Below are 57671 nucleotides of genomic sequence, written 5' to 3'. Positions count from 1 at the left end.
CTAAAGGTCGCAGCAATCAAGCGAAGCGTAAAAAGCCAGCAACACGTGGAACGACTACGCCAGACTCTGCAGGTGCACCAAATAAAGGTCGCTCTCAAGGAAACAAAGCCAAGCCGAATGCGAAAAACGGCAACGCACGTCCTAATAAGCCGAGTAAGCCAAGAACACGTAAGTAAAAAGCTTAATCTAGAAAGCCAGCGTAATCGCTGGCTTTTTTGTATCTGAGTGTTCGATATGGGTCCAACTCATCACGGCACGATCACATGGGTTGCTTATAATAATTGCTAATGAATGATTTGAAAATTGATTGTTCTTCAGACAATTGAACATTGTTGTAGTACAACATGTTGATATCGATGTCGCGATAATCGAATTGAAAGGGGGCTGGTACTTTTGAAAGTACGCCATCTTTTAGTTCTTGTTCGACAAAAAAATCTAAAAATATGCCATACCCCATTCCTGATAGAACTGCATTTTTGTAGCTAAATGCATCATCAAAAGCGCAGAAGTGATCGATGGGCTTTGTGATGTTAATACTTTTCAGATAACTCCTTAACGTAGATAAGTTTACGTAGGAAGGTATCAATAAATGTTCAGAAATCGCATCGCGTAGTTGTTCTTGATTAAGTTGGTTTCTTTGGGCAGTACACAACAATGTCTTTGACTTAAACAATTGGATGGCATGCATTTGAGAATCGGCAAGTGGTCCCCCGCGAAATGCAAAATCAATGTCGCCTTTTGTTAAGTCGAGATTTGAATTCGATACAATGACATCGAGTTTGATATGTGGGTGGGCTGTAGAAAACGCGCTTAATCCGCTGAGAAAGTACCCTTGGCTCAACACCTGAGATATGGTGATTCTAATCGTTCGCGTACCGGTTGAAGGCGTTTGAAATTGGCGCTCTGCGTTCACAAAAAAATTCATGACTGCTTTACTGTTTTCGTAAAACAGCTTCCCTTCAGGCGTGATCCTGATGTGGTGAGGGCTTCTAATCACCAAGTTGACGTTGTAATACTGCTCTAGTGCAGTCAAATGTTTACTTACGGTAGATGCACTCAAATTTAGGTGGTCGGCCGTTTTCTTTAAGCTTCCTTTTTCAACAATGGCTGTATAGCTCTTGTAGTGAGTAAGTTTATCCATGGACTTGTTAATCCTTAACGACCTTATAACTATTTGTTTATCACATGTTGAGCCATCAAGCATTTTCTGATGTTAGCTTTTCGACTTGCAATAGGTATGAGCACCATACTCCGAAGAAAGGGGTAGGGTGCTCGCTATGAAACACCAGAGAATAGCTCCAACTAGCGTTGTTGAGACACAACGGTGTTCAGAATATCACTTAGTCCTTCACTGTCCGTTAGCATTGGCAAATGCCCGGTATTCAGTGCATAAACACTATCTATCCCCGCGTTCTTGGCTATTTTGAGTTGTGAAGCCAATGAAATGATCGCATCTTGGTTAGCAAACACATAGTGCTTCTCAATCTTATCCATATCGCTTTGTTTGAAACTGATGTTGTCTTCCGCGATATGAGCGGGTTCGGACTTTGATAAAGTGGCTAACAACGCGCTTTGTTGATAGGTAGCATCTTGTGCGAATGTCTTTGCAAAGTTAGCGTTGTCGCTAATGACCATTCGATGGGTTGCTTCATTGTAGCTCACGCCTTTGAAATAGTTTTCTTCGTCATTTTTATTGAGCGAGCTGAATGCACTCTCACCAATTTGAGGTGCGACGGCAGTGATATAGGTAATCGACTTAATGTCTGTTGAAGGACATAACCCTACAGCTTGGTTGATTACCGCGCCTCCTTGGCTATGCCCAGCTAGGTGAATGTTGCCACGAAGATTTTGTAGCTCAAAACAAAGCGCCTCGGCTGAGCTTGTTAGCGTGATGTGTTCAGCGTTTTCAGATTCACTTCTACCTGGCAGGTCTACGGCTAGAGTTTGAATGTTCTTTGGAAGTGACGCCGTTACTGTTTCCCATGAACCAGCCCCGAAATGTGCTCCATGGACTAACACTAAGTTATCTTGAGCATTAGCCATGTTCGCTAAAGAAAAGCTGCTAGCAAGTGCGCAGGTGCAGAGCATTGTTTGTTTAATCATCATTCATTCCTTTTTGATTGGGTGAAATCAAAATGAAGTGTAATTGCGCTATGAGCAAACCAAATGACTGAAAATAAGTTAAAATTCAAATCAAGAAACTACAAATAAAGTCAAATTTGGTTATTTTATCCGTATGGATTAAAGCGAAGTCTTAACCACATTTATTGTCCAGGAAGAGGGAAGTTGTACCGAACCCACATTGTATTTGTATTTTATAAAAGATAACCTTCATGACATTCTATTTAAGTGTTTGATTGTTTGGTTCTTATGTACTGTTTTAATGAATATACCTTGGATACCGAAAAAGAAGTGCTTTCTGCCAATGGTTCTATTGTTCCAGTGCGTAATAAAGTTCTGCAGTTGCTTTGCTATTTTGTTGAAAACCCAGAAAGGGTTGTTTCGAAAGAAGAGTTATTGGATGCGCTTTGGTCTAATGGAGAATACCGAGAGCGGTCTCTTTCACAGAGCATTCTTGAACTGCGAAAAATCTTAGGCGATTCCGCCTCTAATCCTACCTACATTCGGACCGTACCGAATCAAGGCTATAAATGGCTTGTTCCAATCAAATCCTTTGAGCCAACTAAGTCTTTACCTCGCGGTCGTCTGATGGCTATTGTGGCTTTTGTTTGCGTAGTTGTCGTCGGCTGTCTTACTTTGATGCGTACAGGTATCGATTATTCTGACCGTAACGTCAAGGTTATGGTCTTGCCATTCCAAAACCATACACGCTTGTCTTCTTACCAATGGGTCGAGTATGGGTTAAGTGACATGTTGGCGACAGACTTAATGCTGTCTTCAAGTATCCAAGTTTATCCGCCTAGCAGTGTTACGCCTTTCAATAACGATATAGATAAGTGGACACAAAAAACGTTCCAAGATTCAGCTGTCGATGTCGTGATACAAGCGTCAGTGTATTTAGGCAATGGTAAACAACGCTTGATGTATAAGGTTTTAGACTCTGATCTTCATGAAGTGAAAGGCGAGGTTGAGAAAGAAGATCTGGCGCTTTCAATGCCAAGTATTGCCTCGATGATAGTGAGAACATTGCGCCCAAAAGAGATCGTTGAAGATCTCCCTAAGTACACATTCAAAGTTGATGCAATGCACGAATATGCAAAGGGGCAGCACGCACTAAATCAACAAGGGTGCGAGTTAGCACAACATTACTTCGCTGCTTCATACACGATAGAGCCTTCACATGAATGGAGCGTTCTACAATATGCCATTTGCCAAGCAGAGTTGGGGGAAGGGGATGTTGCGAAAGGAAAATTGCTAAACCTTCTCACGAGTTCTAAAGACGCGATTGTTCAAGCACTCTCCAATGTATGGCTTGCTAACTTGTATATGACAGAAGGTGAACTCGCTCTCGCCAACCAGCATCTGAAGAATAGCAGCTATTCCAAGGTTATTGATTCTAACTACTCTTGGTTCGAGTTTGCGAAAGAAACGGCTTACTACCTAGAGTATCTTAACTATCGGTTAGGTTACCAAGAGCTTATGAATGAAGTCGTCGTTCCAGAATCAGGGGTTCCGCCGTGGCATTCAAAATCACAAAACATGAACATTGAATGGGGTGGTGCTTTAAGTTATGACCAACAAAGCATCGGGTCTCTTATAACGCTCAGCCGAAGTGTTGGGGTAGAACCCCATGTGAGGCTTAAAGCGCTTGAGGAGGCGATTGAAATCAACAAAGTGAAAGGCTCTATTCGTATCGATCAGATGTTATCACTGGAAAGTATTTACTGGTTAATCAAGACTGGCGACCTTTTAGAAGCCCAAGCAATGATACAGAGAGTGACCTCCACTTATCCTAATAAGGTCGTTCAAGTGGAACTGGATATATTAAGTCGAATGTTAGAACAAGTTCGCTAACATGTTGAATATTAAAATAATGAAAGGTTGAACGAGTTTCTAGTTCGTAATCTTTATAGTGATAATACATCACTTTTATTTGCTTTCGGTTATGCATACGATCCCTTAGTTAAGAAGGAGAAAGTAATGCAAAATCATAACCTTATAACAACACTTTGGAAGAAACGTAGTATCGCAACAGCTATGGCAAGTTTGGCTCTGAGTTTGCCGGCGATAGCGGGAAGTACCTATTCCATAGAAAGACTCAATATTGAAAGTGATGCTGATTTAAAGCTCTATGTGATTGACTGCGGAACGATTCAAGCGCGAAACCTGAAGTTGTTCAATCCACTAGAAGAGAAAGAGCGCACGATGGATCTGGCGGTACCGTGTTATTTAATTAAGCATCCGAGCAAAGGTACTTTAGTTTGGGATGCTGGTTTGGAAGACGGTATTTCAAAAGATCCAGAAGGGCAGCTGGCAGGTAATGGCGCCTTTCACTTAAAGGTTGATAAAACGATGCTGTCTCAGCTCCAAGAGTTGGGGATTGAACCAGAAGATGTGACTTATTTTGCTCCTTCACATTTGCACATGGACCATAGTGGTAACGCGAATTACTTTGAAAAGAGTACGCTTTTGATGCAAAAAGTTGAATACGACGTCGCGTTTTCTGAACAAGCGGCCAACTATGGTTTTAACCCGACTTATTATTCTAAATTGGAAAAAGAATCGTATCTTGGATTGAATGGTGACCACGACGTATTTGGCGATGATTCTGTAATTATTTTGAGTACTCCAGGTCATACTCCTGGGCATCAATCATTGTTAGTGAAGCTGAAAAATACAGGTACTATTTTACTGAGCGGGGATCTGTATCATTACCAAGGTAATCGGGATACATACGGGATTCCAGTTTGGAACGAAAAGAAAGCAACCATCAGTTCATTTGCTCGCGTTGATAATATTTTAGACAATACACCAACGAAACTGTGGATCCAGCATGACCCAGCTCATGCTAAAGGAATGCGTATGTCTCCAAACTATTATGATTAAGCTTTGATGTATTGGCGTTGATAAAAGAGCTAAACTGGTAAAAATAAAAAACCTGCTTAAATGCAGGTTTTTTGATTCCAACTAAAATACTGGTCTGTTTATGTCACCTTCAGGTGATTAGAATAATTGTCACCCTTCGCCATTCGATCATACAGAATCACGTTTACTGCAGCGGCGAGGTTCATGCAGCCATTAGTGGGTACATAAATCGTCTCTCTACAGAAGTCAGTAATCTCTTTCTTCAATGTTCCATCTTCAGGACCAAAGATATAAAAAGCACGAGGCGGGTGTTTGTAATCTGGCAACGGCTTCGCGCCTTCAATTAGATCGACGGCAATAGGCACACAGCCCACGGGAATGATTTCTTTGAGATCTTCGACACCTATAAGTGGCAATTCTAGGTGCTTTTCTTTGGTATCTGTGTGGAATTGGCGAGCATGATCGTATCGCGTACCCGTGTAAAACACGGAATTTGCGCCATAGCAACCTGCAGCACGCATCACGGAACCCACGTTTTCTGGGGTCTTAGGATTGATTAGTCCAATACAGGCATAGCCTTTCGAAAGTGTGTCGGTTTTCGCTTTGGTCATAATTTTTGTAGGTGTTGAGATAGGAAAAATACCAGCTCAACCTGAGATTGAGCTGGTGGGGTAAGTATTAGTCGCGTTTCCACAACATGTGACAGAACTTATGGTCAGGGTCACGGCTAATTAACATACGAGCAAAGACGTCGTCTAAAACATCGTCCGCTTCGTTTACTAAGCCAATGCGAACCTCTGCGTAAGTTTCTTTGTCTACTTCGAAGCCAACGTGCTCAACCCAGTCATCACCAGTTTCCACTAGCTCAGCTGCACCTCGATCGTCGAACTGAGCAGTAAATAAAATCACATCTGCTGGCTCTAGATTATCTGGTGCCATCTCGAGGAAGATATCGTAAGCCGTATCAATAGCATCGTCGTAAGACATTAAATCACTCATGACTAACCTTAGCTTGCGCGGTTCATGTATTTGCGTTCAGCGGTATTAACAACCACTTTATCGCCAGTCGCAATGTATTCTGGCACTTGTACTGTTAGACCTGTAGCAAAGCGAGCAGGTTTAGTACGAGCAGAAGCAGAAGCCCCTTTAATTGAAGGATCAGTTTCTTCGATAACTAGCTCTACTGAAGTTGGTAGCTCTAGTGTTGCTGCATTGCCGTCGATTAAAATCGCGTACATGCCTTGAGTTTCTTCGTTGATAAACAATAGCTCGTCTTCAATCATTTCGCCGTTGAAGATGTACTGAGTGTAATCTTCGTTATCCATGAAGATGTACTCGTTGCCATCAACATAAGAGAACATTACTGCGCGTTTTGTTACGTCGATAGTTTCAACGATTTCGTCTGCCTTGTGGCGTACTTCTGTTTTTACGCCTGTCGCAACATCGTTACCACGGAAGCGGTAAATTTTTTGACCGCCGCGGCCACCAGGTGTTGTGATTTCGATATCTTTAACGAGTAGAGTTTTGCCGTCTACATCGATGGCAAAACCTTTTTTAATTTCACTTGCTCTAGGCATTTTGTGTTTGTCCTTTTTGGGTCTATCCGGTGATTATATCAAGGGGAGGGTACAAATAGGAATAACTTGATTCATAAAGTCAGCTAGGCGATCATAAGTGACCTAGTCCTTAGCTTCTTAATTATTTGATCCGCGATGGTTTTACCTGTAATCAACTCTCGAACTCCTTTTCAACTTGAGTTCCAACCTGTAGTGAGTGATCTCATTCGTTTTTTAAAAAGCGGTCTGGGTTCTAATTTACACAGCGTGTATGTCTATGGCAGTGTTGCGCGCAAAACTGCAGTGGTAGGGCGTTCTAACCTCGATGTCGTGGTCGTGACAGAGCGTGATTTTTCAGAAAATAGAACAACCTTACTGAATACCATCAAGTGGCGCTTTCAAAAGAGCTTCCCTCAAGTTACTCAGGTTTCAATAAAAACCGCTTTGGTTAGTGATATTGTCAATTTTGAAAATATTTTTACGTGGGGTTTCATGCTGAAACACTGCTGCGTCTGTGTTGAAGGTGAGGACTTGTCTGACTGTTACGGTGAGTTTGAAACTAGTTGGGAAATCGCTAAACATTGGAACATGGATGTAGAAGATTGGCTTGCGGTATATCGCAATAAAATAGCCCGTTCTGCGACCCCGCAAGAGCAAGTGAATGCGCAAGTCATTATTGCTAAAAAACTGCTCAGAGCGAGTTATTCTCTGATCATGTACAAAGACAAAAACTGGTTCGATGATCCTATTGAATGTGGCGCTCAGTTTTTGAAATATCATCCGGATAAAAAAGTAGAAATCGAACGTTTGGGTATATTGCTGTCTGGGCGTTTGATTCAAAAACGATCGGTCATCGGAATTCTAGATGCGTTTGGTGATTGGCTGGTTAAGCAATACCAAAAAACGGAATTTCGCATCGGTTAGAGCGGGCTCTAATTTTCGGTCGCGCTCCGTGTAAAGTAACTGAGATATGCTAACTTATAAAAAGGTTAGTAAATCTTGAGGCTGCGATGGGATCGAGAGCGGTAAGTACGACGATGGCATGGGGAAGTATAGAACGAGTCACTCTCAAATTTATAGTGCCTTCATTGCAAGCGCTCAGAGAGGGTATGATATGGCTATTACCCTGCTTGATGCTTTCTTCTTTCGCCCTGTTTTTTGCAAGCATTGGTGAGTTTTTTTCAGGGGGAAGAACGGCGTGGGTTACTCTCTTCTACCAGATTCATGATTCAGTCGCGGCTTTTTTTCCTTATTTGATGACAACAGCACTTTCCTATGTATTGGCGATGCAATGGAAACTACCTCGCCCTCCTATTGCTTTGTTATCCGTCCTCTATCTTGTGGTCATTGGAGAAATCCTACCAAGCAAAGAGGTGATTCAAACCTTCAATATCATCATCGCGATAATTACTCCCCTTTATGCGACCCCTATTTTGGCGAAGCTTCTCAAATATCGTAGCTTGAGAATTACGGCCTCAAACAGTGGCGGAAAGATAGTAAAAGAGTCCCTTAACCTTGTGATTCCTGCCTTGGTGACTGGCATCGCTGTTATCTTTATCAATACGGCGATCTTCTCGTTGGTGGTTGAGCGTCACTTGCTCTCTTTCATCATATTAGATTATGCCAATGAGCCACTCACTTTTGGGGTTGTGTTTGCAGCGCTAAATTCAGCTTTATGGTTCATTGGCGTGCATGGCTATTATGCGCTGCTACCTTTGGTGGAATTTCTCCAAGAAGCAAGTAACTTGAATTACTCTATTTTCCTAGCGGGTGGGGAAGGGGCATACCATATGAACCTTTCCTTCATGGGGGCGTTTGTTTTCATTGGAGGAAGCGGTGCAACGCTTTCTCTGGTGCTGGCATTACTTCTTTTCTCTGAGCAACGCGCGTTGAAAATCATTGCACTTGCCAGTATTCCTATTGGGCTCGTCAACGTAAACGAAATTCTTCTTTTTGGTTTGCCGATCATATTTAACCCACGCTTGTTTCTGCCTTTTATGCTCACCCCTATCATGCATGTATGTGTGTCGATGTTTGCCATCTCTGCCGGCTGGGTGACTTCGCCCAGTGTGTCTGTTCCGTTCAATAGTCCGGTGTTAATTAATGCGTGGATATCAACGAACGGGGATTGGGGAGCGGTACTGCTGCAAATTATTAATGTCTGTTTAGGTTGCTTGTTGTACCTCCCTGCGGTTCGCGGGTTAAACAAAGTCTATGGGAATCGGAAAATACATTTTCCGTTTCTAGACACCACCTATATGCGTCGCCAAGAAGAAGCAGAACTGTTGAATGATGACCCGATTGTAGTGGCTCAAAAAGAGGAAAAGTCAGTCTCAAAAGTAGAAGATAAACTCGAGTCGATCAGCCGAAAAGAGTTTTGTATGGAATACCAACCGCAGGTGTCTCCTTTAACGGGAGCAGTAGTTGGGTGCGAAGCATTAGTTAGAGCTAGAGGGGACACTGATAAACTGATCTACCCTGGGGATTTTTTGCCATGGTTTGAAAAAGCCGGGTTAATGAAAGACTTAGATATCTGGGTATTCAAACAGGTTGCGAAAGATATTCAAGAATGGAATCGACAAGGTAACTATGTGCCGGTAAGCGTGAATATCACACCACAAACTTTAGTTGATGTTGAAATCATGGACCGGATTGTTGAGGTAATCGCACCTGTTGCCAATCAAGTAAACATAGAAATTACCGAAGAGACACTTTTGGTTGATGAGCAGGCGCTGGTTATGGCATTTAATCGCCTGCACTTATTGGGAGTAAAGGTTTACATTGATGATTTTGGCACCGGCTTTTCTTCTTTGAGTTACTTAAATCGTTTCGATATTGATGCTATCAAGGTCGACCGGTCGTTTATTCTGGCACTGGATACTGATAAAGGGCGGAAAGTGTTCGCGAGTATTATATCGATCGCCGCTCAGTTAGATATCGCAGTGGTCGTCGAAGGGGTTGAAACCAATGAGCAATTGGCTGAGATACCTAAAAGCAATGATATCTCAGTTCAGGGCTGGCTCTTTAGTCGCTCTTTACTCAAAGATAAGTTCATTGATTATTGTTTGGCGACAAATCGTAAAGCGTCAATCAGTTAGAATAAGCCAAGTTGAGGCGCACAAATCTGCTCGAAATCCAAACCAATAAACGGCAGGATTGCCTCCGCTACCGGCTTGAGCTGTTTATCAATATAATGTTGATAGTCAATGGCACTCTGTCTGTACTCTTTGGGCTCAGGACCGTTTAACGTAATTAAGTACTCAATTCGACCTTTGTTTTGATACTGCAATGGCCTACCAAGTTTGCTATTGAATTCATCTGCTAAGCGTGCGGCGCGTACTTGGGGCGGCACGTTCTTTTGATATTCACGCAGTTTTCGACGAAGCCTTTTCTGGTAAGTCAGTAAGTCATCGTATTTTCCATCGGCGGTATCTTCTACGAATGTCCGGACATACTCACTGGGTTCTTGACCATGAAATACCATTTCATACAGGGTCTTCTGGAATTTTTGAGCAAGTGGTGTCCAGTCGGTTCTGGCGCTTTCAAGTCCTTTAAAGATGATTCGTTCATGTTTCCCCTCTCCAATCAGGCCCGCGTAACGCTTTTTTGAACCGGTTTCTGAACCGCGAATAGTCGGCATCAAAAATTTACGATAATGAGTTTCGTATTCAAGCTCCAATATTGAGGTGAGGTTGTATTCGGTCTTGAGATGATTTGTCCACCACTCATTAATATAAGCGACCAACTCATGGCCAATCTTATCAGCGTCATTTTGCGTTAGGCTGCCATTTAAAGATACAAATGTAGAATCCGTATCTCCGTAGATAACTTGATAACCCTTGTCCTCGATGAGTACCTTCGTCTGCTTCATGATTTCGTGTCCACGCATCGTGATCGATGATGCAAGGCGAGTATCAAAGAATCGGCAACCGGAAGAGCCTAAAACGCCATAAAAAGAATTCATAATAATCTTTATAGCTTGAGAAAAAGCTTGCTCATTATTGCGCTTTGCTACGTCACGAGCAGCCCACAAGTCTTCGATCATTTTAGGCAGAAAGTGCTTATCACGATGAAATTGACCTCCACGGAAACCGGGTACAGCTTGCTCTGAGTCTTTGCCTATTTCTAGCTGTAACCCTTCAATTAGGCCCATTGGATCAATCAAGAATGAGCGAATGATAGACGGGTATAGGCTTTTAAAGTCGAGAACAAGCACGGAATCATACAGGTTAGGAATGGAGTCCATCACATAGCCGCCAGGGCTCGCTAGCCAATTTTCTGGAGCTAGATTCGGCGCAACATAACCTGAGCGATGAATTTGGGGCAAGTAAAGGTTGGTAAAAGCAGCAACCGAACCTCCAATGCGATCCAGTTCTACACCGGTTAACCTTGAACGTTCGATGGCAAAGTCTATCAGGTGAGTATGTTCAAAAATACGGTTGACCAACACGCAATCTTGGAGGTTATATTTCGCCAGTGAAGGCTTATCGTGGTGATACATTCGATTGATTTCGTCCATTCGGTCATGGACGTTATGTATGTCTTTCCCCTCACCAAGCATTTCTTGTGATACAGACTCTAACGACCATGAACGGAAGTGGTAGGTAGCGGTCTTTAACGTATCGATACCATCTAGTACCACACGCCCTGGGATTGTGATAAAGCCTTGTTGGCTTTGCGCTGAACTTCGAAAGAAGCTTGGCTGACGGTTTCGTCCCATTTTCAATTTTAAGTTGTGCCAATCTGCGCGTTTGTGGAGTAAACGAAAGTCGAAGTCGATCACGTTCCAGCCTATGATGATATCTGGGTCGAATTGAGTGAACCAATCTACCATCGCTTCTAACAGCGCTTTTTCATCTTTAACCCATTGGATGGGTGTCTCTGAAGGCTGGACGTCTCCGATCATGATGACGCGGCTATCTAACTTACTATCTAAGCCAATGGAATAGAGTATTCCTTTCTCTGAGCACTCAATATCTAATGAGACAACTGACAGTGTTGGTAAGTACTGACCCGAGCGGCACTTAACCTGACTGAAATGAGAAAAGCCATTCTTACATGTTTCGATACCAGAATACTCAATGCTTCCTTTGATAAAGCGCTCCATTAAGTAACGGTCTGCAAGCTTAATGTCACTTTCGAAAGTTAGAATTCCTTCAGCGTGGAGCACTTGAGCAAAGTTCATCGCTACGCGGTTTAGTTCAAAGTAGCACGCTGAAAGCGGTTCATGTTCAAACGTGGTGATTGACAGTGGTTTTAACTCACATTGTATATTTTCTTTTTGAGCGAGGGCTTGAACAGAGCTTTGCTGGGATTGCTCTACGAAGAATACGGGCTTTTCATTGAGGATCGTTAAGAGAGTTGGGCCTGCTGGCGTGCTCAACCATAGATCAATATGCGTTGCCCCCGAGTAGTCTCGGGCTTGTCTTGTTAGTACGAAGCCTTGGTGGATGTTCAAGTGTTTTACTCTGCTGTAGAAGAGGATTGATAGTAACAAATCACTTTTTTATTAGCAGAGAAAATTCGACTATTAGTCGGTAAATGAATTGATACGGTTAAAACTTGTATGATTTTTGAGCCGCTATGACAATATTCGGATTACTTTGGTTGCATATGTTGCAAAAGGGCAGACGGTGTGACATTTTAATCGCCAGTGCTATAACGTGTTGATTTATTGATAGACTTATTTTTAACGCGGTTAAATCGTAAATAAGTTCTTGCTAAACTTTGCGTTTGAGCACATATTCAGAGTAAGCTTTTTTTTAAAAGTGCGTTAAAATAGACAGCTATACTGCTATCCACTGATTTCATGGTGGTTGCAGAGCCAATTAATAGTGTGGAGATACAAGTTTGATAAATGTTTTCCTTGTAGATGATCACGAGCTGGTTCGCACAGGGATACGACGTATTATTGAAGACGTCCGTGGAATGAACGTAGCAGGGGAAGCTGAAAGCGGTGAAGATGCAGCAAAATGGTGTCGGAGTAATCATACCGATGTCATTTTAATGGATATGAATATGCCGGGTATCGGTGGCTTAGAAGCAACCAAAAAGATCCTGCGTTTTAATCCAGATGTGAAAATCATCGTTTTAACTGTTCATACGGAAAATCCGTTTCCAACGAAAGTGATGCAAGCCGGTGCCGCTGGTTATTTAACCAAAGGTGCGGGTCCTGATGAAATGGTCAATGCGATTCGTGTCGTAAATAGTGGCCAGAGATACATCTCACCAGAAATAGCGCAGCAGATGGCTCTTAGCCAGTTTTCTCCTGCTTCTGAAAACCCATTCGCAGACTTATCTGAACGTGAACTTCAAATTATGATGATGATTACGAAAGGTCAGAAAGTGACGGATATTTCAGAACAGCTAAATCTAAGTCCAAAGACAGTAAATAGCTATCGTTATAGATTGTTTAGCAAGCTAGACATCAGCGGTGATGTTGAACTGACTCACTTAGCCATTCGACATGGAATGTTAGACACTGAGACCTTGTAGTGACACCCTCGTTTGACTCAGTAACATTTCTGAAGACAGTAACAAATCAGCCTGGCGTTTATCGAATGTATAACGCCGAGGCTGTTGTTATTTATGTCGGCAAAGCAAAAGACCTCAAAAAAAGACTCTCCAGTTATTTCCGTAAAAAAGTCGATAGTGAAAAAACTCGTGCACTAGTCAGCCATATAAACAAAATCGATGTCACGATTACACATACGGAAACTGAAGCCCTGATCCTGGAACACAATTATATTAAGCAGTATTTGCCGAAATATAATGTGCTACTCCGAGATGATAAGTCCTACCCATATATCTTCATTAGCGGCCATAAACATCCTAGGCTGTCGATGCATCGTGGCGCAAAAAAGAAGAAAGGTGAGTACTTTGGACCTTACCCAGACTCTGGCGCTGTGCGTGAGACTTTACACCTAATTCAGAAAATCTTTCCTGTGCGTCAGTGTGAAGACACGGTTTACGCCAATCGAACCCGTCCGTGTTTAATGTACCAAATTGGTCGATGCGCTGCGCCTTGTGTCAGCAGTGTTATATCCGATGAAGAATACGCAGAGCTCGTTAATTACGTAAAACTTTTTCTTAAGGGGAAAGACAAATTAGTTCTTGAAACCCTGATAGAAAAAATGGAGTTAGCGAGTCGTGAGCTTAGGTTTGAGGATGCAGCGAGCTTTCGCGATCAAATTCAAGCAATCCGTCGTGTTCAAGAACAGCAGTTCGTTTCAGAAGATACGATGGAAGATATGGATGTGCTGGGTTTTGCTCAGGAAAATGGCATTGCCTGCATCCATATATTAATGATTCGCCAGGGAAAAGTTTTGGGGAGCAGAAGCCATTTCCCTAAAATTCCTCATAACACTGAGCGTGAAGAAGTATTCGAAAGCTTCTTAACTCAGTATTACCTTGCACATAATGAAGCGCGCTCGATACCGACTCGCTTGATCCTAAACGAAGGGTTGTTTGATGATACTACACCGCTTCAATCGGCACTCACTGAGGTAGCCGGACGAAAGATTCATTTCCATGTGAACCCGACAAGTACCCGGGCTCGTTATTTGAAGTTGGCTAATACGAATGCGTTAACTGCAATCACGACCAAAATAAACCATAAGATGACGATTAACCAACGCTTCAAGGAGCTGCAAGAGGTGTTGGCAATCGATTCGATCACCCGCATGGAATGTTTCGATATCAGCCATACGATGGGAGAAAGTACGATAGCGTCTTGTGTTGTCTTCAATAATGAAGGGCCAGTTAAACCTGAATACCGCCGATATAATATCTCAGGTATTACCGGGGGCGATGATTATGCCGCAATGGGGCAAGCACTGGAGCGAAGGTACTCGAAGCAACTTGATGTCGATAAGATTCCAGACATTATCTTTATTGATGGTGGTAAAGGGCAGTTGAATCGGGCGCATGAGATCATCGCACAGTATTGGGGTGACTGGCCAAAAACGCCCAATATGATTGGTATCGCGAAAGGTGTGACACGAAAACCTGGTTTAGAGACCCTGATTACGTTAGACGGCGAAGAATTCAATTTGCCAAGTGACGCGCCAGCTTTACATTTAATTCAACATATTCGCGACGAAAGCCACAATCATGCTATCGCTGGGCACCGAGCGAAGCGAGGTAAAACCCGCAGAACAAGTGCTTTAGAAGGAATTGAAGGTGTAGGGCCTAAAAGAAGGCAGTCACTTTTAAAATATATGGGTGGTTTACAAGAGTTAAAGAGAGCAAGTGTCGAAGAAATAGCCAAAGTGCCGGGTATTAGCCATTCTTTGGCAGAAAACATTTATCAAGCATTGAAACAATAGTAAAAATCCCGCACCATAAACGCGCAATCGATAAGAGCCCAATAATATGCGTTTGAATATACCTAACATTTTGTCCCTACTGAGATTATTTCTCATCCCTGTCTTTGTAGTTGTTTTTTATCTTCCTTATGAGTGGGCCCCGTTTGCAGCGGCGATGGTATTTTGGGTCGCAGGGTTTACTGATTGGCTAGATGGAATGTTAGCGAGAAAGCTAGGTCAAACCTCTCGATTTGGCGCCTTTATTGACCCTGTTGCTGACAAAGTTTTAGTGGCTACTGCGCTTATCTTGATCACCGAACACTATCATTCAATTTGGGTGACCATTCCAGCTGTTACTATGATCGCACGTGAGATTATCATTTCAGCATTACGCGAATGGATGGCAGAAATAGGGAAACGTGCAAGTGTTGCAGTTTCTTGGGTAGGCAAAGTCAAAACCGTTTCTCAGATGTTTGCACTATGGGTGTTGATCTGGCGATATGACGATTGGATGATTTGGGTTGGGTATGGAGCGCTCTATATTGCAACCATTTTGACTTATTGGTCGATGGCACAATATCTAATGGCAGCCAAAGACGATTTGTTAGACGAACAGCATCATTAATGAAAAGCGAGCTTAGGCTCGCTTTTTTGATCTTGCAGGGATGGAGTTATTCTTGGAACGAAAGTAATACTCCAGCTTTAAGTGTGAAGTAGATCAATTAACTAGCCACTCCTGAGTGGTTTTTCGCTAACGAAATCACCAGTTTTTGCACTTTCGAACAAAATCTACTCAAACGATTCAAAAAATACAAATTTAGTGTTGACTCAACTCATCGATTCCGTAGAATGCATCCCGTACCCGAGAGGAGAGCGAGTTAGCGATTCAAACGGTGTTACTAAGGCGCCTTGGCAGAGTGGCTATGCAGCGGATTGCAAATCCGTGGACCTCGGTTCGACTCCGGGAGGCGCCTCCATTATCTCTCCTGATTTTAGAGGAGAATAATGAAATGCGACACTAGCTCAGCTGGTAGAGCGCAACCTTGCCAAGGTTGAGGTCACGAGTTCGAACCTCGTGTGTCGCTCCAAATTTTGTAATGTTGATTGGCATCAACATTAAGATGGTGTTTTACTTTTCAGTAATCGGCATCGCAATAAAAAATTGCGTGCCCTGGTGGTGGAATTGGTAGACACAAGGGATTTAAAATCCCTCGGCGTTCGCGCTGTGCCGGTTCAAGTCCGGCCCGGGGCACCATCTATTAAAGTCTTAATAAATACGATTAAGCAATGCGACACTAGCTCAGCTGGTAGAGCGCAACCTTGCCAAGGTTGAGGTCACGAGTTCGAACCTCGTGTGTCGCTCCAAATTAAAAAAGCCTGAACAGAAATGTTCAGGCTTTTTTGCATTTCATCTTTCGCTTCCACTTACTTTTAGTGCACTGGTAGACTCATCGCATTGTGTTTGAGGCCTTAAGAACAGTGAACTAGCACAACTCTCTAAGAATTATTTATAAAGCTATTATTAAAAACTATTGCTAGTTCATTTCAATTTATGATATTTTTCTGCGCAATCTCGGAGGTAGCAAAAATATCGCATTCTGGGGGATACGCGCAGTGACCATTCAAGCTGATTGTGACATTGCGTAGGGTAGGTATCAGCTAGTCCTTTAGCTGATAGACGGGATACTTATGACGCAGTACGTCATGTTAATGGGAAACCCAACATTGAACTCACTAAACTTAACTTTGCTAATCAGCTTTGCACTTCCTGTAGGACAAGTTCTACACAACTGTCCGATCCTTCAAAACAGTACTATTACTGAACCTTGAAAACTCGCTAATACATTCTAGCTGTCTCTTAACGATGGCATGTTTCCCGTACTTGTTATTTATCAAGTTTGGGTGTTTAGCTGTACCTTATCTTTACTAATGCTATGAACGATGGGTACACATAAATTCAAGGGATTTTTTATGAGCACTGCCTTTGAAGTCGATACAAATTTTATCGCAAACTCTTTTTCAACTGCTGTTCCTGTTGTTGAAGGAACGTATGACCTGACTCCCGATGCTATTTTATTAGAACAAGAACAGCATGAGTCTGAAGTTCGTTCTTACCCTCGCCGCATACCTATCGCTATCAAAAAAGCTTATGGTGCGCTCGTAGAAGACACTAGAGGTCAAATCTTTCTGGATTGTCTTGCCGGCGCAGGCACACTAGCACTTGGTTATAACCACCCAGAAATCAACCAAGCTCTGAAAGAGCAATTAGACTCTGGGTTACCGTATCAAACGCTAGATATCACAACGAAAGCGAAAGACAACTTTATTAAAAAAGTGAAAGCTTTCCTGCCGGAAAACTTCTCTAACAACTCTGCTATTCAGTTTTGTGGCCCATCAGGCGCTGATGCGGTTGAAGCGGCAATCAAACTAGCCAAGCAAACTACCGGACGAAACACCATGTTCGCATTCCGCGGTGCCTACCATGGTATGACGAATGGCACGATGGGAATGATGGGTAACCTTGGTACAAAAGAGCGTCGCACCGGACTTATGTCCGACGTACACTTTATGCCATTCCCGTATAACCTACGTTGTCCGTTTGGACTTGGCGGTGAAGCGGGTGCAACGGCAAGCATTCGTTATATTGAGCGCCTATTGAATGATGACGAAGCGGGCATAATGAAACCTGCTGCGATTATTGTTGAACCAGTCCAAGGTGAAGGTGGTGTGATTCCTGCGCCTGTCGAATGGATGCGTGGATTACGCCGCATCTGTGATGAGCACGGGATACTGTTGATTTTTGATGAAATTCAATGTGGCGTCGGCAAAACAGGTCACCGTTTTGCTTTTGAAGAATCAGGTGTATCACCAGATATTCTATGTCTTTCGAAGGCGATCGGTGGTGGTTTACCGATGTCGATTCTCGTGTTTAATAAAGAAATCGATACTTGGAAAGCTGGTGAACATACCGGTACATTTCGTGGCAATCAACTTGCTATGGTTTCCGGCGCTAAGGCTTTGGAAATCATTGAGCGAGATGAATTAGTCGAGCATGCGAATATTGCTGGTCAGTATCTAAGACTAGGTTTAGAAAGCATCCAAAAACGCGTGAACTGTATTGCTGAAGTTCGTGGAAAAGGGTTAATGCTTGGCGTCGAAATCAAGAAGGCTGATGGATCGTTGAATAAGTTCGGTGAGCCGAGCTCTGATGGTGATCTTACATTAGCTATTCAACGAGCAGCGTTAGAGCGTGGCTTGATGGTTGAGAAAGGCGGCCGTGATGGTTCTGTGATTCGATTCCTTCCACCTTTGATTATCTCCTTCGAGCAAATTGACTTTGCGTTAAGAGTATTTGAAGAGGCAATCCTTAATGCTGGTGGATCGTTACTTAATGCCGAAGAAAAGAACCAGGAATGGAAAAAGCATTTCATCCAAGTCGGGCAAACAGGTAGCGATGAATTTGCATCTGTGATGAACCATACGACTAACGCGATGAAATCCGTTTTTGAACAAATTGATGCGCCATATTCTGGAGTACAGCCTAAGCTGTTAGAAAACGCCATTAACGCGGTCGATTTAGATAATCAGAATGCGCCTTTAAAAGATGTGATTGATGGTGCTGCCGAGCTAGTGGCTAAGAATTCCATCATTGTTCAGCACCCTGATTGTATTGCTCATTTGCATACTCCACCTTTGATGTCTGCCGTCGCCGCAGAAGCGATGATCGCTTCCCTCAATCAATCTATGGATTCATGGGACCAAGCTTCTTCGGCAACATACGTCGAACAAAAAGTCGTGGATTGGATGTGTAGGAAATATGAGCTTGGTGAAGACGCAGATGGTATTTTCACCAGTGGCGGTACTCAAAGTAACCTTATGGGACTGTTGCTTGCGCGAGATTGGATTGCAAATAAGATCGATGGCCATTCAATTCAGGAACTTGGTCTACCAAGCTATTCAGAAAAACTACGCATTCTATGTTCTAAAAAATCTCACTTCACTGTGCAAAAATCAGCGTCTCTGTTAGGATTAGGTGAAAAGGCAGTATGCTGTATTGATACCAATCCAAATGGTACGATTCAAGCAGATAAATTAGCGCAAGAAATACAAAATCTTAAACAGCAAGGTTTGCTCCCTTTTGCAGTGGTTGGTACGGCTGGAACAACAGACCATGGTGCAATTGACGATCTAGATGCAATTGCGGATATCGCTAATAAAGAGTCACTATGGTTCCATGTGGATAGTGCTTATGGCGGCGCATTAATTTTAAGCAGTCATAAAGATCGCTTGAAAGGTATTGAAAAAGCCGATTCTGTCAGCGTTGATTTCCATAAGCTTTTCTATCAAACGATCAGTTGTGGTGCGTTGCTACTGAAAGACAAATCTAACTTTGAGTTTTTGCTGCATCATGCAGATTATTTAAATCGAGAGCATGACGAGCTACCAAACTTAGTCGACAAGTCCATCGCGACAACCAAGCGTTTTGATGCGCTAAAAGTGTTTATGACGATGCAAAGTGTTGGGCCTTATGAGTTGGGAAAAATGTACGATCACTTGCTAGCTCAAACGATTGAAGTTTCACAATTAATTAAGAACCATGAAGGTTTTGAATTACTTGCTGAACCATCACTTTCTACAGTGTTGTTCCGTTCTGTAAGTAAACACGTCACGGATTTAGACTCACTTAATCAAACTCTAAGATTAGAGGCACTGATTCGTGGTGTCGCTGTTCTTGGGGAAACAGTAGTGGATGGCTGCAGCGCTCTTAAATTCACTATTTTGAATCCATGCTTAAAGATCTCTGACTTTGAGTCTTTATTGAAAAAAATTGATACGCTAGCAGCCGAGCTAGCAGAACAACAAGGGTAATAAACGATGTCAATTCTACAGATTGGTGCCGGCGGTGTAGGCTGGGTAGTGGCACATAAAGCAGCGCAAAACAATGAAGTTTTGGGTGATATCACACTAGCTTCTCGCACGATCAGTAAGTGTGAAAAAATCATTGAATCGATCAAAGGGAAAAATAACCTTAAAGATCCTTCGAAGAAACTTGAAGCACGTGCGGTAGACGCTGATGACGTTGAAGCGCTTGTTGCCCTTATTGAAGATGTAAAACCTGACTTGGTTATTAATGCGGGTCCTCCTTGGGTGAACATGACCATCATGGAAGCGTGTTACCAAGCGAAAGTGTCTTACCTAGATACATCAGTCGCGGTAGATTTATGCTCTGAAGGCCAACAAGTACCGCAAGCGTATGATTGGCAGTGGGGTTACCGTGAAAAGTTCGAAGAAGCGGGCATTACCGGTATTCTGGGTGCGGGCTTCGATCCAGGTGTTGTATCAGTATTTGCAGCTTACGCGGTTAAGCATTTGTTCGATGAGATTGATACCATTGACGTAATGGACGTTAATGCTGGCGATCACGGTAAGAAATTCGCGACGAACTTCGACCCAGAAACGAACATGCTAGAGATCCAAGGTGACTCTTTCTACTGGGAAAATGAAGAGTGGAAACAAGTACCTTGTCATGCACGCATGCTTGAGTTTGAATTCCCGAATTGTGGTAGCCATAAAGTGTACTCAATGGCGCACGATGAAGTTCGTTCAATGAAAGAATTCATCCCTGCAAAACGTATTGAGTTTTGGATGGGTTTTGGTGACAAGTACCTAAACTACTTCAACTGTATGCGTGACATCGGTTTGCTTAGCCCAGACCCGCTGACACTACATGACGGTACTGTTGTTCAGCCGCTGCACGTACTGAAAGCACTTCTACCAGATCCAACTTCTTTAGCACCAGGCTACACCGGTCTAACGTGTATCGGTACTTGGGTTCAAGGTAAGAAAGACGGAAAAGAGCGCAGCGTATTCATCTACAACAACGCTGATCACGAAGTGGCATACGAAGACGTTGAGCACCAAGCGATCTCTTACACCACTGGTGTACCAGCGATCACGGCTGCACTTCAGTTCTTCCGTGGCGAATGGGCGGACAAAGGTGTGTTCAACATGGAACAGCTAAACCCAGACCCGTTCCTTGAAACAATGCCTGAAATCGGACTTGATTGGCACGTTCAAGAGCTAGAAGCAGGGCAGGGGCTTCCTGTTATTCATGAGCTAAACAAATAAGCAGCGACTCGCTCTTATTTACCTAGATAATTTAGAGCCGGTGCTGATGCATCGGCTTTGTTCGATTTTATGGTGAAGAGAAAATGCAAAAAAGCGAATTGAAAACGCCTTACTTCATGATCAGCGAAGACAAGCTTGTTGCTAACCTAGAGAAAGCAAAACAGCTAAAAGAGATTTCTGGCGTTAAGCTAGTGCTTGCTCTGAAATGTTTCTCGACGTGGGGTGTTTTCGAGATTATTAGGCCTTATTTAGACGGAACAACAAGCTCCGGCCCTTATGAGGTTAAATTAGGCCATGAAACATTCGGTGGAGAAACTCACGCATACAGTGTCGGATACAGTGAAGATGACGTTCGAGAAGTGGCGGACATTTGTGACAAAATGATCTTCAATTCACAGTCTCAACTAGCCGCTTACCGACACATTATCGAAGGTAAAGCATCAATTGGCCTACGCCTTAACCCTGGCGTAAGCTATGCGGGGCAAGACTTGGCAAACCCAGCCCGTCAGTTTTCTCGTTTAGGTGTTCAAGCTGACCACATCAAACCTGAAGTGTTTGAAGGTATTGATGGTGTGATGTTCCACATGAATTGTGAGAACAAAGATGTAGAAGCTTTTATTGGTCTATTAGATTCAATCTCAGAACAGTTTGGTGAATACCTAGACAAGCTTGATTGGGTAAGTATGGGCGGCGGGGTGTTCTTTACGTGGCCGGGTTACGACATTGAAAAGCTTGGCCTTGCGCTTAAAGCATTTTCTGAGAAGCACGGCGTTCAAATGTACCTAGAACCCGGTGAAGCAATCATCACTAAGACAACCGACCTTGTGGTAACAGTGGTTGATATCGTAGAGAACGTGAAGAAAACAGCGATTGTCGATTCTGCAACAGAAGCACACCGCCTAGACACGCTTATCTATGATGAACCAGCTTCAATCTTAGAAGCCTCAGAAGAGGGAGAACATGATTACGTGATCGGTTCATGTTCATGCTTAGCTGGCGACCAGTTCTGTGAAGCGAGTTTCGACACCCCATTGCAGATAGGTCAGCGCCTTCACATTCTAGATAGCGCAGGCTACACCATGGTGAAACTAAACTGGTTTAACGGTTTAAAAATGCCATCGGTATATTGTGAACGTGCGAGTGGAGAGGTTGAAAAACTGAATGAATTTGATTATTCAGATTTCAAACGCTCACTCTCTCAGTGGTCGGTGAGTTAGTTTCCTTTAAAAAGAGCAGCCTTTAAGCTGCTCTTTTTTTGATTTAATTTTCTACCATCACTCTGGTGTCTTCGCTGAGCGATTCTAGCTCATTTGCGACATCATTGATTTGGATCTCAACGGGCAGTTTTATCGCCATGTTAGCGGTGAAGAGGCTTGAACTAACTCCACCTCCGTCTGCGATAAACACACGTTGGCAATCCATATCTAAGATGTTGATGCCCTGATTATCTAGTACGTGAGTTATCTCATTCACAATTCCTGAACGATCATCTGAGTCTAGCCTAACCTGATAGATAGTGTCTTGTGAGTTGTGGGTGTGTTCGGAATCCACGAATTGAACGATTAGATCCGGATTACTTGTGAATGCATCTTTTACGTATTGTTCATGGTTTGATGGTAATTGAATCTTTATGACTCCAGCAACTTGGTCTTCGATAAAGTTGACCTTACTGATGAGCCACTTACCATCGTTTTCATGTGTCACAGCGGCAAGTTGCTTGATGGTTGAAGGTGATGCCTTACCCACAAAGTTAACGATAAATGTAGAGTTCATAAGTGCCCCCCAGCAGTCTAACGAAAGAAAATAATTAACTATTTGATATCTTGAAATAAACTTAACTACTTTGAGTGTAGAACGTAGAGGCGGGGAATATTTGACGTACGTCAATATTTTCGATTAATGCGGAACCTAGTGGTCAAATTCCTAAATGAAATGCACAAAAAGGCGACTTAATGGTCGCCTTTTATTTTCTACTTAGATTCGCTTAGAAACTCACTTTGAAGTTCATGCCATAAAACTGAGAGTCATAAGTCGCGCCTGCATCAAGAGCAAATTTCGCAGCATCTTGGTTGTCCCACCATGGGTTGGTGTTGAAGTTTACTTCAGCTTCGCCACCCCATGCGTCGCTTACCCAGTAGTGAATATGCCCGACAGGGTTTAAGAAGAATAAAGAAACGTCACCCATAGTTTGAGAACCCATTACTTCACCACCGGAAGCAATAATGTCTTGCTCAGCCTCTAGCATTAATTCACCAACCACAGCACCGAAGAAAGGTGTGATGAAGAGATCTTGCCAAGAAGGGATTTCAGCAAATGCTTCTACACCATATTCCCAGAAGAACGTAGACATAGTCCAAGAGTACATGAATGATTCAAATTCATTGTAGCCAGCGTGTCGTGCTGCAGTGTAGTAAACACCACCGAAGTATGGGTGCATCACATAGTTCAAGAAGTGTTCGTCGCGATCCCATACTGGTCCGCTAGAGACGTTGTCTTTCCACTTTGAACCCAGCTTGCTTAAATCGCGTTGGTCGTCGTCCCACTTAGTAATGCTTTCAGGAAGAAAAGTCATTAAACCTACTGTTGCTACACTTAAACCTAAAATAGTGTAGGTTTGGCTCATTAGGTAATCCCAATCTTTTTCTTCACTAATGGTTAGGTAGCGAGGTTGAGTATCGACTGATAAATCATATTCGTCGCTAGCTTCACTTAAGGCATAAGTATTGCTAGGTGAGTAGCTATACAAGTTATCGTTAACGCAGTATTCTTGATTGCAATCGACGGTGTACGAAAGTTCGATGTGTTGGGCAAAATCATAATTGTTTGCCGCTGAACTAGCTGAAAATAACAGAGTTAAAGCAGCGATAGTCTTATTCAACACAGGGAATTTTGACACAAGAGGCTCCAAGAGTTTAGATAATCGATCGAGGTCACAATTATCCATTAAATGCAGTTTTATGGGAACTAGAATTTTACTGTTAACAGAAACTTAATTGGAAATTCTAGTGTCTTATACGATGAAAGCGCAATCTCGATTTTATAAGAATAGCCGTTCATATTGAATACGTCAGTGAAATCAGCCAAGTGGCGAAGGAATTAATTATGATAAAAATTGCAATGTTAAGTACAGGTGAAGAAGTTCTTCATGGAGACATTGTAGATACAAACGCTGCATGGATGTCTGAAGTCTTCTATCAGCATGGCTTTTCGCTTTCTAAACGCTCAACTGTGGGCGACCAAATGAACGCGCTCGTTGAAGAGCTATTGATGTTGAGCTTCAACTACGATGTGGTCGTGGTGAATGGTGGTTTAGGCCCGACAACTGATGATATGAGTGCAGCTGCAGCTGCTTCGGCTGCGGACAAAAAGCTAGTCATGTTTCCGGATTGGCTCACGCGTTTAGAGTCGATGTTCGCTAAACGTGGCATGCCGATGCCAGACAGCAACCTAAAACAGGCAATGTTACCGGAAAGTGCGAGTATTGTTGATAATCCAATTGGAACCGCTTGCGGATTTAAAGTCGAAATCAATGACGCCATTTTCTATTTTACGCCTGGTGTGCCTAGCGAATTCAAACTAATGGTAGAGTCACAAATTTTGCCTGATCTGGAAAAAACTTACCCCGAGGTTGCCGCTTCAGAGTGCAGCCGCTTATATACCTTTGGCCTGTCTGAGTCAGGCATATCCGATACACTGGATCAACTTAAGCTGCCAGAAGGTTATGAGCTTGGTTATCGTTCTTACCTGCCATTTATTGAAGTGAAGCTGTTTGGGCCTAAGCAGGATTTAGAGACTCGAGTAAAGCTGTTGCAAATGGTCTACAAATTACTAGAGTCCAACGTTGTGAGTGTTGATGAGCCAATGCTCGCTCACTTAGGGCATGTAATGGTCGAACAAAAGCGCACACTGTCGATTTCAGAGCAATCGACAAAAGGCTACCTTTCTTCTTGGCTTCAGTCTGATGAAAATTTAGAAAGCTGCTGTGGGCACGCTTGGGTTATGGCTGGTCAAAATAATGGAATCGATGAAAGTGACCCGTTAGCCGCTGCGTTTGCGTTAGCTGGAGCAACAAGAGAAAAATGTGCGACAGAGCTTTCTCTCGTGACTGGGAAACTGGAGGACAACCGTTTTACGATCGCTCTATCGAGCGTAAATGGGGAGTGGGGGCAAGTTTTTGAATTCTACCGTGAATTTAGTCGAGAAGATGCACGCAAGCTTATTAGCGTGGCGGCTGCTGACATGCTTCGTCGTCATATAGAAAACAAACCGATGTTTGGTAGCTATAGCTCATTAAAGCGCATTAAAGAAATGTTCATTCCGTCTAACGTTTTACAAAGCTGATTGATAGGATGACAATAAAAAGGCCAGCATTGAGTGCTGGCCTTTTTAATCCTACCTGAAACTAGGCTCGTTTTTGTTTGTCTTTGTACAAAACATTGCTGAGCGATATTTCAGATTTAGCTTTACAGATACAAGGTAAAATCTCGTCACCTTGTGTGTAAGCCATTGCAAAACCAACATACTCCACTTCACCAGAATCTAATGTACAACGACATGCACCGCAGTGGCCGTCGCGGCAGTTATATTCAGGCTCTAGACCGGCGTGTTCCATCGTTTCCAAAATCGTATTAGAAGGGTTGGACTCAATAGAAATCAGTTTGTTGATTTTGATTGCTGGCATTACAGTTCGAACCCTTCAAAGTCGTCTGCGTTTACTTCGTTGTCAATTTGACCGACTAGGTAAGAACTGATTTCTGCTTCTTGTGGAGCAACTTGAACGTTATCTGAAGACAACCAAGCGTTGATCCATGGAATCGGGTTTGATGTCGCTTCTGGGTAAGCAGTACCTAGGCCAACAGCTTGCATACGGATATTGGTAATGTATTCAACGTATTGGCAAAGAATGTCTTTGTTTAGACCAATCATCGAGCCATCTTTGAACAGGTATTCAGCCCACTCTTTTTCTTGCTCTGCTGCAGCTTTAAATAGGTCGAAACATTCTTGCTTACATTCTTCTGCAATTTGCATGAATGCGAAATCGTCTTGGCCGTTACGCAGCAAATTAATCATATGCTGTGTGCCAGTTAGGTGAAGTGCTTCATCACGAGCGATAAGCTTGATGATTTTCGCGTTACCTTCCATTAGCTCACGCTCTGCGAAAGCAAATGAACATGCGAAACTTACGTAGAAACGAATAGCTTCTAGCGCATTGACAGACATCAGACATAGGTAAAGTTTCTTCTTCAGGTCATGAAGTGAAATCTTAATGTCTTCGCCGTTGATGTTGTGGTTGCCTTCGCCGTAACGGTGGTAATCAGCCGTTAATTTGATTAGGTCGTCGTAGTAAAATGCGATGTCTTTCGCGCGTTTTAGGATCTCTTCGTTTTCAACGATGTCGTCGAATACGACACCTGGATCATTCACGATGTTACGGATGATGTGTGTGTAAGAACGAGAATGGATCGTTTCAGAGAAAGACCAAGTCTCAATCCAAGTTTCAACTTCCGGTAGTGATACCAGAGGAAGTAGGGCAACGTTAGGGCTGCGGCCTTGGATTGAATCTAGAAGCGTTTGGTACTTCAAGTTCGAGATAAAGATGTGCTTTTCGTGATCAGGAAGCTTGTTGTAGTCGATACGGTCGCTAGATACATCTACTTCTTCTGGACGCCAGAAGAAAGAAAGTTGCTTCTCGATAAGCTTTTCGAAGATTTCGAATTTTTGCTGGTCGTAACGTGCAACGTTAACTGACTGACCTAAGAACATCGGTTCTTTTAGTTGGTCGTTTTTATTTTGAGAAAAAGTACTGTAAGCCATAAATGCCTCAAATCCTTTAAAGACCCGTTATAAAACGGACCCTGTTAATGCTTTAAACCCAGAGAAGCTAACTTCTCTGGGGTCTTAATGTTTTGTTGCGGTCTAGATCTTACAACCGCCGCCTTCACAATCTTCTTCCGGCACTTGAACTGCATCGCCTTGGTCGTCTTTAGCACCATCACGAGTGTTATGGTAGTAAAGCGTCTTAACACCGTACTTGTACGCTGTTAGTAGGTCTTGAAGCAGCTTCTTCATTGGTACTTTACCGCTGTCGTAAACACTTGGATCATAGTTAGTGTTTGCAGAGATAGCTTGGTCAACGAATTTTTGCATGATACCCACTAGGTGTAGGTAACCATCGTTAGAACCAATGTTCCAAAGCAGCTCGTAGTTCTCTTTTAGATCTAGGAAATCTGGAACAACTTGCTTCAGGATGCCGTCTTTCGATGCTTTCACTGATACGTAACCACGTGGTGGCTCGATACCGTTAGTCGCATTCGAGATTTGAGACGAAGTCTCTGAAGGCATAAGCGCTGTTAGTGTTGAGTTGCGTAGGCCGTGCTCCATGATCTCTTCACGTAGCGAGTCCCAATCGTAATGCAATGGCTCGTCACATACTAAATCAACATCTTTCTTATAAGTGTCGATTGGTAATAGGCCTTTTGCGTAATTTGTTTCGTTGAACGATGGACACTTACCTTGCTCTTTCGCTAAAGCAACCGATGCTTTCAATAGGTAGTACTGCATTGCTTCGAATGTACGGTGCGTTAGGCCGTTTGCACTGCCGTCTGAGTATTTCACACCATTCTTTGCCAAGTAGTAAGCAAAGTTAATCACACCTACACCTAACGTACGGCGGTTCATTGTCGACTTGTATGCAGCAGGAAGTGGGTAATCCTGGTAATCAAGTAATGCATCTAGTGCACGAACGACTAAATCAGACAGCTCTTCAAAATCATCTACTGATTTGATTGCGCCTAAGTTGAACGCAGATAGAGTACATAGAGCGATCTCGCCTTCGTCATCTTCTACGTTCGTCAGTGGCTTAGTTGGAAGCGCAATTTCTAAACATAGGTTAGATTGACGAACTGGTGCTACTTCAGCATCAAATGGGCTGTGAGTATTACAATGGTCTACGTTTTGGATGTAGATACGACCAGTAGAAGCACGCTCTTGCATTAGCAGAGAGAATAGCTCAACCGCTTTAACGGTTTCACGCTTAATTGAAGGATCGTTTTCGTACTTCACGTAAAGCTCTTCAAAACGGTCTTGGTTTTCGAAGAATGCGTCGTATAGGCCAGGCACGTCTGAAGGTGAGAACAGGCTGATGTTGCCACCTTGAACAAGACGTGAGTACATAAGCTTGTTCAGCTGTACACCGTAATCCATGTGACGTACACGGTTCTCTTCAACACCACGGTTATTCTTCAGTACTAATAGAGACTGAACTTCACCGTGCCATAGTGGGTAGAATACTGTTGCCGCGCCACCACGAACACCACCTTGAGAACAACATTTTACAGCTGTTTGGAAGTATTTGTAGAAAGGGATACAGCCAGTGTGGAACGCTTCACCATTACGGATTTCAGAACCAAGCGCACGGATGCGACCTGCGTTGATACCGATACCAGCACGTTGAGATACGTAACGAACAATTGAGCTTGCTGTTGCGTTGATTGAATCCAAGCTGTCGCCACACTCGATCAGTACACAAGAACTGAATTGACGAGTAGGAGTACGTACACCAGACATGATCGGTGTAGGTAGAGAAATCTTAAATGTAGATGATGCATCGTAAAAACGCTTGATGTAGTCAAGACGTGTCGATTTCGGGTATTTAGCGAATAAACAAGCAGCAACTAGGATGTAAAGGAACTGAGCACTCTCATAGATCTCTTTCGTTACACGGTTTTGCACGAAGTATTTACCTTCAAGTTGCTTAACCGCTGCGTAAGAGAAGTCTAAGTCACGTTTGTGGTCGATATACGCATCAAGCTCAGCAAATTCAGCTTGCGTGTAATCTTCCATCAAGTGGCTATCGTATTTACCCATATCAACCAGTTTTGCAACGTGATCGTATAATGCTGGTGGCTCATATTGACCGTACGCTTTCTTACGTAGGTGGAATACTGCTAAGCGAGCAGCAAGGTATTGATAGTCTGGAGTCTCTTCAGAGATCAGATCCGCTGCAGACTTGATGATAGTTTCATGAATATCAGTAGTAGTAATGCCGTCGTAGAATTGGATGTGAGCTTTCAATTCTACTTGAGAGACTGATACGTTATGAAGACCTTCAGCAGCCCATGTGATAACGCGGTGGATCTTCTCTAGATCAATAGTTTCTTTGCGACCGTTACGCTTAGTAACAGTAAGTTGTTGGTTCATTCTGCTTAATTTCCCTAACAAAACTGATAAAAGCCGTGTTTTTGTATCTTTATGTGCAATTTTTGTAAATTACGCTTCGGCTTTGTGATCTTGGTCTACCCATATATTGTAGTCGAAACACAACATATAGGGGTCATTTGTTTGTTGGGTTACAAGATAGTGCTGTACTCAAGAATTTTCAAGGAGCAGAAATGGGATGACTTGTGGATAACTGACAATTTTAAAAAAAACAGTTAGTGTTCACTAACTGATAGAGGTAGGCGTGACAAGAGTGTATAAAACTGGCTTTTCCCTACTGGTTTATTTTTGTCCGGTTATAAAAAAAAATCTCTTGATCTTTGGTGCAAAATTGAAGTCAGTTCGGACTGCTGAAATTTGAATCTGTACTGCTCAAAATGGAATCTTAAGCACAAAATTTAGGCTGAAAAAGGTCGCAAAAATATGCTATTTGCAACCTTTATTCCGGCAACAGCGTGCGATTTATTTTATTACTCAGATCTTGCGGTTAAGCAAAGTTTTGAGTATGTACGATATAGTTCACGTCCACATTGCTACCTAGGCGATAGGTATCTGTTAATGGGTTGTAATGAAGGCCCGTGATCCCTAGCTCTTGTAATGGAGTTTGGTCAATCATCTTGATGAGCTCAGCAGGGCGGATGAACTTTTCGTGCTCGTGCGTGCCTTCTGGAACAATCTTAAGTAGCTTCTCTGCCCCAACAATCGCAAATAGGTAGGATTTAAAGTTGCGGTTAAGAGTCGAGAAAAAGACATGTCCATTTGGCTTAACCAGTTTTGCACATGCGCTAATGACAGATTGAGGGTCAGGCACATGCTCAAGCATCTCCATACAAGTCACGACATCATAAGTTTGAGGAAATTGCTCGGCATGATCTTCAATGGTGCTTTGGATGTATTCTAACTTGGTACCCGTTTCAAGGGCGTGCAAACGAGCAACTTCTAAGGGTTCTTTACCCATATCTAAGCCGGTTACGTTCGCTCCTTCGACAGCCATGCTTTCTGCCAAAATGCCACCACCACAGCCTACATCGAGTACCTTTTTCCCGAATAAGCCGTTCGCTTTTTCTAGCACGTAATTTAGGCGCAGAGGGTTGATTTGATGAAGAGGTTTAAATTCGCCTTCTAAGTCCCACCAACGAGACGCCATGTCTTCGAATTTTTTGATTTCTGCTGGGTCGACGTTTTGTGTTTTAGTCATAATCGGCATTTCCAAGTTAAATAATGCATCCATGAAATTGACAGCATTATAACTTGGCTTTTCTCGCTGACCAGAAGTTCTACAATTTTGAGAATTTATTGCCTGTAAAGTAGCCAAGTATCAGCTAGATATGAAGCGAGCGTGCAATTTCTCATCAATTGATTCGCAACTAAGGTCACAAGATGATAAAAGGGCATGGAAAGTGATGCCTCAGTAGGTAAATTTGTGTTATATTTTTCGGTCTTATACGTATTCAAAAATACGATCTGACTATAGAGGGAAAATGGCTCTATGAGCGATCTAGCGAAAGAGATCACGCCCGTAAATATTGAAGATGAGCTTAGAGGTTCATACCTAGACTACGCGATGTCCGTCATCGTTGGTCGTGCCCTTCCAGATGTGCGTGATGGCCTAAAACCTGTACACCGCCGCGTTTTGTTCGCGATGAATGTATTGGGTAATGATTGGAACAAACCATATAAAAAATCTGCTCGTGTAGTAGGTGATGTAATTGGTAAATATCACCCACATGGTGATAGTGCGGTATACGACACGATTGTTCGTATGGCACAGCCATTCTCACTGCGTTACATGCTAGTTGATGGCCAAGGTAACTTTGGTTCTATCGATGGCGACTCAGCGGCTGCAATGCGTTATACCGAAGTTCGTATGGCGAAAATTGCTCACGAGCTTTTGGCTGACCTTGATAAAGAAACTGTGGATTACGTACCGAACTACGATGGTACAGAACAAATCCCGGCAGTTCTTCCGACAAAAATTCCTAACCTATTGGTAAACGGTGCTTCTGGTATCGCAGTAGGTATGGCTACCAACATTCCACCTCATAACCTAGGTGAAGTTGTTGATGGCTGTTTGGCTTACATCAATAATGAAGAAATCACTATTGATGAGCTAATGGACTACATCCCTGGTCCTGATTTCCCGACAGCAGCACTTATTAGCGGTCGTAAAGGTATTGTAGATGCATACAAGACTGGTCGCGGTAAGATTTACATGCGCTCAAAAGCGGATATCGAAGTAGAGAAGAATGGCAAAGAGACCATTGTTGTTACTGAGATCCCGTATCAAGTAAACAAAGCGCGTCTGATCGAGAAAATCGCAGAATTAGTTAAAGATAAGAAAGTAGAAGGCATTAGCGCACTACGTGACGAGTCTGATAAAGATGGTATGCGTATTGTTATCGAATGTAAGCGTGATGCTGTAGGTGAAGTGGTTCTAAACAACCTTTACTCACAAACTCAACTGCAAACGACTTTCGGTATCAACATGGTTGCGTTGAACAACGGCCAACCTCAGTTGTTCAACCTTAAAGACATGCTTAAGTGCTTCGTTGATCACCGCCGTGAAGTGGTGACACGTCGTACTATCTACGAATTGAAGAAAGCACGTGACCGTGCACACATCCTAGAAGCTCTTTCTCTAGCGCTAGCTAACATCGATGAAGTTATCGAGCTAATCAAGAATGCACCAACTCCTGCAGAAGCGAAAGTTGGATTAGTATCTCGTGGTTGGGATCTTGGTAACGTAGCATCAATGCTAGAGCGTGCTGGTACAGATGCGGCTCGTCCTGATTGGTTGGAAGATCAATACGGTATTCGTGATGGTCAATACTTCCTAACAGAAACACAAGCGCAAGCTATCCTAGAACTTCGTCTTCATCGCCTAACTGGCCTTGAGCACGAGAAGATTCTAGACGAATACAAAGCACTTCTAGAAGAAATCGCTGAGCTAATGCACATCCTTGCAAGCACTGAGCGTTTGATGGAAGTGATCCGTGAAGAACTTGAAGCGGTACGTGAAATCTATGGCGACGAGCGTCGTACAGAAATCACAGCAGCGGTTCATGATATCGACATGGAAGAGCTGATTGCTCAAGAAGACGTTGTAGTAACACTTTCTAACGCGGGTTACGTGAAGTACCAAATCCTAAGCGACTACGAAGCTCAGCGCCGTGGTGGTAAAGGTAAGAGTGCAACTAAGATGAAAGATGAGGATTACATTGAGCGTCTGCTTGTTGCTAATACTCACGATAACATCCTTTGTTTCTCTACACGTGGTAAGACATACCGTCTGAAAGTTTACCAACTACCATTAGCAAGTCGTACTGCACGTGGTAAGCCTATTGTGAACATTCTTCCTCTAGAAGAAGGTGAGCGTATTACGGCTATTCTTCCTGTATCCGAATTCTCTCCAGAGAAGTTCATCTTCATGGCGACAGGTGATGGTACCGTTAAGAAGACTTCTTTAGATCAGTTCGCGAATGTTCGTGCTAACGGCCTTATCGCTGTTAACCTACGTGATGATGACTCGTTGATCGGCGTTGATATCACAAACGGTGATAGCGACATCATGCTGTTCTCTAAAGCGGGTAAAGTAGTTCGCTTTAGCGAAGACAAAGTTCGCGCGATGGGTCGTACTGCAGCTGGTGTTCGTGGTATGAAGCTAGCGGATGACGATCAAGTCGTTTCTTTGATTGTACCTGCTAACGAAGGTGACGTTCTAACCGTAACGCAAAATGGTTACGGTAAACGTACTGAACTTGCTGAATACCCAACTAAGGGCCGTGCAACGCAAGGTGTTGTTTCTATCAAAGTCTCTGAACGTAATGGCCCAGTTGTTGGCGCTGTTCAAGTTGAAGAAGGCGATGAAATGATGATGATCACTGACGCTGGTACACTTGTTCGTACTCGTGTCGCTGAAGTAAGCCAAGTGGGTCGTAATACCCAAGGTGTTACACTGATTCGTACTGCTGAAGACGAAAATGTTGTAGGTCTACAACGTATCGATGAAGTAGAAGAAGCTGAAATCCTAGGCGAGGAAACTCAAGAAGGTGAACAGGCTTCTACGGAAGCAGTAGACGCACCAGATGCTGATGCAGCAAGCGAAAGTGATGCAGATTCAGAGTAATGCTTTGAATTAGTAAGCTTTGTAAAAACCGGGCCTAAGCGCTCGGTTTTTTTATGTCTGAAATTTGATCGGGGTTAGGTGTCACTCGATTAATGCACTCTTGTCTCGAATAAATTGATATAACTAGACTACTGGATTTTGAAGGTGAATAGATGGACGTTTGGTTGTGGGTAGCAATTAGCATAATGGCAATTTTAGCTCTTTTGTTTGTGTATGCAGCAACTGAGCAAAAAAAGCTAAGAATACGAAATTTAGTGACTACTTTTGTCATTGTAGTCAGTACTGTAGCGACTTGGCTGGCGGTAAAGCAAGAGTTACCTATGCCACAAGAAGCTACCAAGTTAGTACAGACTAAGAAAGATTTAATGCTTGATCTACAAGACAGCTTGAAAGCGGATCCAAACCAGAGTGATGTCTGGTTCCAGCTAGGAAATGTCTATTTGTCGAGAGGGGAGTTCAGTGCCGCGTTAACTAGCTTTGATTATTCACTTCGACTCGCTAATACTAAGTCTGCTAATCAGTATGCGGCAAAGGCTACGGCTTTATACTATGTCCAATCACAGCAATTGTCTGAAGAGGTTCGAGCTTTATTGGACAAGTCATTTGCTAAGGATGAGTTTAATGAGACTGCTTTGACTTTGATAGCGTCGGATCATTTTATTAGTTTCCGTTACCCAGAAGCCATTCTAGCATGGACTAAAATATTGGACTCAAACAGGCAGGGGATTGACCGTGTTGAGCTAATTCATTCGATTAATCGTGCTAAGCAAATGATACGTTGAGCGAAAGCGCTTGAACTTACTTTTGACTAACTAACATTTCGTTTAATCCCCCTGCATTATGCAGGTTGGTAAAGCCTTTTGAAGTTAGATATTGAAAAGCTTTGCCAGAGCGATTACCGCTTCGACAATACAAGATAATTGGACGGTTCTTATCGATATTAGCGAAATGAGTATCGAGTTCAGACAATGGGTAACTAAACGCGTTATCTAGATGAGCGTCTGCAAACTCTTGTGGCGTTCTTACATCGACAATTAGAGCGCCTTGTTCAATCCATTGCCAACCTATTTCCGCACGTTCTGAACCAAATACTATGGGGCTCGCTAACACGAGAGACAGTAAAGGGAGGGTGAATATTTTATTCATGTGGACCTCTTTTGGAACGTTTATCTTCATATAATAAAAAACCAGCCATTTGTTAGTCTGGCTGGTTTTTATTTATGCGTCTATAACTTAAATCGCCATGAGATTACTGAGTCTCAATTTTGATTAGTACTCGTAGTTCGCTTCACGTTTCTCGGCTTTAGCATCCCACTCAGGAACGACTGTCTCTAAGAAATGTTTCTTATCGGAATTCATTTTGTCCATTCCCATACCAAGAGCTTGTTGAGCCTTTGCCTTGGTCGAAATATCTGGGATTTGTACAGGTTCCGTAATGCCTTTCTTCGCAAGTAAGCGAACAAGTTTGGTTCGTGCGTCTGCTGCGCGGTCAACCGCCGTTCCTAACACTTCTAGTGCTACTTCTGGTGCGTGCATATGAACGCCATGAGAAGCGATAGCGTAGTCCCAACGCCATTGAGCGTGACGGATGTCTTGTAGAATTGGCTTCATCTCAGCTTCAGTAGCACCAGCATCCCAAGCTGCCCCCGCTTCAAAGTGTGCGGCAACAATTTGTTTTTCTGCGGTTAGTTTCATGTTTAGGACTTGTGCTTTACGTGAAGAAACAATTTCGCGCATAGTTTCTTTTGATTGAGTATGGCAATTTGCACAAGTGTCTTCGAAACGATCGAATGGATTACCAACTTTGTGGTCAGTAAACACAGTCCCGTCTTCTTTGGTCACTTTAGGCATATGACAGTCAACACAAGTGACTTTGTTTTTGCCGTGAATACCTTCTCTCCAAGTTTCATAGCCAGGGTGTTGAGCTTTTAGCATTGGCGCTTTAGAAACTTTATGAGTCCAGTCTTTAAAACCAATCTCGTCAAAATACTCTTCCATTTGACCGACTTTAGTACCTTTATCCCAAGGGAACTTAACGCCTTTCTTTGGACCTGTGAAGTAGTATTCTACGTGACATTGAGCACATACCGAGGCTTGCTTATCAAGGCGGCTCTGTTCATCAAAGGTCTTGCCGATAGTATCAAAAGCTCGTTCAACGTAAGGACGCGTAATCTTTAATGCTGGCTCGCCATTCTTGAAGTTTTCACTTTGCGTATCATGACAATCCGCACAGCCGATAGGGTTTGAAATCTCCGCACCTAATCGAGCCCATTTACCTTCAAAGTAGCCATCCTCTCCACGCTCTTCTATTACGCGTGCAACGTCAGGGCTCTTACAGCTCCAACACGCCATTGGCATTGGGCCGGACTTTTCATCGGTAGGAGCACCGGTACGTAGGGTTTGCCTTACATCATCGAGTGCATAAAAGTGACCACGTGCTTTGTTGTAGTCTTTCGCGAAGCCATAACCCGCCCACATGATGACCATATTAGGATCTTCTTTGAGTGCGTCTTCTATTACTTCACTTTCGGATGTTTGTTTCCAAGTTTCGAATTGATCGGGATGGTTTTGCTCGAATTGCTCATTTCGAGGGTCACCAATGGTTTTTTCTTCAGTTGCGGCAAAGCTCGCTGCGCTAAAAGATGCGCAGGCAATTAAAATTGCGGCAATTGAATGTTGTCTCCAATGCTTTTTCACAGTGATATCTCCAATATACTGATTTTTATACCAAGCGTTGTGAGGTTGCTATATCGAACAAAAATTGGAGAGTTCCTGTTTATATTAATTCATATATTCTAATAATTTGTTACGTAATAAATCTTGTTTGTTTCAGATCAATTTATCCTATTGAGTAAGATCAAATTAAGTTGGATATACCCCTTAAGGGGTATTTGTTGAGCTCCTTAATCTAAATAATTATCAATACGAACAATGACTTAGCCATTATAACCACTTTATAAGTGGGTGATATTGCTCACGTATTCCATATGAATAAATAGGAACTAACTATTTAGGGTTATATGATTATTGGTAGAGAGCGTTGTGGCTTATCCCGAACAAGAATTGATATCGTTTGAATAGTGGTTTTGCTATTCAGAGGTATATTTGTTTAACCAGCACCTATTTAGTTGAGAGCTAAATAAGACTGGTATAAGGAAAGGATAAAATGGGCAATATTAAATTGGCCATAGTCATAATGCTAAAAGCCCTTCTAGCATTCTGCCTCTATGGTAATTCTGTTCATGCCATTGCTGATTCTAACGTCGCTCAAGTAGCGAGTGACTCTGCACGACATGAAGTCGAATTAATCCGTGATAAAGATTATAAGTGTGTTCAATGCCACAAGGATTCCAAAGAAACTTTGATGGGATCTCATGGCGAGGATTCACATAAAATCTTAGGTCGCGACGTCAACTGTACCGAATGCCACAATAATATTGGGCCGGATCACCGCGAAGGTGCGCCAAAGGTAACCAAATATTCAGCGGCACAATCCCAATCTGGCACGGAAAAAGTCTTTCTTGATCCGGAAGCCATTCCTAAAGCAAATAGTCAGTGTACCGACTGCCATCAGCCAAAGTACTTACGTGATGATAGTTGGACTCATGACGTACATGCAAAAAACCTGACTTGTTCAAATTGTCATGATGTTCATGCGAAGAAGACCAAAGTATTAGCACTAGACAGAAAAGAACAAATCAAGCTTTGCGTGGATTGTCACTCAGACTTCAACAATAAAAAAGAAGAGGAGTGAGGCGATGAGTTGTTCTAGAAGAAACTTCTTAACTGGTGCTGGTGCTGTTATCTTCACAACAGGTGTGGCAGGGACCGCAGTCGTTTCCAGTAAAAAAACATTAGCTAATGTTCAGGAAGATGGCGACAAACGCTATGGGATGCTGCACGACGAAACGGCTTGTATCGGCTGCACAGCATGTACCGAAGCATGTCGAGAAATAAATAATGTTCCTGAAGGTGTATCACGATTAGAAATCGTACGAAGTGAGCCTCAAGGTGAATTCCCTAATGTTGATTACCGCTTTACCCGAAATTCTTGTCAGCATTGTGATAACGCCCCTTGTGTAATGGTTTGTCCTACGGGCGCTGCATATAAAGATGAGAAGACAGGGATCATTGATGTACACAAAGATAAGTGTGTAGGTTGCGGTTACTGCTTATTGGCATGTCCGTATCAAGTCCGCTTCTTCCATCCGGAAAATAAGTCTGCAGATAAATGTAACTTCTGCCGAGATACCAATTTAGCTCAAGGAAAACTGCCTGCATGTGTTGAGTCTTGTCCAACAAAAGCCTTAGTGTTTGGGGATTTGAATGATCCATCCAGTGAGATCAATCAAGTATTGAATACGCAGGTTGTCTATCGAGATAAGGTACATCTAGGCACAAGTCCTAAATTGTACAAAGTACCGCATCAGAAAGGGGAGATTTCATCATGAGTGCATGGGAAACAGCGTTCCAATCTGGTGTAGTCGTTTGGGACTGGATCATCGCGATTTACCTATTTTTAGCCGGTATGTCAGCAGGTGCTGTCATGATATCGATTTACTTGAAACGTAAAGTGATTGAAGGCGACCCATCTGAAAACGGGATCTTAAAAGCCACGGCATTTTTGGCGCCATTTGGGATCATTGTCGGACTAACCATTTTGATTTTCCATCTGACCAAGCCATTAGCTTTCTGGAAGATCATGATTTTCGTTAATCCAACATCAGTAATGTCCATGGGTGTTATCTTATTTAACGTCTACATGGCCGTATTGTTCGTCTGGATTGGTATCATTTTCAGAAAACAGATCGTGGGCTTTCTAAAAGGTAGGTTCACGTTTGTCGATGGGCTTCTAGAGAAGTTCGAACAGTTTGAAAATGCCTTGGAACTATTTTTGGCATTCTTGGCGTTAGTTCTGGCGGCTTATACTGGGTTCCTATTATCGGCGTTACAGACTTTCCCAATGTTAAACAATCCGGTTCTTCCTATTTTGTTCTTGTTCTCAAGCTTATCTTCAGGAGCGGCGGCGTGCTTGTTATTTGGTGTGCTGGTGTTCAAAGAAGATTCTCATGGAGCAAGTGTGAGTTGGGTACATGGATTCGAACGTCCTGTTGTAATGTTTGAGCTGTTTGTACTGGTTACTTTCTTTACTGGCCTTATCTTTGCGGGTGGTCAAAGTCAGCTTGCAGCGCTTAATGCTATAGGTAGTGGTTTCTGGGCTACGTGGTTTTGGTGGGGGGTAATAGGAGCGGGTATGCTGCTTCCTCTATTGCTAAATGCGGTTGCACCTAAGTCAGTGAAACACAGTGGCGCCTTTATTTTAGTCGTGACGACACTGAGCCTAGTTGGTGTGTTAATGCTGCGTACATTTGTATTGTATGCAGGGCAAATGACCGTAGTTTAAGGTCGGAAAGGCTCTACTTTTCGTAGAGCCTTTATGAGGTGCTATGATAGGAAACTTAGGGCTGTTTAGCTTGATATTAATTGCTGCTGCAAGCTTTTCAGTCAGTATACTTACGGGTATTAAGATAGTAGCGCGAGATGCGTTGAATTTAGGCTTGATCCGTGGCCTAACACTGATATCCACTGCTTGTTCGATACTGGCCATCTGTTTGCTTGGGTTTGCTTTTGCAGTGGATGACTTTTCTCTCGCTTACGTATCTAGCCATTCTAACTCTCAACTACCTACCTTTTTCAAGATCGCAGCGGTATGGGCTGGGCACGAAGGATCACTCCTATTTTGGGTGTTAACTTTGAGCGGTTGGGCTGGAATTATAGCCCTACAAAGTAAGTATCAAGCTGATTATGCCGGGAAAGTTCTGTGGGTGATGAACTTACTGATTTGTACATTTACGGTGTTCACTTTAGCTGCGTCCAACCCTTTTGAACTGAATCTCACTTTGCCGGCGGAAGGTCGAGATCTGAACCCAATGCTTCAAGATGTTGGGCTTATCTTTCATCCGCCTCTGCTGTACCTTGGCTATGTCGGATTTTCAGCAGTTTTAGCCTTTGCGATAGCGGCCTTGATGACCAATGAAATCGAACTCCAATGGTCGGTGTATTGCAAGAACTGGTGCATTGTTGCATGGGGCTTTCTTACTGCGGGTATTATTCTTGGGTCTTGGTGGGCTTACTATGAATTAGGTTGGGGAGGCTGGTGGTTTTGGGATCCTGTAGAAAATGCGTCTCTCTTACCATGGTTAACATCAACGGCACTACTTCATTGTATCGTTGCTTCAAACCAAAAACATCAATTGCTCAAGTGGTCATTAAGCTTGGCCATTGTCACTTTTTGCTTAAGTATACTCGGAACATTTATCGTTCGTTCTGGTGTACTCACATCTGTTCATGCGTTTGCGGTTGATCCTTCTAAAGGAATTGCCTTGCTGGTGATACTGCTTACGGTTTTGCTCTGCTCGTTGTCGCTCCTAATTGTAAAAAGTGAACGTTTTTCTTCTGAGCCGATCACCAAGTTTTGGTCAAAAAGCTTCGCTATTTTACTGGCTGCGAGCTTGTTCGTTATCGCCACGCTTATTGTATTACTAGGCACATTTTATCCGATGATGTTTGAGCTACTAGGGCTTGGGAATATTTCAGTAGGCGCCCCTTATTTCAATTCATTGTTCGCCCCTTTAACGCTAATCACCCTTGTGACTATGGGCTTGACGCCCTTCATATTGATCAGTCGAACCGCGACAAAAGTACAAGGCCGACTTTCAATAGTGGCAATCCTATCGTTTTGTGTTGGTATCGGTTTGTACTGGATACAGTCGCCATACTTAGACAGTTTTGTGCTCGTAACTTGGATAATTTCGACTTGGGTGATTACTTCTCATTTGATGCTTGTAATGAATTCATACAACACGTCACTGTTCAAAAAATCCTTTTCAATGAGCTGCGCTCACATTGGTATTGCAATTGTTGCGATTGGAGCGGCAATGAACAGTGAACAATCGTTTGAGAAAAACCAGAAATTACAACCTGGGGAATCAGTTCAATTTGTGGATTGGAAGATACATTATGAAGAGACTGATTTGGTCGTTGGTCCCAACTATACAGCAGAGCGAGCGCGACTCGTTTTAAGTGATGGAAAAACCGCTTTCGAGATAGTGCCAGAACGAAGACATTATCAGGTTCGTGTTATGAATATGAGTGAGCCTGCAATGAAATGGTTCTGGCATGGTGACGTGTATATTACTTTGGGTGAGAAAATAGATGATTCTGCCTATGCGCTTCGCATTCAGTATAAGGCGTATGTCCGATGGGTGTGGTTTGGGGGAATCTTGTCCATTTTAGGCGGCGTGTTAGCGCTTTTACCATCCGTTCAAACTCGCAGGGAAACCGCAAGGTGGAAAGATGCAAAACAGTACTAGAAACAAACTGATCACCTTGTTTAGTGCGGCCCTGATAGTGGCGGTTACTGTTGTATTATCTATTCGAGATAAGCAGCTCTCGACTACGGTCATTGAACAGAACCGAGCATTTCCTCACTTCTCCGCTGCAGACTTACTCGAGGAAGGGAAAACGATCAATTTAGCTGACATTACCAAAGATCAATATCAATTGGTGAACGTGTGGGCTTCATGGTGTGGAATATGTCGTGTGGAGCATGAATATCTAAATCAATTGAAAAATCAAGGTGTTCCGATCGTAGGGGTTAATTATAGGGATAATAAACTAGACGCTATGAATCTATTAATTAAAGATGGAAATCCTTTTAAAAAGATCATTTATGATCATAATGGCGATCTTTCTTTAGAGTTAGGTGTAATAGGAACACCAGAAACTTATTTAATAGATCGTTCAGGTAAGGTGATATTAAAAATTTCTGGAGTTTTAAATAGTGAAGTTTGGAACGAATCGTTACAAATGTATTTTCCAGGTAGCTAAATGAAAAAGATAAACGGCTTGCAACTTCTAATTGTGTTTTTCCTGAATCTAATATTCATTCAACCGGCCTTTTCTGAATCAACGTTTGTGGCGGCAGACAAAGAAGTAACTGAGTTAGTCGACTTGTTTGAGTTTGATACACCTGAACAGCAAAAGCATGCCATCACGCTAGCTAAGGCCTTACGCTGCCCACAGTGCCAAAATCAGAATTTAATAGAATCGAATTCACCAATCGCTAAGGATCTTCGTTTAAAAGTATTTACGATGATCAAAGAAGGCAAAGATGATCAATATATAGTTGAATATATGACGAGCCGTTTTGGAGACTTTGTATTATACAAACCTCCATTTAATGGAAATACATGGCTACTATGGTTTATGCCGGTGTTCATATTCATAACTTTTATATACTTGGCTTATAAAAGTGTTAACAAAAACAAATAAAATTAATAATTTAACATTTACCTAATTAGATACTTTTTGTACAATAATTGAATTGAACAAAAAGTAGCTAGTTGAGAAAAGGGATTTCATTGTGGAAAATGTTATATCAAATTTAAAAAAAGAATTTCACACACGTGTAAAATCTCAATCATCTAATGAAGGTTATGCTTCTACCAAATCAAGCGTGTCTATCCTTACTCAAGAAGAGTTATCCGAACTTGAGAACGCATGGGTACAACTTGTCGTGTGGAAAAAAGCTCAACTAAGCTAAGCATTTTCTAAAGACATACAGCCCCACTCTGGTGATATCAGTGTGGGGCTTTTTTATGGTTGTTTTTTACTATTGTTATATTATAACATTATGAGAAATCGCGTAGCCTTGAAAAATGCGATTAGTGACCCCATAGTGGTTAATCAAGCATTCGTACCCAGACTACGAAAATTAGACCAATAATATCAAGCGAGTGAAGTTATGGCGGAAGTTCGTGCCAGAATAGATTTTAGAGTTGGAGCAAAAAGCAACATCGATGCTGAGCTTCTATCTTTCCATGGATTGAATACAGAGAAAGAGCACGTTGCTGTCATTTTTAAATCCGCAGATACTACCCAAGATACCCCACTGGTTCGCATGCACTCTGAGTGTTTAACCGGTGACGTTTTCCATTCTTCTCGCTGTGATTGTGGTGAGCAATTAGATGAAACCATCAATCGTATGGGTGAATCTGGTGGGATTATTTTATATCTTCGTCAAGAAGGGCGAGGGATTGGACTTTACAACAAGATTGATGCTTACCGCTTACAAAGTGAGGGCATGAATACTTATGAAGCAAACAACCATCTAGGCTTTGGTGACGACTTACGAGATTTCACAGAAGCAGCTCAGATGCTTAGCGCATTAGGTATTAAGAAGATTCGTTTGGTGACGAATAACCCTAAAAAGATTAAAGATCTTCAGTCTTTCGGAATAGAAATCGAAGAAGTTGTCAATACCTCAGCTCACCTGAAGTCTGGCAACGAAAGCTACTTGCAGGCTAAAGTATCCCATGGAAAACACGATCTAGACCTTTAGTATTAAAGCTTTACAGTAAATTGATAAAAACCTCACTTTTGTGAGGTTTTTTTGTTTTTGTCTTGCAAATAAATTGTAAATTTGTATTATTCGAATTCGTAGTGCAAATGATAATGGTTTGCACTATTAATACATATAATAAATTTAGAGCTCAACAAGGACGCTTCAATGACCATCAAATCTTTAGTGACTAAAGCGGTAACTTCGTCACTTCTTCTTGCATCTGCTTCATCTTTTGCAGCTGTGACCCAGGACCAAGTAGTTGAACACTATGCAGATATCGCACATGCAGTATTTTCTGACTCAGTTGTAACGGCTAAAGCACTTAACTCTTCTATTGATACTTTTTTAGCTTCACCGTCTTCTGCTAACTTTGAACAGGTTAAGCAAGCATGGTTAGCATCACGTGTCCCATACCAGCAGTCAGAGGTTTTCCGTTTTGGTAACGCGGTTGTTGATGATTGGGAAGGTCAATTGAATGCTTGGCCACTAGATGAAGGTCTTATCGATTACGTTTCAGCTGATTACCAATACGAATTGGGTAATGAAGGCGCAAGCGCAAATATCGTTGCAAACGAAACGTTCCAAGTTGGTCAAACGACTGTTGATGCGAAAAACATTACTCCTGAGCTAATCGCAGAGCTTAATGAAATTGGTGGTTCTGAAGCGAATGTAGCTTCTGGTTACCACGCGATTGAATTCCTGCTTTGGGGACAAGATTTAAACGGCACTAATGCTGGTGCTGGTCAACGTGCATACACTGATTTTGTTGTTGGTTCTGAATGTACGAACGGCAATTGTGACCGCCGTGGTCAGTACCTAAAAGCATCTGCTGAGTTACTAATTCAAGATCTAGAGTGGATGGAGAAGCAGTGGTCTGCAGAGCAAAAAGGCAATTACCGCCAAGAGCTACTTTCAGAGTCTAGTGAAAACGGCTTGCGTAAAATGCTATTTGGCATGGGTTCACTTTCTCTTGGTGAGCTAGCCGGTGAGCGTATGAAGGTTGCATTAGAAGCAAACTCTACAGAAGACGAACACGATTGTTTTTCTGATAACACTCACAACTCTCATTACTACAATGAGCAGGGTATCTACAACGTTTACACTGGTTTGTACAAACGTGAAGATGGCACACTTCTTTCAGGCCCAAGCCTATACGACCTTGTGGCAAAAGAAGACAAGCAAGCAGCAAAAGAAATTCAAAAGCAGTTTGACTTAGCGCGTGCTCAAGTAGGCCAACTTGTGACTTCTGCAGAGAAGAATAACCAACATTTTGATCAACTGATTGCAGCTGATAACGCTGCGGGTAATGCATTAGTGAACAAGACAATCGTTGCGCTTGTTTCTCAAACTGCTGCGATTGAACGTGCTGCAGGCATTATCGGTATCGACAGCCTAAACCCTGATACAGCGGATCACGAGTTTTAATCGAGCGCTTCGCTGCTAAGTGATTCCACTTGGTGAAAATCAAGGTATGAAGGGCTCTAATGAGCCCTTCATTGTTCCTGTTACAACACACTGAAAGTCAATAAAATAATAACTCCTAAAGGCAACCTATGAAGTCGTACCTTTCCGCCTCGTTACTCACCGCTTTATTCGTCTTAGCACCATCTCATGCTCATGAAGTCTATTCTGGCGGTAAAACAACCACTAAGAAAGAAGGGGCGAATGCGTTTTCTTTGCCTGCAACCAACTTACCAATGACTAAGCGATTGGATTTTAGCGTTGGTAACAGCTTTTTTAGAAACCCATGGGTACCGGCACCGGCATCAACGGATGCTCGTGATGGCTTAGGGCCTTTATTCAATACGAACGGTTGTCAGAATTGTCATATCAAAGATGGACGTGGTCATGCGAAAGAAGCTGGCGATGAGAATGCGGTTTCTATGCTCGTTCGATTGAGTATTCCTGCAGAAACACCAAAGCAGAAACAAGCGTTTATTCGTGATGGTGTTATCCCAGAGCCAACATACGGTGGCCAACTGCAAGACTTTGCGATTCAAGGTGTCCAGCCTGAAGGGCAAATCAATATTACCTACACTGATGTACCAGTGACCTTTAACGATGGCACCGTTGTTACATTAAGAAAACCGTCACTGGAAATTGATAAGTTAGCGTTTGGCGAAATGCATCCAGACACCCAGTTTTCTGCTCGTGTCGCCCCTCCAATGATAGGACTTGGCCTACTTGAGAGTATTCCAGAAGCAACTATTTTGGAGTTTGCACGTCAGCAGAAACAAGAGAACTTAGGCGTATCAGGCAAACCCAACCGCGTATTAGATGTACAAACAGATGAAATGACCTTAGGCCGCTTTGGATGGAAGGCAGGACAACCAAACTTGATGCAGCAAAATGCTGCAGCGTTCAATGGTGACCTAGGGTTAACGAGTAATCTTTTCCCCAATGAAAACTGTACGAGTGCCCAATCAACCTGCAAAGATTTCCCGAATGGTGGCGCTCCAGAGGTGAGTGATAACATTCTAGATTTTGTCGAGTTTTATTCTCAGCATTTAGCGGTACCAATTCGTCGTAATGTTGATGACTTGCAGGTGATCAAAGGCAAAACATTATTTAAAGAGGCGGGGTGCCAAAGCTGCCATCAAGCCGAATTTAGAACAGAAAAAAGAGACGAACTTCCTGCGCTATCTGAACAGTTGATCAGCCCTTATACGGATTTGTTATTACACGATATGGGGGAAGGGTTAGCGGATAATCGCCCTGAGTATTTAGCAAATGGACGAGAGTGGAGAACGACTCCTCTCTGGGGGCTAGGTTATACCAAAGAAGTGAACGGTCATACATTCCTGTTACATGATGGACGCGCCCGTAATGTAATGGAAGCTGTGCTATGGCATGGTGGTGAAGCTGAGTATGCTAAGCAAAATGTGTTAGCTTTCAACGAGCAAGAGCGTCAAGCCCTATTGGCATTCTTAGATTCATTATAAGGAACATCATGAAACTTAAATTACTATCAATGGCATGCAGTGGGCTTTTAGTTGCAGGGTGTCAGTCAACAAATTCAAATGTTGATTCAATCAATTACGTGGCCGACAAGTCGGAACATCTAAGCCAAGCGGTATATCTCGTTCAATTTGATTCTGCTGTAACATTTCGAACAAGTACTCAAACTCTGTTGTCAGAGGTGAATCAATATTGCTCTTCAGATGAAGTCACTATCGATGAACTTAAAACAGCATGGCATCAAACGATGACATCTTGGATGGCACTACAAGGGCAAGAGCGAGGTCCTGTAAAAGCACTAGAAGAGAGCTGGAACATTCAATTCTGGCCAGATAAAAAGAACACAACTGGCCTGAAAATGAGTCAATTGACGAAACAGAATAAATCGTGGAGCCAAGCAGAAATTGCTGAACAGAGTGTTACTGTGCAAGGGGTTGGAGCAATTGAATGGTTGCTCTATGACGCGAAATCGCCACTCTTGAAAGATAAAGCTCATGGTTGTCAATCTGCACAAGCGATCGCTCAAAACTTAGTGGTGAAGTCAGGAAATATCGCCAACGCTTGGCAAGTGAACCCTTGGAGTGAGCTCGATGCTAAACGTTGGGACTCTGAATACGTTGCAATGCTAACGAATCAGCTTGATTACAGCATGAAAAAGCTGAGTCGCCCAATGGCCAAAATAGGTAAACCCCGTCCTTACTTCGCTGAGTCTTGGCGTTCAGAGACTTCCATGCTTCAACTCAGAGCGAATGTTGAAGCAATGCAAGCGTTGTATTTTGCTAATGGCGACGGCCTAGATGCGTTGCTAAGAGACACAGGTCATATTCCTCTCGCTGATCGTGTATCAAATCAGTTCAATGACATTCTGTCAGCATGGCCAACGGATGAAAGCCTATTTGACTTGCTACAAACTAAAGAAGGATATCGATTGGTATTAGCGCAGTACAACAAGCTAGATCAATTGAAATACTTAATCCATGAAGAAGTCGCAATTGAGCTTGGTGTAATCATAGGGTTTAACGCAACAGATGGTGACTAACGAAATAAGACGCACCTTACTGAAAGCAGCGCTGTTAGGTGCAGCTTCCCCGTTGATGCCATTCGGCTGTGCGTCTTTAAAATGGCAAGCTTCAAACGAGCCATCACTCATAGGTTGTGCGATTCAAGGTAAAGGTAAGTATTCTGCTGTTGTGGCGAATGCGGAGGGCAAAGCTATCCATACTTTACCTATTCCAGAAAGAGGCCATGGCGTTGCCATCAATTCAAAGTTAGGACAAGCCGTGGTGTTTGCCCGTCGCCCAGGTAGCTACTTTATGGCATTTGAATATATGTCAGGTGAGTTGGTGACATTGATGCCTGCTGGTAAAAACCGTCATTTCTATGGACATGGGGTTTTCTCGAATGATGGAGCCTGGCTTTATGCTACCGAGGGGGACTCCCGAACGAGTAAAGGTGTGATTGGTGTTTTTGACGTTCGAAATAACTACAAAAAGGTCGATGAGTTTACAGGATTTGGGTTAGGCCCACATGAGGTTATCATCATGCCTGACGGTCGTTTAGCTATTGGTGTTGGAGGTGTCCATACCGATGGGCGCACACCGATGAACTTGGAAAGCATGAGCCCAAGTCTCAGCTATTTATCGCCGACGGGGGAGTTGCTGGAGCAAGCGGTAATCACAGATAAGAAATTGAGCATTCGGCATCTTGCTCATGATGGTTTAGAAACTGTGTTGTGTGGCCAACAATACCGTGGTGAACCCGATGAGTACCCATCTCTATTAGCGATGCACACTAGAGGCGGTAAGATGGAATTGCTAGAAGCTGAACCCGAGGAGTGGGCGAGGTTTAACCATTATATTGCGAGTATTGCTGCGACTGACAACTGGATTATTGCGACTTCTCCGCGAGGTAATTGCTATGGAATTTGGTCCAAACAAACTAAAAAATTAGTCGAGCTCGCGGCGTTACCTGATGCTTCTGGTGCTGTAGCTTTTGACTCAACGTTTATGCTGAGTTCAGGCGTTGGTGATGTGGTCAGTCAAAGCCATCCTGGGGAAAAGATTATTATGAAATCAGATGTGCAATGGGATAATCATTGGTCTGCGATTTGATAGCAAACTTTTGTAAACTCTGTCATTAATAAAACAGAGCAGAAAAATCACTCGATGGTCTGAAAATCTTGCCATACTTGATGTATGACCGGATCATGGAGTGATTCTGATGCTCAAAAACATCATTTTTACCGTATTGCTTGTTTTTTCTTCACAAGCATGGAGTTTAAATAGCTTTTATCAAAATAACTGGATATCGAAAAAATCAGGGTTGGAGTTTTATGTCCAATATCCAGAGCTAACAGAAAAAATCTACCAAAACAACACGTCGCAGTTGTTGTGGAGTGATCCGCTCGCAGGACAAGCCCTAGAATTTCAATTAGACATTATTGAAAAGTCTGGGATAAGTCCTATCTTCTCTCGTCAATTGAAGCAATTACGCTACTTCCGAGACAATGATCAGTGGTTTGAATACGATATTCTTGCTACAGATACATTGCTTTTCTATATAAGTTATAGTGAAAACGCTTCTGTTATCGGCAAGCCTTGGTATTTTTCTGAGAAATTAAACTCTTCTCTACCTAAGCCTTCTCATCTCGCACTGTCTAAACTAGATGTTTACCTACAATCCGGCCAATTGACCGAATTGACACAAAGCTATGCGCCACCTGTAGGCAATTACGACCAATTTGTTCACTCATACCAATTACTGCTCAACTCTTCGAATTTGACATTAGATAACTACGTACAAGTTGGAATTAAACGAATAGGGGCTCGGTTGCCAAATCGAGACGTATTGATCAAACGAATTGGTCTTGTTGGAATTAATGTTAAACATATAAGTGACAGTGTCACTAAATATAATTATGAACTTGAGCTAGTTGTTAAGCAGTTTCAGAAGATGCATGGGCTAACACCAGATGGCGTGATTGGGCCACAAACCTTATCTTGGATAAATATGGCACCAGATACTCGCCTCAAAGCGCTTGCACTGAATGCTGAGAGAGCAAGGTTATGGCCAACTGAACGTGATTCGTTAATCCTTGTGAATGTGCCGAGCTTTGAAATGAAATACTGGCAAAATGGTCAAGAAGTGTTTGAATCGAAAGTAGTGGTTGGGCGCAAGTCACGTAAGACCCCATTGTTAAATACTAAATTGGATTCTGTGATCTTTAATCCTACTTGGAATGTGCCTTGGAAGATCATGGTTGAAGACATTCTTCCAAAGGCAAAAGCAGATACAAATTACCTTAAAACCCATAACTTCGAGATTGTAGAGGCCTGGCGTTCTCCTGATTTGATCAGTACGGAAGAAATTGATTGGGAAAATCTAAAGCCTTCTCACTTTCCATATAAACTTCGCCAACAGGCTGGTACTAAGAACGCGTTAGGCTTGTATAAGTTTAATACGCCCAATAATCGTGCCATTTATTTGCATGACACCCCAAGTAAAAGCTTGTTCAATGAAGATTCGAGGGCTTTCAGTTCCGGTTGCGTGAGAGTGGAGCAGGCTGAAGAGTTTGCATCTCTGCTGCTACAGACTCAAGGCTTAAAGAGTCACGATGAGGCAAATATTGCTTTAGGAGAAAAAACCGCCGTTTCACTTAAGAGGCGCATCCCCGTGCATATCATTTATCAAACGGTGCTGTTTGAGAAAGAAGGGATTCAATACCGAAGTGATATCTATCAATATGACAAAATCTAACAAAAGGTGATATTGACTCAAAAATGACATTTGTTTTATCAGTTAAATTTGTGTTTCTTATTCAATAACTAAGTTTTAATTATGTCACCTAATGCGCCTTTTGGCGCATTTTCAGTATTTGACGAGTATATAACCATTCTGTAATGTCCGTTTTTTGTCCATTTATTCGGTTGTTTTGCAGTATGTCTCAACACGTTTTTTCTCGTCGTCAATTTTTAGCGCTTACTGGCGGCACACTTGTCACTGCATCTATATTCCCAAGAGTGGCATTAGCGTCTTATCCTGATAAACCACGAACGCTTGCGATGAATAACCTCCATACTGGTGAGTCTCTAGAAACGTGCTATTTCGATGGTGTGAATTATGTCAGTGATGAAATGGCGAGAATTAATCAAATTTGTCGAGATTTCCGACGTAATGAGGTTCACCCTATGGACCGAGCGTTGTTTGATCAAATCTCTCAAATTCAGTCTTTGCTTGGTACTCAGGCTGAAGTACAAATCATTTCTGGGTATCGTTCTCCGGCAACCAATGAAGCACTGCGCTCAAAGTCGAGCGGTGTTGCTAAAAAGAGCTACCACATGCTGGGGAAGGCAATCGATTTTAGGTTAGATGGCGTCAAGCTTAGCCATGTACGCGAAGCTGCGATCAGCTTAAAGGCTGGCGGTGTTGGTTATTATGCAAAAAGTGATTTTGTTCATATCGATACTGGGCCTGCGAGACAATGGTAACGCTTGTCAAATAACGCGTCCAATGTCATAGTCTCGGCCAGAATTTGCTTTGTTAAAGGTTAGAATATGTCCCTAAAGTACCAAGTAGTCCCAGTTACTTCATTTGCTCAAAATTGCTCTATCGTATGGTGTGATGAAACGATGGAAGGCGTGGTTGTGGATCCTGGCGGTGATGTCAAACAACTGGCTGCGATCATCGAAGAGCTTGGAGTTAAAGTGGTCAATTTAGTGCTGACTCATGGTCACTTAGATCACGTTGGTGGGACAGAGCCTTTAGCTGAGATTTTGGATGTTAAAATAGTCGGTCCACACAAAGCCGATGATTTTTGGTTGCAAGGTTTGGAAAACCAATCTCAAATGTTTGGTTTTCCACTAACGAAAGCATTCCAGCCGCACCAATGGCTTGAAGAAGGTGATACGGTGTCTTTTGGTAACCAGACGATGCAGGTTATTCATACACCAGGGCACACACCGGGCCATGTCGTGTTATTTGTTGAAGAGGCGCAATTAGCTTTTGTCGGTGATGTGCTGTTTAACGGTGCGATAGGTCGTACTGATTTCCCTCAAGGTGACTTCAACACACTCATCTCCTCGATCAAAACCAAACTATGGCCATTAGGCCGAGAGGTTAGATTTGTTCCTGGCCATGGCCCTGAATCAACATTTGGTCGTGAAAGAGCTTCAAACCCGTTTGTAGCGGATGAAATGCCTCTGTACTAATCGCTATTTGTGTCGAATTCTGGCTCGGCGGACGCTAAGTAACGCCGAGCTAAACCGACAAACTCTTCCCCGGATCTATCCAAATCACTGGTCGAAATAAAGATATCATAGCCATGATAGGTTCTTTGATACTTCATTCTATTGGCCAGCATAGCTTGAAGCCCTTTATATCGTTTTTCATCTGAAGGTGAATAGATCGAGGAATCTAGCACAATATTTTCAAAGTCGTTTTCTTTACCAAATTGCTTCGCACCTAAATACAACAAAGCGCGCTGGCTGAGTAATATTTCAGTCGCAATTCGAGGGCAAATACCATCGAGGTAAGGTTCATAGTGTTTTAGTTTGATGCCTATCCACGGTAACGGTTTATACCAGCCTTGTTCACCGTACTCACATAAGCCAATACTTTGAATGTTTGACCATTTTAATACCCAACCACCCTTGAAGAAGTGTTGCTGAAGGTGAGTGGGCGTGAGAGTAAGCATAACGCGGCAGCGCACCATAAAGTAGTATGCGGCGAAGATCAGTGCTCCAAGTACGATACCGATCATGACAAGCTCTTTCCGATATTCTTCGAATAATGCCACGATGAAGACAAAAAATAGTATTCCTAAGCTTAACCAGCTCGTATTGAAGGTTCGAATGTCGAACTTAATATTGGAAAGATGACGAGTAGGTAAAGAAGATGCCATATCGATACCTCAAAAAACTCTGGATATATACCCAGTATAGCAAAACACTAATTAACAATTCTATGACCAAATAATAGCCAGTAGTGAACAATATACGCATTTTTCATCGACTTTCGGTGCTTGGTGCTACAAATTGGTTCGGAATTTTGGTATAAAACGCGCTTCAAATTTTCACCACTGCGCAAGAGCAGTGAACTGGAGAAATATTCAATGAGACTTGCTCATAAGCGTAAGGTGCAGGCTAAACTGCAGAAACGCATTAAAGCGTCTGTAGCTAAAGTATCAGAAGCTAAAGCATCAGTAGCGCCTAAAACAGCGAAGCCTGTCGCAGAGAAAGTTGTCGCAGAGAAACCTGTAGCAGCAAAACCAGCGGTAGAAAAAACAGTAGCTCCAACTAAAAAAGTTGACGTTGCACTGACTCCTAAGCAACAACAAGTACTAGACATTGTTGTTAGCAATGCTGAAGGCATCAACCCGAAAGGCATTGGCTTAGCAGCTGGTCAAGAAGAAGCGAAAGCAGGCTCGTGGGCAACGGGTGCATTGAAAAAACTTCTAGAAGAAAACCTAGTAACTAAAGAGCAGATTGCTGGTAACAAAGTTATCTACAAAGCAGTTTAATCCTACCGGGAATTTTGCTTAATTTAGTCACCGTTTTAAGCCCCGAACTTCGGGGCTTTTTTGTATCTTATCAATAATTATTAATATGTGTGTTTATGCTTATCTTCGCGGCAGCACACTATGTAAACCTTCTTGAACTCGTCAATAAAAATCGAGCTAACTCACGTTCCTTCGCATTAAATTTAACATTCGATTTCTCGATCTACTTACGTATAAATCAATTTCTCTCATTTTTCAGTGTTTCATTATTTTCATATTTATTAACACTTACTGGAGTTGTTGGGGTGATTATCCTACGTAGTAGTACGTAATTCATGATGCTGGTTTGAACGTTATTGTGCTTTTTGTCTGCGTGCTCTCGCTGATATATTCTTTATTCTTATCAGTTCATTGTTAGGGTGAATCAAAAAAGTACTCAGTGAAAAGAGTATGGAACCCAACAAAGGACGTGAACATGAGTCTTATTAGCAACTCTCTAAAAAGAGTGTTTAAAACCGCTGCTGTTACCGCTGCAACTTGCTTAGCTTTAGTTGCGACAGGTGCAAGTGCTGCCGATAAAGTATACCGACTAAAACTTGCTGAAACATGGGGCCCTAACTTCCCTGTTTTTGGTGATGCGACGAAAAACATGGCTGCGATGGCCGAGAAAATGTCTAACGGACGTTTACAAATTCGAATCGATTCTGCTAACAAACATAAAGCACCACTGGGTGTGTTTGATATGGTGAAGTCGGGTCAGTACGATATGGGTCACTCAGGCTCGTACTACTGGAAAGGTAAAGTACCAAACACTTTATATTTCACTTCTATGCCTTTCGGTATGACTCCTGCAGAGCAATACGCTTGGTTCTATCACGGTGGTGGTATGGAATTGATGGAGCAGGTTTACTCTCCTCATAACCTAATGTCGTTCCCTGGTGGTAACACGGATATTCAGATGGGTGGTTGGTTTCAAAAAGAGATCAACAGCGTTGAAGACCTAAAAGGTCTTAAAATGCGTATCCCAGGCTTCGCTGGCGAGATCTTAGCAGAGCTAGGTGCTAAACCAACGAACATCGCCCCTGGTGAGCTATATACTTCATTAGAACGTCGCACTATTGATGCTTTGGAGTGGGTTGGTCCTTCTCTTGATTTACGTATGGGCTTTCACAAGATCGCGCCTTACTACTACACAGGTTGGCATGAGCCAGGTTCAGAGCTTCAATTCCTAGTGAACAAACGCACATGGAACAAGCTTCCTGAAGATCTGCAAGAAATCTTACGTGTTGCAATGCGTACAGCGGCTTACGACATGTACACCCAAGCAACGCACGAAAGTGGAAAGAACTGGGTTTCCATGAAAACTGAATACCCAGACGTACAAGTTAAAGACTTCCCACCGTCAGTAATGTCAGCGCTTCAAGAAGCGAACGATCGCCTACTAGCAAAACATGCTGAAAAAGATGCGTTAGCAAAAGAGATTCAAAAATCTCAAGCTGATTACCTGAAGCAGGTACGTTCTTGGACAGATATTTCTCATAGAGCTTACTTGAATAGCCAAGCTGCAAAATAATTATTAAATCAATGCGGGGGAGACCTCGCATGAAAAAGCCCAAGAAAACTTTTCTAAAATAAGCGTCACTCACTTTTAACTTTGTTAACTAGTGAAGTGGCGCACCTTTCAAAATTCCATGGAGTCGGGAATGAGAAGCTTAATTTATATCGAACGACTATTTAATCGTATTGGTGACTTACTCGGTTGGATATCGAGCATGTTATTTATTTTGTTGGTAGCCAATGTCGTTTATGACGTCGTGATGCGATATGTATTCAATGATGTCTCTATCGCATTTCAAGAGATGGAATGGCATTTATTCTCAGCCGTCTTCTTGCTCGGTGTTCCATATGCAATTAAAGCGGGTGGGCATGTAAGAGTCGACATCTTTTATGAGCGTTTATCTTTTAAAGCTCAAGCGGTCATAGATTTACTAGGCACCTTTTTGTTTCTCTTCCCATTTTGCTTATTGGTCGCTTGGTACGGTATTGATTTTGCCAAAGAAAGCTACGCTCTTGGTGAAACATCAGGCGATCCTGGTGGCCTTCCATACCGTTGGATAATTAAAGCGATGATCCCACTTTCATTCTTCTTGATGGCCCTGAGTGGCGTCGGTCTGGTTCTGCATTCTTTAAACAAGATTGTGAACCCTCATTTGATACACGCGCAGACGAAATAGGAGGCTCGAAATGGTTGGTATTATAATGTTTTTTGTTGCCTTGTTTGCGCTGTTGCTGGGATTCCCAGTGGCGTTTACGTTTGGTGGCATAGCACTGATTTTTGGAGTGTGGGCAGAAGGCATGGAGATGTTTGCTTTCATGCCATATCGAATTCAGTCCATCATGGAAAACACAGTATTGATGGCTGTGCCTCTGTTCGTTTTCATGGGGCTAGTGTTACAGAAGACACGCCTTGCAGAACAACTTCTCGAATCAATGGGGCGTCTATTTGGTGGCGTCCGAGGCGGTATCGCAATTTCAACGGTATTGGTGGGCGCGTTACTCGCGGCTTCAACTGGTGTAGTAGGCGCTTCTGTAGTGGCGATGGGGTTAATTTCACTGCCAGTCATGCTCAAGTACAACTATGACAAGGGGCTTGCTTGCGGCACCATTTGTGCGTCTGGCACGCTAGGGCAAATTATACCTCCCTCGATTGTATTAATCCTGCTGGGGGACGTATTGGGTGTTCCGGTTGGAGATCTATTCCAAGCGGCGATTTGGCCGGGAGTGATGCTAGTTGGCGCGTATGTTGTTTACATTCTTATTTATGCGAAGATGAATCCAGAATCGGCTCAGCCAATTGAGCGTGATGACTCGATCAGCCGAAAGCAAGAAGTCTTGAATGCGCTTAAAGCGATTATTCCACCTTTAACACTGATTATTGTGGTTTTAGGCTCAATCTTCGCTGGTGTTGCAACGCCAACAGAATCTGCAGCACTTGGCGGAGCAGGGGCACTTGTTCTTTCGTTGTTGTACAAGCAGTTTAGCTGGAAGATGGTGTTTGAAGCATCAAGAGAAACGGTGAAAGTGACTGCGATGGTATTCGCCATTCTGTTGGGTGCAACGGCGTTCTCGATGGCTTTCACTTACACTGGTGGCGACTATTTAGTTGAAGAGTGGATGTTAGCAATCCCTGGAGATAAGTGGGGCTTCCTAATCATTACGATGTTAGTCATCTTGATCCTTGGTTTCTTCATTGATTTCGTTGAGATCTGTTTCATCATCGTACCGATCATTGCACCAGTGGCCGAGATTATGGGTATTAACATGACATGGTTTGCTATTTTGATAGCGATGAACCTGCAGACCTCTTTCTTGACGCCACCGTTTGGCTTTAGCTTGTTCTATCTGAAAGGGGTAGCACCAAAAGGGGTGACGACACAGGATATTTACCGAGGCGTGATGCCGTTCATCGCGATCCAAATTGCCGTACTGGCTTCTTTGTTGTTATTCCCTGGTTTTTATGGAATGTGATCGGATTCGAGATTGTGACCGGTTAACTATATAGACCACGTACAAATTGATACACTCAAACTGCTTATTGAATGCTCAATAAGCAGTTTTTTTTGAGGAGAAGGAATGCCTCTAAAAGCCAAGCTTATCTTACTTACCCTGTTGCCACTGCTGTTAGTGTCGGCAAGTATCAGTTGGATTTCTTTACACCAAACGAAAACTCTTGGTGAGAAAGAAGTCGAAATATTCAGAGACAGCCTGATAAAGTCCCGTGAGAATGCGCTGAAAGACAGCGTAGACTTGGCGTTTGACGCGATTTCACATGTCTATAATGACCCAGACATTTTAGAAGCGGAAGCCCAACAAGAAGTTCGAAATATTCTGACCAAATTGCGTTATGGTTCAGACGGTTACTTTTTTGCTTATGACAAGAATGGTACGAACTTAGTCCACCCGATATTACCTGAGCTAGTTGGGCAAAATTTACTGCACATCCAAGATAACGATGGGGATTATTTAATTGAGGCTTTGCTAGAGCAGGCGCAAACGGGAGGCGGCTTTCATCAGTATTTGTGGCAAAAGCCTTCTACCGGTGAGACGGTGTCCAAATTAAGTTATGCCGCCTGGCTAGACAAATGGGAGTGGATGATTGGTACAGGGCTTTACATCGAAGATGTGGCCGATGAAGTGTCTAACATGCAAGCAGCGATCAAAAAGAACATTGAAACTACGTTTTTTTCTATCGTGGTGATTTTATGTGTGACCGTTGCAGTCATTATTGTGCTGACACTCGCTATTAACCTTCATGAACATCGTATTGCCGACAACAATTTGAAAGAGTTGGCTCATAAAACGGTTATGTTCCAAGAAGATGAAAAGAAACACCTAGCCCGCGAGTTACACGATGGCATTAACCAACTCCTAGTTTCGAGTAAGTGTCACCTAGAATTACTTGGTCATAAGCTTCAAGATGAAGCCTTGATGTCACACCTAAATAAGTCTCAGAACTCATTGATGACGGCGATAGACGAGGTTAGGCATATCTCTCACCAACTCAGACCGAGTGCGTTAGATGATATTGGCTTAGAGGCTGCATTATCCAGTTTGTTGCAAGACTACAAAGCACACTCAGGTGTAGAAGTAGAAACCTTGTTTAGCACGCAAAAAGGCAAGCTCAAGTCAGAAGCCGCCACAACCTTGTACCGAGTCGTGCAGGAATCATTGAATAATATTGAGAAACACGCTAAAGCTAAGAAAGTGACGGTTGTATTGCAGCAAATGGGCAATATGTTACAACTGTTGATTCGAGATGATGGAATCGGCTTTCAAGTTCACGATGCAATGAATAAGCGAGGGATTGGTTTAAGAAACATGCGTGAACGTGTTGAATTCATTGGTGGTGACTTTGAGCTCAATAGTGAAATTGGATTTGGGACAGAAATTACAGTGTTGTTGACACTAGAAGGATTGGTATATGAGTGAAGCTATACGAGTAGTAATAGTGGATGATCATCAAGTCGTTATTGATGGTTTTATGGCTCGACTCGAAATGGAACCCGACATTAGTGTGATTGGTACGGCGAGTAACGGTATTGAAGCGGTTGAATTAGTGAAATCATTAGACCCCGATGTGACATTAATGGATATCAGCATGCCAATTATGAACGGCATTGATGCAACAAATTTGATCAAAGAATCACTGCCGGATGCCAAAGTCTTGATGCTTACTATGCATAATAACCGAGAGTATATTATGAAGGTTATGCAATCGGGGGCGGTTGGTTACATGTTGAAAGAAATTTCTTCTGAAAAAATGGTCCAAGCGATCAAAACTGTGAATCAAGGCTCGACCTACTTTTGTGAGAAAGTTACACAAACGCTATTTACTCAACCAGTCACGCCTTCACAGGCGCTTACAAACCCATTGAGTCGAAGAGAAGAAGCAGTATTAAAGTTGGTTGCCGAAGGTGCGAGTAGTAAAAAA

50 protein-coding genes and 4 tRNA genes (2 of these 54 only partly in view) are annotated in these 57671 nt (G+C 42.8%); 39 read left to right on the top strand and 15 right to left on the bottom strand.

Translation table 11 applies throughout. The annotated features are described in order from the left end of the window. Window positions 1–176, top strand: partial view of a 23S rRNA pseudouridine(2605) synthase RluB gene (gene rluB, locus ACHUFI_RS04795; protein WP_394247217.1) — the 3' end only. 856 nt of this gene lie to the left of the window's left edge; only the last 176 of its 1032 coding nucleotides appear in the window; its start codon lies beyond the left edge, outside the window; the stop codon is at window positions 174–176. Window positions 177–259: 83 nt separating this feature from the next. Here the strand turns inward: rluB and ACHUFI_RS04790 are convergent, their stop codons facing one another. After that, the gene (locus tag ACHUFI_RS04790) at window positions 260–1141 is read right to left on the bottom strand and encodes a LysR family transcriptional regulator (protein WP_394247216.1); all 882 of its coding nucleotides are present in this window, start codon (window positions 1139–1141) and stop codon (window positions 260–262) included. Window positions 1142–1302: 161 nt separating this feature from the next. Beyond that, entirely contained in the window at window positions 1303–2106 is an 804-nt protein-coding gene (locus ACHUFI_RS04785) for an alpha/beta hydrolase (protein ID WP_394247215.1), read from the bottom strand. 288 nt (window positions 2107–2394) lie between these two features. Here ACHUFI_RS04785 and ACHUFI_RS04780 point away from each other — a divergent pair, with 288 nt between their 5' ends. Together ACHUFI_RS04780 and ACHUFI_RS04775 are read left to right on the top strand one after the other, a co-directional pair. After that, window positions 2395–3975 (top strand): winged helix-turn-helix domain-containing protein, encoded by a 1581-nt coding sequence (locus ACHUFI_RS04780; protein ID WP_394247214.1) that lies wholly within the window; start codon window positions 2395–2397, stop codon window positions 3973–3975. A 126-nt stretch (window positions 3976–4101) separates the two neighbouring features. Further along, a complete protein-coding gene (locus tag ACHUFI_RS04775) occupies window positions 4102–5007 on the top strand; it encodes an N-acyl homoserine lactonase family protein (RefSeq protein WP_394247213.1) in 906 nt (301 codons plus the stop codon). Window positions 5008–5105: 98 nt separating this feature from the next. Here ACHUFI_RS04775 and ACHUFI_RS04770 read toward each other — a convergent pair whose 3' ends face one another. The 3 genes from ACHUFI_RS04770 to efpL form a co-directional block, all read right to left on the bottom strand. After that, window positions 5106–5597 (bottom strand): RNA methyltransferase, encoded by a 492-nt coding sequence (locus ACHUFI_RS04770; RefSeq protein WP_394247212.1) that lies wholly within the window; start codon window positions 5595–5597, stop codon window positions 5106–5108. Between the two features lie 67 nt (window positions 5598–5664). After that, window positions 5665–5985: an HI1450 family dsDNA-mimic protein gene (locus ACHUFI_RS04765; protein WP_394247211.1), complete on the bottom strand. Its 321-nt coding sequence runs from the start codon at window positions 5983–5985 to the stop codon at window positions 5665–5667. An 8-nt stretch (window positions 5986–5993) separates the two neighbouring features. After that, window positions 5994–6563 (bottom strand): elongation factor P-like protein EfpL, encoded by a 570-nt coding sequence (gene efpL, locus ACHUFI_RS04760; RefSeq protein WP_394247210.1) that lies wholly within the window; start codon window positions 6561–6563, stop codon window positions 5994–5996. A gap of 135 nt (window positions 6564–6698) precedes the next feature. On the opposite strand from efpL, the gene ACHUFI_RS04755 reads away from it, so the two are divergent. Together ACHUFI_RS04755 and ACHUFI_RS04750 are read left to right on the top strand one after the other, a co-directional pair. Then, on the top strand, window positions 6699–7466 hold the full coding sequence (locus ACHUFI_RS04755) for a nucleotidyltransferase domain-containing protein (protein WP_394247209.1): 768 nt from the start codon (window positions 6699–6701) through the stop codon (window positions 7464–7466). Window positions 7467–7552: 86 nt separating this feature from the next. Beyond that, on the top strand, window positions 7553–9640 hold the full coding sequence (locus tag ACHUFI_RS04750; protein WP_394247208.1) for an EAL domain-containing protein: 2088 nt from the start codon (window positions 7553–7555) through the stop codon (window positions 9638–9640). Here the strand turns inward: ACHUFI_RS04750 and ACHUFI_RS04745 are convergent. Continuing rightward, on the bottom strand, window positions 9637–12000 hold the full coding sequence (locus ACHUFI_RS04745) for a DNA polymerase II (RefSeq protein WP_394247207.1): 2364 nt from the start codon (window positions 11998–12000) through the stop codon (window positions 9637–9639). The genes ACHUFI_RS04750 and ACHUFI_RS04745 overlap by 4 nt on opposite strands. Before the next feature lie 392 nt (window positions 12001–12392). On the opposite strand from ACHUFI_RS04745, the gene uvrY reads away from it, so the two are divergent. The 10 genes from uvrY to nspC all read left to right on the top strand — a co-directional run bounded on the left by uvrY (window position 12393) and on the right by nspC (window position 22194). After that, window positions 12393–13037 (top strand): UvrY/SirA/GacA family response regulator transcription factor, encoded by a 645-nt coding sequence (gene uvrY, locus ACHUFI_RS04740; RefSeq protein WP_137356013.1) that lies wholly within the window; start codon window positions 12393–12395, stop codon window positions 13035–13037. Continuing rightward, window positions 13037–14869 carry an excinuclease ABC subunit UvrC gene (gene uvrC / locus ACHUFI_RS04735; protein WP_394247206.1) on the top strand — a complete coding sequence of 611 codons (1833 nt, stop codon included), beginning with the start codon at window positions 13037–13039 and terminating at the stop codon, window positions 14867–14869. The genes uvrY and uvrC overlap by 1 nt, the downstream gene beginning before the upstream one ends. 46 nt (window positions 14870–14915) lie before the next feature. Continuing rightward, window positions 14916–15473, top strand: a complete 558-nt coding sequence (gene pgsA / locus ACHUFI_RS04730; protein WP_137356015.1) for a CDP-diacylglycerol--glycerol-3-phosphate 3-phosphatidyltransferase — start codon at window positions 14916–14918, stop codon at window positions 15471–15473. Window positions 15474–15751: 278 nt separating this feature from the next. Next, window positions 15752–15825: transfer RNA gene (locus ACHUFI_RS04725), tRNA-Cys, on the top strand. A 35-nt stretch (window positions 15826–15860) separates the two neighbouring features. Continuing rightward, window positions 15861–15936, top strand: a tRNA-Gly gene (locus ACHUFI_RS04720). Window positions 15937–16016: 80 nt separating this feature from the next. Continuing rightward, window positions 16017–16103: transfer RNA gene (locus tag ACHUFI_RS04715), tRNA-Leu, on the top strand. A 34-nt stretch (window positions 16104–16137) separates the two neighbouring features. After that, a tRNA-Gly gene (locus ACHUFI_RS04710) sits at window positions 16138–16213 on the top strand. Between the two features lie 606 nt (window positions 16214–16819). Then, window positions 16820–19717, top strand: a complete 2898-nt coding sequence (locus ACHUFI_RS04705; RefSeq protein ID WP_394247205.1) for a pyridoxal phosphate-dependent class III aminotransferase — start codon at window positions 16820–16822, stop codon at window positions 19715–19717. A 6-nt stretch (window positions 19718–19723) separates the two neighbouring features. Then, entirely contained in the window at window positions 19724–20977 is a 1254-nt protein-coding gene (locus tag ACHUFI_RS04700; RefSeq protein ID WP_394247204.1) for a carboxynorspermidine synthase, read from the top strand. Between the two features lie 83 nt (window positions 20978–21060). Beyond that, window positions 21061–22194, top strand: a complete 1134-nt coding sequence (gene nspC / locus ACHUFI_RS04695; protein ID WP_394247203.1) for a carboxynorspermidine decarboxylase — start codon at window positions 21061–21063, stop codon at window positions 22192–22194. A 43-nt stretch (window positions 22195–22237) separates the two neighbouring features. Here nspC and ACHUFI_RS04690 read toward each other — a convergent pair whose 3' ends face one another. Together ACHUFI_RS04690 and ACHUFI_RS04685 are read right to left on the bottom strand one after the other, a co-directional pair. Then, entirely contained in the window at window positions 22238–22750 is a 513-nt protein-coding gene (locus ACHUFI_RS04690) for a glycine cleavage system transcriptional repressor (RefSeq protein ID WP_394247202.1), read from the bottom strand. Window positions 22751–22961: 211 nt separating this feature from the next. Then, window positions 22962–23873, bottom strand: coding sequence for a DUF3943 domain-containing protein (locus ACHUFI_RS04685; protein ID WP_394247201.1), 912 nt, complete (start codon window positions 23871–23873; stop codon window positions 22962–22964). Between the two features lie 206 nt (window positions 23874–24079). Between ACHUFI_RS04685 and ACHUFI_RS04680 the strand changes: the two genes are divergently transcribed. Further along, window positions 24080–25318 carry a CinA family nicotinamide mononucleotide deamidase-related protein gene (locus ACHUFI_RS04680; protein ID WP_394247200.1) on the top strand — a complete coding sequence of 413 codons (1239 nt, stop codon included), beginning with the start codon at window positions 24080–24082 and terminating at the stop codon, window positions 25316–25318. 61 nt (window positions 25319–25379) lie between these two features. On the opposite strand, the gene yfaE is transcribed toward ACHUFI_RS04680, so the two are convergent. The 4 genes from yfaE to ubiG all read right to left on the bottom strand — a co-directional run bounded on the left by yfaE (window position 25380) and on the right by ubiG (window position 30425). Next, the gene (gene yfaE / locus ACHUFI_RS04675) at window positions 25380–25658 is read right to left on the bottom strand and encodes a class I ribonucleotide reductase maintenance protein YfaE (protein ID WP_394247199.1); all 279 of its coding nucleotides are present in this window, start codon (window positions 25656–25658) and stop codon (window positions 25380–25382) included. Then, complete coding sequence (nrdB, locus tag ACHUFI_RS04670) at window positions 25658–26791, bottom strand: class Ia ribonucleoside-diphosphate reductase subunit beta (protein WP_394247198.1); 1134 nt, start codon at window positions 26789–26791, stop codon at window positions 25658–25660. Before nrdB ends, yfaE begins: the two co-directional genes overlap by 1 nt. A gap of 102 nt (window positions 26792–26893) precedes the next feature. Then, window positions 26894–29176, bottom strand: a complete 2283-nt coding sequence (nrdA, locus tag ACHUFI_RS04665) for a class 1a ribonucleoside-diphosphate reductase subunit alpha (protein WP_394247197.1) — start codon at window positions 29174–29176, stop codon at window positions 26894–26896. A 505-nt stretch (window positions 29177–29681) separates the two neighbouring features. Beyond that, window positions 29682–30425 carry a bifunctional 2-polyprenyl-6-hydroxyphenol methylase/3-demethylubiquinol 3-O-methyltransferase UbiG gene (gene ubiG, locus ACHUFI_RS04660; RefSeq protein WP_394247196.1) on the bottom strand — a complete coding sequence of 248 codons (744 nt, stop codon included), beginning with the start codon at window positions 30423–30425 and terminating at the stop codon, window positions 29682–29684. A 258-nt stretch (window positions 30426–30683) separates the two neighbouring features. Here ubiG and gyrA point away from each other — a divergent pair, with 258 nt between their 5' ends. Continuing rightward, a complete protein-coding gene (gyrA, locus tag ACHUFI_RS04655) occupies window positions 30684–33320 on the top strand; it encodes a DNA gyrase subunit A (RefSeq protein ID WP_394247195.1) in 2637 nt (878 codons plus the stop codon). Between the two features lie 152 nt (window positions 33321–33472). After that, window positions 33473–34102: a TPR domain-containing protein gene (locus ACHUFI_RS04650; protein WP_394247194.1), complete on the top strand. Its 630-nt coding sequence runs from the start codon at window positions 33473–33475 to the stop codon at window positions 34100–34102. A 16-nt stretch (window positions 34103–34118) separates the two neighbouring features. Here the strand turns inward: ACHUFI_RS04650 and ACHUFI_RS04645 are convergent, their stop codons facing one another. Together ACHUFI_RS04645 and nrfA are read right to left on the bottom strand one after the other, a co-directional pair. Then, entirely contained in the window at window positions 34119–34466 is a 348-nt protein-coding gene (locus ACHUFI_RS04645; RefSeq protein WP_394247193.1) for a rhodanese-like domain-containing protein, read from the bottom strand. Between the two features lie 123 nt (window positions 34467–34589). Next, window positions 34590–36017 (bottom strand): ammonia-forming nitrite reductase cytochrome c552 subunit, encoded by a 1428-nt coding sequence (gene nrfA, locus ACHUFI_RS04640; protein ID WP_394247192.1) that lies wholly within the window; start codon window positions 36015–36017, stop codon window positions 34590–34592. A gap of 469 nt (window positions 36018–36486) precedes the next feature. Between nrfA and nrfB the strand changes: the two genes are divergently transcribed. The 15 genes from nrfB to ACHUFI_RS04565 all read left to right on the top strand — a co-directional run bounded on the left by nrfB (window position 36487) and on the right by ACHUFI_RS04565 (window position 50891). Further along, the gene (gene nrfB / locus ACHUFI_RS04635; RefSeq protein WP_394247191.1) at window positions 36487–37074 is read left to right on the top strand and encodes a cytochrome c nitrite reductase pentaheme subunit; all 588 of its coding nucleotides are present in this window, start codon (window positions 36487–36489) and stop codon (window positions 37072–37074) included. A 4-nt stretch (window positions 37075–37078) separates the two neighbouring features. Further along, window positions 37079–37771, top strand: a complete 693-nt coding sequence (nrfC, locus tag ACHUFI_RS04630) for a cytochrome c nitrite reductase Fe-S protein (RefSeq protein WP_394247190.1) — start codon at window positions 37079–37081, stop codon at window positions 37769–37771. Further along, a complete protein-coding gene (gene nrfD / locus ACHUFI_RS04625) occupies window positions 37768–38724 on the top strand; it encodes a cytochrome c nitrite reductase subunit NrfD (RefSeq protein ID WP_394247189.1) in 957 nt (318 codons plus the stop codon). The genes nrfC and nrfD overlap by 4 nt, the downstream gene beginning before the upstream one ends. A 43-nt stretch (window positions 38725–38767) precedes the next feature. Next, window positions 38768–40693, top strand: coding sequence for a heme lyase CcmF/NrfE family subunit (locus ACHUFI_RS04620; protein WP_394247188.1), 1926 nt, complete (start codon window positions 38768–38770; stop codon window positions 40691–40693). Further along, window positions 40677–41210, top strand: a complete 534-nt coding sequence (locus tag ACHUFI_RS04615; protein WP_394247187.1) for a DsbE family thiol:disulfide interchange protein — start codon at window positions 40677–40679, stop codon at window positions 41208–41210. The genes ACHUFI_RS04620 and ACHUFI_RS04615 overlap by 17 nt, the downstream gene beginning before the upstream one ends. Continuing rightward, complete coding sequence (gene nrfF / locus ACHUFI_RS04610; RefSeq protein ID WP_394247186.1) at window positions 41211–41654, top strand: heme lyase NrfEFG subunit NrfF; 444 nt, start codon at window positions 41211–41213, stop codon at window positions 41652–41654. A 91-nt stretch (window positions 41655–41745) separates the two neighbouring features. Further along, complete coding sequence (locus tag ACHUFI_RS04605; RefSeq protein ID WP_394247185.1) at window positions 41746–41925, top strand: hypothetical protein; 180 nt, start codon at window positions 41746–41748, stop codon at window positions 41923–41925. Between the two features lie 201 nt (window positions 41926–42126). Next, window positions 42127–42723, top strand: coding sequence for a GTP cyclohydrolase II (locus tag ACHUFI_RS04600; protein ID WP_394247184.1), 597 nt, complete (start codon window positions 42127–42129; stop codon window positions 42721–42723). A gap of 168 nt (window positions 42724–42891) precedes the next feature. Continuing rightward, the gene (locus ACHUFI_RS04595; protein WP_394247183.1) at window positions 42892–44151 is read left to right on the top strand and encodes an imelysin family protein; all 1260 of its coding nucleotides are present in this window, start codon (window positions 42892–42894) and stop codon (window positions 44149–44151) included. Between the two features lie 128 nt (window positions 44152–44279). Beyond that, window positions 44280–45668: a di-heme oxidoreductase family protein gene (locus ACHUFI_RS04590; RefSeq protein WP_394247182.1), complete on the top strand. Its 1389-nt coding sequence runs from the start codon at window positions 44280–44282 to the stop codon at window positions 45666–45668. An 8-nt stretch (window positions 45669–45676) separates the two neighbouring features. Continuing rightward, entirely contained in the window at window positions 45677–46723 is a 1047-nt protein-coding gene (locus ACHUFI_RS04585) for an imelysin family protein (protein ID WP_394247181.1), read from the top strand. Next, the gene (locus tag ACHUFI_RS04580) at window positions 46713–47795 is read left to right on the top strand and encodes a DUF1513 domain-containing protein (RefSeq protein WP_394247180.1); all 1083 of its coding nucleotides are present in this window, start codon (window positions 46713–46715) and stop codon (window positions 47793–47795) included. The genes ACHUFI_RS04585 and ACHUFI_RS04580 overlap by 11 nt, the downstream gene beginning before the upstream one ends. Before the next feature lie 109 nt (window positions 47796–47904). Next, entirely contained in the window at window positions 47905–49440 is a 1536-nt protein-coding gene (locus tag ACHUFI_RS04575) for a L,D-transpeptidase family protein (protein WP_394247179.1), read from the top strand. A gap of 182 nt (window positions 49441–49622) precedes the next feature. Further along, entirely contained in the window at window positions 49623–50171 is a 549-nt protein-coding gene (locus ACHUFI_RS04570; RefSeq protein ID WP_394247178.1) for a peptidoglycan L,D-endopeptidase MepK, read from the top strand. 66 nt (window positions 50172–50237) lie between these two features. Then, window positions 50238–50891 carry an MBL fold metallo-hydrolase gene (locus ACHUFI_RS04565; RefSeq protein WP_394247177.1) on the top strand — a complete coding sequence of 218 codons (654 nt, stop codon included), beginning with the start codon at window positions 50238–50240 and terminating at the stop codon, window positions 50889–50891. Here ACHUFI_RS04565 and ACHUFI_RS04560 read toward each other — a convergent pair. After that, complete coding sequence (locus ACHUFI_RS04560) at window positions 50888–51583, bottom strand: DUF2982 domain-containing protein (protein WP_394247176.1); 696 nt, start codon at window positions 51581–51583, stop codon at window positions 50888–50890. The genes ACHUFI_RS04565 and ACHUFI_RS04560 overlap by 4 nt on opposite strands. Window positions 51584–51793: 210 nt before the next feature. On the opposite strand from ACHUFI_RS04560, the gene ACHUFI_RS04555 reads away from it, so the two are divergent. The 6 genes from ACHUFI_RS04555 to ACHUFI_RS04530 all read left to right on the top strand — a co-directional run. Further along, window positions 51794–52201: a MarR family transcriptional regulator gene (locus tag ACHUFI_RS04555; protein WP_394247175.1), complete on the top strand. Its 408-nt coding sequence runs from the start codon at window positions 51794–51796 to the stop codon at window positions 52199–52201. A gap of 454 nt (window positions 52202–52655) precedes the next feature. Further along, window positions 52656–53753 carry a TRAP transporter substrate-binding protein gene (locus tag ACHUFI_RS04550; protein ID WP_394247174.1) on the top strand — a complete coding sequence of 366 codons (1098 nt, stop codon included), beginning with the start codon at window positions 52656–52658 and terminating at the stop codon, window positions 53751–53753. Between the two features lie 118 nt (window positions 53754–53871). Then, the gene (locus tag ACHUFI_RS04545; RefSeq protein ID WP_394247173.1) at window positions 53872–54414 is read left to right on the top strand and encodes a TRAP transporter small permease subunit; all 543 of its coding nucleotides are present in this window, start codon (window positions 53872–53874) and stop codon (window positions 54412–54414) included. 10 nt (window positions 54415–54424) lie between these two features. Next, complete coding sequence (locus ACHUFI_RS04540) at window positions 54425–55708, top strand: TRAP transporter large permease (RefSeq protein ID WP_394247172.1); 1284 nt, start codon at window positions 54425–54427, stop codon at window positions 55706–55708. 105 nt (window positions 55709–55813) lie between these two features. After that, entirely contained in the window at window positions 55814–57169 is a 1356-nt protein-coding gene (locus ACHUFI_RS04535; protein ID WP_394247171.1) for a cache domain-containing protein, read from the top strand. Beyond that, on the top strand, window positions 57162–57671 hold the 5' portion of the coding sequence (locus ACHUFI_RS04530) for a response regulator (RefSeq protein ID WP_394247170.1). It continues 129 nt past the right edge of the window; only the first 510 of its 639 coding nucleotides appear in the window; the start codon lies at window positions 57162–57164; its stop codon lies off the right edge, out of view. The genes ACHUFI_RS04535 and ACHUFI_RS04530 overlap by 8 nt, the downstream gene beginning before the upstream one ends.

Origin of the sequence: Vibrio profundi (assembly GCF_043642225.1) — a bacterium.
Lineage (GTDB): Bacteria > Pseudomonadota > Gammaproteobacteria > Enterobacterales > Vibrionaceae > Vibrio > Vibrio profundi_A.
Note: the sequence above shows the minus strand (reverse complement) of the source record. Positions and strands in the feature narration are given on the sequence as shown.

Coding starts and splice junctions, on each gene's coding strand:
- ACHUFI_RS04790 (WP_394247216.1), bottom strand. CDS start 1,141: ATGGATAAACTTACTCACTACAAGAGCTATACAGCCATTGTTGAAAAA.
- ACHUFI_RS04785 (WP_394247215.1), bottom strand. CDS start 2,106: ATGATGATTAAACAAACAATGCTCTGCACCTGCGCACTTGCTAGCAGC.
- ACHUFI_RS04775 (WP_394247213.1), top strand. CDS start 4,102: ATGCAAAATCATAACCTTATAACAACACTTTGGAAGAAACGTAGTATC.
- ACHUFI_RS04770 (WP_394247212.1), bottom strand. CDS start 5,597: ATGACCAAAGCGAAAACCGACACACTTTCGAAAGGCTATGCCTGTATT.
- ACHUFI_RS04765 (WP_394247211.1), bottom strand. CDS start 5,985: ATGAGTGATTTAATGTCTTACGACGATGCTATTGATACGGCTTACGAT.
- efpL (WP_394247210.1), bottom strand. CDS start 6,563: ATGCCTAGAGCAAGTGAAATTAAAAAAGGTTTTGCCATCGATGTAGAC.
- ACHUFI_RS04755 (WP_394247209.1), top strand. CDS start 6,699: ATGGTTTTACCTGTAATCAACTCTCGAACTCCTTTTCAACTTGAGTTC.
- ACHUFI_RS04750 (WP_394247208.1), top strand. CDS start 7,553: ATGGGATCGAGAGCGGTAAGTACGACGATGGCATGGGGAAGTATAGAA.
- pgsA (WP_137356015.1), top strand. CDS start 14,916: ATGCGTTTGAATATACCTAACATTTTGTCCCTACTGAGATTATTTCTC.
- ACHUFI_RS04705 (WP_394247205.1), top strand. CDS start 16,820: ATGAGCACTGCCTTTGAAGTCGATACAAATTTTATCGCAAACTCTTTT.
- ACHUFI_RS04700 (WP_394247204.1), top strand. CDS start 19,724: ATGTCAATTCTACAGATTGGTGCCGGCGGTGTAGGCTGGGTAGTGGCA.
- nspC (WP_394247203.1), top strand. CDS start 21,061: ATGCAAAAAAGCGAATTGAAAACGCCTTACTTCATGATCAGCGAAGAC.
- ACHUFI_RS04690 (WP_394247202.1), bottom strand. CDS start 22,750: ATGAACTCTACATTTATCGTTAACTTTGTGGGTAAGGCATCACCTTCA.
- ACHUFI_RS04680 (WP_394247200.1), top strand. CDS start 24,080: ATGATAAAAATTGCAATGTTAAGTACAGGTGAAGAAGTTCTTCATGGA.
- yfaE (WP_394247199.1), bottom strand. CDS start 25,658: ATGCCAGCAATCAAAATCAACAAACTGATTTCTATTGAGTCCAACCCT.
- nrdB (WP_394247198.1), bottom strand. CDS start 26,791: ATGGCTTACAGTACTTTTTCTCAAAATAAAAACGACCAACTAAAAGAA.
- nrdA (WP_394247197.1), bottom strand. CDS start 29,176: ATGAACCAACAACTTACTGTTACTAAGCGTAACGGTCGCAAAGAAACT.
- ubiG (WP_394247196.1), bottom strand. CDS start 30,425: ATGGATGCATTATTTAACTTGGAAATGCCGATTATGACTAAAACACAA.
- gyrA (WP_394247195.1), top strand. CDS start 30,684: ATGAGCGATCTAGCGAAAGAGATCACGCCCGTAAATATTGAAGATGAG.
- ACHUFI_RS04650 (WP_394247194.1), top strand. CDS start 33,473: ATGGACGTTTGGTTGTGGGTAGCAATTAGCATAATGGCAATTTTAGCT.
- ACHUFI_RS04645 (WP_394247193.1), bottom strand. CDS start 34,466: ATGAATAAAATATTCACCCTCCCTTTACTGTCTCTCGTGTTAGCGAGC.
- nrfB (WP_394247191.1), top strand. CDS start 36,487: ATGGGCAATATTAAATTGGCCATAGTCATAATGCTAAAAGCCCTTCTA.
- nrfC (WP_394247190.1), top strand. CDS start 37,079: ATGAGTTGTTCTAGAAGAAACTTCTTAACTGGTGCTGGTGCTGTTATC.
- nrfD (WP_394247189.1), top strand. CDS start 37,768: ATGAGTGCATGGGAAACAGCGTTCCAATCTGGTGTAGTCGTTTGGGAC.
- ACHUFI_RS04620 (WP_394247188.1), top strand. CDS start 38,768: ATGATAGGAAACTTAGGGCTGTTTAGCTTGATATTAATTGCTGCTGCA.
- ACHUFI_RS04615 (WP_394247187.1), top strand. CDS start 40,677: ATGCAAAACAGTACTAGAAACAAACTGATCACCTTGTTTAGTGCGGCC.
- nrfF (WP_394247186.1), top strand. CDS start 41,211: ATGAAAAAGATAAACGGCTTGCAACTTCTAATTGTGTTTTTCCTGAAT.
- ACHUFI_RS04600 (WP_394247184.1), top strand. CDS start 42,127: ATGGCGGAAGTTCGTGCCAGAATAGATTTTAGAGTTGGAGCAAAAAGC.
- ACHUFI_RS04595 (WP_394247183.1), top strand. CDS start 42,892: ATGACCATCAAATCTTTAGTGACTAAAGCGGTAACTTCGTCACTTCTT.
- ACHUFI_RS04590 (WP_394247182.1), top strand. CDS start 44,280: ATGAAGTCGTACCTTTCCGCCTCGTTACTCACCGCTTTATTCGTCTTA.
- ACHUFI_RS04585 (WP_394247181.1), top strand. CDS start 45,677: ATGAAACTTAAATTACTATCAATGGCATGCAGTGGGCTTTTAGTTGCA.
- ACHUFI_RS04580 (WP_394247180.1), top strand. CDS start 46,713: ATGGTGACTAACGAAATAAGACGCACCTTACTGAAAGCAGCGCTGTTA.
- ACHUFI_RS04575 (WP_394247179.1), top strand. CDS start 47,905: ATGCTCAAAAACATCATTTTTACCGTATTGCTTGTTTTTTCTTCACAA.
- ACHUFI_RS04570 (WP_394247178.1), top strand. CDS start 49,623: ATGTCTCAACACGTTTTTTCTCGTCGTCAATTTTTAGCGCTTACTGGC.
- ACHUFI_RS04565 (WP_394247177.1), top strand. CDS start 50,238: ATGTCCCTAAAGTACCAAGTAGTCCCAGTTACTTCATTTGCTCAAAAT.
- ACHUFI_RS04560 (WP_394247176.1), bottom strand. CDS start 51,583: ATGGCATCTTCTTTACCTACTCGTCATCTTTCCAATATTAAGTTCGAC.
- ACHUFI_RS04555 (WP_394247175.1), top strand. CDS start 51,794: ATGAGACTTGCTCATAAGCGTAAGGTGCAGGCTAAACTGCAGAAACGC.
- ACHUFI_RS04550 (WP_394247174.1), top strand. CDS start 52,656: ATGAGTCTTATTAGCAACTCTCTAAAAAGAGTGTTTAAAACCGCTGCT.
- ACHUFI_RS04545 (WP_394247173.1), top strand. CDS start 53,872: ATGGAGTCGGGAATGAGAAGCTTAATTTATATCGAACGACTATTTAAT.
- ACHUFI_RS04540 (WP_394247172.1), top strand. CDS start 54,425: ATGGTTGGTATTATAATGTTTTTTGTTGCCTTGTTTGCGCTGTTGCTG.
- ACHUFI_RS04535 (WP_394247171.1), top strand. CDS start 55,814: ATGCCTCTAAAAGCCAAGCTTATCTTACTTACCCTGTTGCCACTGCTG.